The following is a 57671-nucleotide window of genomic DNA, read 5'->3' on the forward strand; positions in this document are numbered from 1 at the left end:
GGTGAGCTTCGCCCGCAGCTTCTGGACCGGTTCGGCCTGTGCGTCGAGGTGACGGGCGAGAAGGACCTTGGGTTGCGCCGCCAGATCGTCGAACGCGTCCTGTCGTTCGAGGCGGACGATCCGGAATTCAACGAGAGGTGGGCGAAGGAGGACGCGACGCTCCGCGACCGGCTCATCGCGGCGCGGGAGAGGCTGCCTTCCGTCGTGATATCCGGGACCGTGCTGGACGCGGTCGTGGAAGTCGTCGCCGATCTTGGAGTCGCCGGCCACCGGGGCGACATCACAATACTCAAATGCGCCAAGGCACTCGCGGCCGTAAAGGGAGTGACTACGCCCGACGAGGAATGCCTTGCCGACGCATTCCGGCTGTCGTTGCCGCACAGGCTGAAGGAAGACCCTTTCGAGGAGACCGCCTCCGGCAGGCGAAGGCTTGACGCGGTGCTGGCCCGCTTTTCCCGCTGATATTCTGCCGCTGCTTATACGTGTGTATCATCCGCGTTGCGCCCGATCGGGCATGAACGGCACGTAAATAATATTCCCGCAATCCGAATCGACCTGCCTTCAGGAAATACCTAATTTATTGGAGAGCTTTTTATGTGCCTGCCGTCGGCGGGAACAGGAGGTATATCAAGGAATTACGATATTTATTTCCCCGTGATTATTCTCCCCGGGACAATCCCGACGTATGGGGAGGTATCCGCATGAAAGAACGGATATTTTTCCTGAGGATCCTGCTCATAGTGGCCGGCGCGGAGATACTGGCGATGACGGTACTCTCCGGGGCCGGAGTTCCCGAAGGAAAGCTATTTATCATTTTCGACGTATTCCTGCTCACCGTTTTCAGCGCTCCGTTTCTCTACGTTTATGTTGTCAAGGAAATGGCACTCCGGTATGAAAGGGCCCTGTCTGCGGAAAGGGAACTCGCCGACCGGATGTATTCCCTCGCGAACAACGTACCCGGAGTCATTTACAGGGGCCTCCGGGACTGGTCGATTTCATTTATCGGCAGCGAGGTCGAGCGGCTGACCGGTTACACGGCCGGAGAATTCTTGCGCCGTGAAGTCGAGTGGCAGCAACTGATCCATCCCGAGGATCGAAAGACGATAAGGGAAGCGTTCAGGAAAGCCGTGCGCGAGCAACGGAAGGTAATGCGGACGGAGTATCGCATATTGCACAGGGACGGAAGCTACAAGTGGATCGCCGACCGTCGGCAGCTCATATACGACAGGGAGGGAGATTTCGCTTACGTGGACGGCCTTGCGCTGGACATCACCGACCGCAAGCAGGCCGAGGAGGAACGGCTTTCGAGCGAGCAACGTTTCCGGGCGATCGCCGACACCGCGACGGACGCGATCATATCGGCGGACTCCGCCGGCCGGATCATTTTCTTCAACCGCAGCGCGGAGACCCTGTTCGGGTACTCGGGCGAAGAGCTGGCCGGAAAAAGCCTGTCGGTGCTTATCCCCGCCAGATACCGTTCCGCGCATGAGCGGGGGATCGCGAGGTTCCTGGAAACGGGCGAGGCCCGGCTCATAGGGAAGACGGTCGAGCTGCACGCCCTTCGGAAAGACGGCGCCGAATTCCCGATCGAATTGTCCCTTGCGACATGGAATTCGTCCGAAGGGGTCTTTTTCACCGGAATCATCAGGGACATAACGCCGAGGAAGCGCGCGCAGGAAGAGGTTTCCCGCCTTGCGACCGCCGTCGGGCAACTGGCGGAAGCGGTCATCATCACGGACACCGCGGGAATCATACAATATGTGAACCCCGCCTTCGAACGGATCACCGGCTACTCCGCCGGGGAGACCATCGGCAAAAACACTTCCATTCTCAAGAGCGGCCGGCACGACGAAGTTTTTTACCGTGACATGTGGGAGAAACTTCGCGGCGGAGAGGTCTGGGCGGGCCGGTTTTTCAACCGGAGGAAAGACGGAAAGGTATACGAAGAGGATGCGCTGATCTCGCCGGTACACGACGAATCCGGGAGGATCGTGAACTACGTGGCCGTGAAGCGGGACGTCACCCGGCTTGTCTCGCTGGAGAAGCAGGTGCAGACCGCCCAGAGGATGGAAGCGGTGGGAACGCTTGCGGGAGGCATAGCGCACGATTTCAACAATGCTCTGACGGGGGTGCTCGGATTCGCCGAGCTCCTCCAGTCGAAAATCGGGAGGGATCCGCACGCGCTTGCGGATCTCGGCCAGATCAAGCATTGCGCGGAGCGGGCGTCCGGACTGACGAAACAGCTCCTCACCTTCGCGCGCCGCCAGACCGTTGTGCCGGTAAATCTGAACCTGAACGACGTCGTTTCGGGAATGATGAAGTTCTTCTCCCGGATCCTGGGCGAGAGGATCGAGCTGGATCAATCGCTCGCCGGGGAACTTCCCGCCGTCAGGGCCGATTTCGGTCAGATGGAGCAGATCCTCATGAACCTGTGCCTGAACGCCCGGGATGCGATGCCGGAAGGCGGCAGGATCCGGATCGAAACAAGGGAAGAGAAACTCGGCGGGGATTACGCCATGCGTCATCCCTACGTGAAGCCCGGCAGGTACGTCCTGCTCACCGTGTCGGACACGGGATGCGGGATGGACGAAAAGACCCGGGAGCGCGCGTTCGAACCGTTCTTCACGACAAAAGGGCCGGAGCGGGGGACGGGCCTCGGCCTCTCCGTGGTTTACGGGATCGTCAAGATGAACAACGGCATCCTGAACCTTTACAGCGAACCGGGGATGGGGGCGACATTCAAGATATATTTCCCGGCGGTGGACGCTGTTCCCGACGTGATTCCCGCCCGGAATGAGGACGCGGCAATGCGGGGAGGGACGGAAACCATACTCCTCGCGGAGGACGACGAAGTGGTTCGTACACTTGCGGAGCGCGCGCTGAAGGATGTCGGGTACACCGTGATTGCGGCCAGGAACGGGGAGGAAGCCGTGGAGATCTTCAGGAAATGCCGTGACGTCGAATTGGCCTTGCTGGACATGATCATGCCCGAATTGGACGGCAGGGAAGCATACGAAAAGATGCGAGGGATAAAGCCCGACCTGAAGGTGATCTTCACGAGCGGCTACGCCGCCGACCCGGAGGGGAAACCGTTCGTCCTGGAAGAAGGGGTCCCCTTTCTGGCGAAGCCGTACGGGCTGGTATCGCTGGCACGGATGGTGCGGGAAGTCCTGGATAAAAAGGCCACCTGACCGGTTAGTTATTCAGCCGTCCAGTTCGGGTGAATGCGGCTTGATGTCGACGACCGGCGTGCCGTCGACCGCGTCCATGCCGCGGACGCGAAGTACCGTCCCGCGGACTTCCAGCAGTTCCACCGTGTGAATGGAAATCGGGTTGGGACGATGCGGCGACCGCGTCGAAAAGACGCCGCGCTCCGGGGAATTCTCACGCCCCCGCGGATGTACCTTCCGCCGGGCGCGGTCGGCCCTGTCCATCCAGCACATCACGATGATCTTCCCGCTCTTGCGATGCGTGTCGCCGGGGAAGGGCGCTTCGCCCGGCGGGCCGGTGCGCATCGCCAGTCCTTCGAGCGCATCGGCGTATATTTCGTACACGACTATCTCGGCTTCGGTGCCGGCAAGCGCCCCCTGCTTCGGCGCGCCGTCGAGCGACTTGACCGCGGAGCGGACAAACCCGATCGGATGGATGACGTATTCCCGTTCCATGACGCTTTTCATTGTAGCGGATCGCTCTGACGGAAAGTCGGTCTCAGTAATTCGAAAGCCGGAACGGGATCTCGTTGTCCTTGAGGTAATTCACGAGGAGCTCGGGGTGGATCGCCACGCCGAGGTTGAGCGAGAGGATCTCCTTGTGGGGACGCTCCCTTCCCGGAATGCGGGTCTGGACAGGGAAAGAATGCATGTCCGTCCGGCTCTGGACTCCCCAAAGAGTTCCACGCGAATCGAACAGCGGCCCCCCGCTCTGGCCGATCAGCCCCGGGGAGGAGGTTTCCAGGAATTTGATATCGTACCGCCCGTCGGAGGACTTTCCGGCAGAGAGCGTCCTCGTGTAGATTCCTTCCATCGGGAATCTCGCGAGCGGCTGGGAGCCTTGCGTCAGATGGAACCTGCCGCCGTTTTCGTCGTATGAGGCCTTGACCTGCTGGAACGGGTATCCCAGCTTGCATAGCGGCGTGCCCACGTCGAGAGACGAGGGATCCTTGACGACCGGGTAAGGCCGGAACATCTCCGGATCGAACGGCTCAAGCCTTCCGACCGCGAGATCAGCCTCGGGAAGCAGGCGGACCTCCCCCAGGCGCATGGATTCCTGCCCCCACCGGAAGGAAACGTTCGTGAGCCATTTAGGATTGGTCTTCAGCCGGGAGATCTTCCGCCGCTTTTCCTCGAGGGAAATGTCCTGCTCGCTCTGGATGCCGAGGATTTTTCCGTAATAAGCGGAAATCTCCTTCGAGCTTTTTTGAAGTGCGTCTTCGGCGGCGAGCAGGTGGGCCGCGGTCAGGATCCATCCATTCTCATTGAGAACTACGAAGGCCGCGCAGCTGCACTCGGTCGAGCGGTCGAAATAGCGGCGCGCCGTGATGACGGGATAGGTGTAGCGGGAAGCGAGCTTGCATGCGTCGGCGAACATCTCTGCACCGCCTTGTGCTTACTGCGCCTCGTCGTGTCTCAAAGGTGGTTGGGCAGATAGTTGCCGTTATTTTGTAATTACAGATTAGCGAATAAAGGCGGTCGTTACAAGCCCCAATGAGGGGGGCAGTCCCAATGTGCGGGAGCGCCCCCGACGGGGGGAATCCCCGATGGCAAGGCTATATTCCCGGATGTCCTTTATCCACCGGGGTTTCCCCGCCGGATCCAGGTATCGGCTCATGCCGCTTTATCCTCCTTTATGAGCCTGTTTATTCTGGTTAACAGGTCAGAGGGGATTTCCTTCATTCCATGAGCTTTCTTTACGTGTTCCTGTACGTTCCGCAGCAGCTCCTCCTCCGTCTTCCCCTCCGACACGAAATTACAATCCACCCCTGCTTCCTTGCAGCTGATCGTATACGGCATGAAACACCTCCGGATGCGTATTCGATGGTTAACATGGCGCCTTCACCATGCTCTTATACGATGAGTTCCGGTTATTGAGGGTTGCCCATCGATTCAATAGAGATCGTACCTGAGGAGACGGCAATCGATAGGGCCGTTCATGAGCGGAAACTTTCGCGAGGACTTCAGCCCGATGTGCCTTGTGGCCGACGGATTTCCCGAGAGAACATATGCGGTCCATCCGCTGCACCTTTTCTTGAGCGCCTCTCCCATTGCCCTGTAGAATTCCTCGATTCCAGTTTCATCCGCAGCCATACGGACCCCGTAAGGCGGATTGCAGAGGATCGTCCCCGGCGGTTCCCCCGGCGTGAATTCCCGTATGTCGCACCGGTGGAACGACACGATATTCGCCACTCCCGCCCTCTTCGCGTTGCGCCCGGCTCCCGCGATCGCCTCGGAGGAAACGTCGAATCCGGCGATGCGGGGGATTCCATACGTGCGTACCGCATTCGCGGCTTCGTCGAGCATCGATGCCCATGACTTCGGACGGTAATCGGAATGCTTCTGGAATCCGAAGTAAGCGCGGAGGGATCCGGGGGCGGTGCGCGTCGCAAGCAGGGCAGCCTCGATGAGTATCGTTCCCGCGCCGCACGCCGGGTCCGCAAGCGGGGTTTTTCCGTCATACCCCGACAGCAGGACGATCCCCGCCGCGACCGTTTCCCGAAGCGAGGCCTCGGCAGGGTCGGCGCGGTACCCGCGCCGGTTCAGGCTTTCCCCCGAAGTGTCAAGCGAAAGGGTGCATACGTCCCGCACGATCCGGATGTGGATCCTGATGTCGGGCGCTGCGAGGTCGACGTCGGGCCTGGTCCGCACCTTTTCGCGGAACCGGTCGACGACGGCGTCCTTGGTTTTCTGCGCGGCGAAATGGGAATGCGCGATGGCGGAATCGCGCACCGCGGCCTCGACCGCTATTTTGTTCCGCACGGCGAAAACATCCGGCCAGGGGATCGCCTTCACCCCTTCGTAAAGCGCTTCAGGCGCGGGCGCGGGGAATTCCGAAAGCCGCAACAGCACACGGTTCGCTGTCCGCAGCCAGAGGTTCGCACGGTAGCGCAGATCGAAGTTCCCCGAAAAGGAAACGCCGCCCGGGCCGGCGGCAATCTCCTTCCCTCCCAGAGCGGATAATTCGTCGGCTAATACCCCTTCAAGTCCTTTCGATGTCGTCGCGAAATAGGTATACGCCGCCATGCCGCCATCATACACCTCAATGCTGCGAGCTCCTGGGAGAAGTGGGGAGTTTGAACTCCTCGTACAGTTTGGCGATTGCGGGCGCGATGCAAAATCCCCATGAGAACACCGCGAACCCCTTGAAACGCGCAGGGATGACGTACCTGTGTTTCGCCTCCTCGACGGGGATTCCGGCCTTGTACATCTTCCTTGCCTGATCCGTCAGATCGCCGAACACGTCCCGGAGCCTTTCCACCCCTTCCGGCCCGCAGACGGGACCGTGGCCGGGTACGAAAAGCGTCTCCTTGTCGTATCCTGAAAAAGCGAGGAGAGTTTTTTCCCAGGCGCGAAGGTCCGCATCGAACGTGGCGGGATACATCAGATTGAACAGCAGGTCGCCCGTGAAGACGATGTTCCGGTCGGGAATGCGCACGATCAGATCGGTAGGCGTGTGCCCGGGGCGCGCCTCGATGACGGCCTTGACGCCGCCGAGATCGACCGTCAGCGGCAGCTTCGACACTTCGAGCGGCCGGGTCGGCAATCCGATCATCGTGGAATCCATCGTGGCGAACACAAGCTTGTACGCGTTCAGGTCTCCCTTGGCGTGTTCCCTTTCGGCCTCGGTGGGCGCTTCCCGAGCTTGTTTCTCGAGCGCGGAAAGTTTATCCGTCTTGTCCGTCCCCTGAAGGCTTCCGTAGTTCAGCGCCATCATGGCCGCCGTTTTCTCGTGCGCCCATACCGGAATGCCCTGAGCGCCGTAGTGCGAGTTCCCCATCGAATGGTCGAAGTGGTAGTGGGTGTCGACCGCCGCCTGGACCGGAACCCTGCTCACGCTCCGCAGCGCTTCCATCTGGAATTCCGCGCCCGCCGGTTGGCGGAACCCTTCGATCATCAGTGCCGATTCCTTGCCGACGATGAACCCCCCGTTGGAAGTCGTCGTCAGTCCTTTCGACAGGTCGGAGATGGTCGCGTATACGCCGTCCCCGATCTTGCGTACGGATGCGAATCCCTTGTCGGCCAGCGGTTGCGCGGCCACGCGTGCGTCCGTAGCGACCTCGGCCGCCATCGCGGGCGCGGGCAGATAACGCGCCATCGCGATCGCCGCCCCGAGGCACGAGGTTGATACCAGAAATCCCCTGCGGGTGAACTGCGCATTGCCGTTCATGGGAATATCTCCTTTTCAATGGATCGAACGGTTTGCCGCGATATTTTCTTTTATCAGAGCGGCTCCTTGCCGGGAACCACGTTTTTTTGATGGTCGGAAAGTTGTTCAGGTTCAGGGCGGGGGCAAACGTTGTTATCACCGCCCTTCCTTCAATGGCGAGTTCCTGCCGACGCAAGATTAGTTAAGCAGATTATAATTTTAAGGTGTCGGCAAGAAGACGATGGCCTTTGCGGATGCTTCTTGCCGCCCTCGATGGAGTAAGGTCTTTTTCCCCCGAAAGCTGGGCGAGAAGCAAGGCATAGGTCAGAGTTTGGGCGTATGCGTGGAACGGAATATGGACCGAAAACTTGTCTGTGAGCGCTGTCGCGAGGGCTTTCAATGGCGCAAGCAGATTATCGGATTTCCCTCGAGCATATGGGCGTCGGCGATACATACTGTCACGCAGCTTCTACTCGTTCATTGGCAAGAAAGGAATCTACACGCGCAAACGCGGACTCGACAGGGGGACAAACAAGGAGCTTCTCTATAAACATATCCAGGAGAACCGTAAAGAAGGCAGCAGGCTTCGTGATCTAATGGATGTGCTTCCATCACTTACACGCGCTCAAGTTCAGGCTTTGCTCCGTACGCTGAAAAGGGAGGGACGTGCCCATTCTGTCGGGCTGACGAGAAGCGCTCTTTGGTATCCAGGAAATGGGCCTAAATGACAGGTTTTTAAATTGCGTCGTCATGTTGGGATAAATGCAATGGTGATGCAATAGCTTCGTGAACATGCATGATTTTAATCGTCATTTTTGCTTCGCTAAATAAAACAAAACCATTTTTTATAAGCAATTGAAAGCAATCGGGTGGTAATGGGTTGAGGAAAAAAGGCCATTGCGAGCCCGATGACATTTTTGCGAGCAATACATGCCGGAAGGTGCTGGGCGCAGCCTTGCGACGCATGACGGAAAGCCCTGTTGTTAGAGATCCGAAAATCTAAAGCGCTTATGTGATAAATTGAAGCAACGCGGGGCGGTGGAAACCGCCCCGTTCTTTCCGGGGCTGGCGCGAAACCGCATGTCGGAGGAATTATTTAATGGCGATCACGCGGGAAGAGGTGTTGCACGTAGCGCGGTTGGCCCGGCTTTCCCTCCCGGAAGAGGAGGCGGAGAGGCTCCGCGAGCAGCTCGGCAACATCCTTTCCTACATCCGCCAGCTCGACGCGCTCGACACGAAGGACGTCGTCCCCACCTCGCACGCCGTGGAAATGGGCACGCCGTTCCGGGACGATGCAGTCCATCCGTTCGGCGACAAGGAGGCGATCCTTTCGAACGCTCCCGACCGTCAGGAGGATTTCTTCCGCGTGCCGCGCATCATCGAGGATTGAACGGAGACCTTCCCCGCAATGACCGGCGTCCCTATCCATGAATGGACCCTTCTCGATGCGGCCGAAAAAGTCCGCAGGAAGGAGATCTCCTCCCGCGAACTGACACGCGCGCTTCTCGACCGGATCGGACGTCTCAACCGGAAGTTCAACGCCTACATCACCGTGCTGGAAGAGGGTGCGATGCGGGAGGCCGCGGCCCGCGACGAGGCGCAAGCACGCGGAGAAGCGGCAGGCCCGCTGCACGGCGTTCCCGTGGGCTTGAAGGATATCTTCTGCACCCGGGGGATTCTTACCACTTGCGGCAGCGGGATCCTGCGCAATTTCCTTCCGCCGTACGACGCTGCCGTGACCGAACGGATCCGCGCCTCGGGCGCGGTGCTATTGGGCAAGCAGAACATGGACGAGTTCGCAATGGGCTCCTCCACGGAAACCTCCCGGTTCGGCCCGGCTCGGAACCCATGGGCGGCGGACAGGATTCCCGGCGGTTCTTCCGGCGGGACGGCTGCCGCGGTCGCGGCGGGCCTCTGCTTCGCGGGGGTGGGGACCGATACCGGCGGCTCCATCCGGCAGCCGGCGGCGGTGTGCGGCGCCGTGGGGATGAAACCCACATACGGCCGCGTGTCCCGGTACGGCATGGTAGCGTTCGCCTCCTCACTCGACCAGGCGGGGCCGATTACACGCTCCGTCCCCGACGCGGCGGCGTTGCTCTCGGTCATCGCGGGGCACGACCGGCGGGATTCCACATCGGTCGACCGGCCCGTCCCGGACTACCCGGCGGCGGCGAAAAGGGACGTCAAGGGTCTCAAGGTAGGACTTCCGAAAGAGTACTTCGAAGGTGAGGGGCTCGACTCCGAAGTCAGGAAAGCCGTGGAGAAGGCGCTCGCTGCGCTCATATCGCAAGGGGCGGAGGTCCTGGATGTATCGCTGCCTCATACCGCCTATGCCCTGGCTGCCTACTACATCATCGCCCCTGCGGAGGCGTCATCGAACCTGGCCCGGTACGACGGCGTGCGGTACGGCTACCGAGCGAAGACCGACGGCGGCCTGATCGAGATGATGTCGCGGACGCGGGCGGAAGGTTTCGGCGCGGAGGTAAAGCGGCGCATCATGATCGGGACGTACGCGCTTTCGGCGGGGTATTACGAGGCTTACTACGGAAAGGCGCAGAAGGTCCGCACTCTGATCCGCCGCGATTTCGAATCCGCCTTCGCAAAGGCGGACGTGCTGCTCACCCCCACATCTCCCACGCCGGCCTTCCGCCTGGGAGAGAAGACGGACGATCCCCTGACCATGTACCTGTCCGACATATTCACCATCCCGTGCAACCTGGCGGGGATCCCCGGGATTTCGGTGCCGTGCGGGATGTCCGGAGGCGGCCTTCCGATCGGCGCCCAGTTGCTGGCGAAGCACTTCGACGAGGAAAGCTTGATCGCCGCCGCAGCGGCGGTGGAGCGGGCGATCCCGCTGCCGCGCGTCGCGCCGGACCCGGGAGCGTGACGAAGGTGGGATTCGAAGCGGTCATCGGGCTGGAAGTCCACGCGCAGCTCTCGACGCGCAGCAAGATCTTCTGCTCCTGCTCCGCATCCTTCGGCGCATCCCCGAACGAGAACACCTGCCCCGTTTGCACAGGGATGCCGGGGGTTCTCCCCGTCCTGAACCGACGGGTCGTCGAATTTGCGATCCGCACCGCGCTGGCCACTTCCTGCACGGTGCAGCCGAAGAGCGTCTTCGCGCGGAAGAACTACTTCTACCCGGACCTTCCCAAGGCGTACCAGATTTCCCAGTACGAACTGCCGCTGGCGCTTGCGGGGCATATAGACGTCGAGGTGAACGGGACGGCGAAGCGGATCGGCATCACGCGCATCCATATGGAGGAGGACGCCGGCAAGCTTGTGCACGAAGGGGAATTCGCCGGTGCGCAGGCGTCGCTGGCCGATCTTAACCGCTGCTCGGTGCCGCTGATGGAGATCGTCTCGGAGCCCGATCTCCGCACGCCCGAGGAGGCGGGGGCGTATCTGAGGATGCTGCACGACATCCTCGTGTACCTTGAAGTATGCGACGGGAACATGGAGGAAGGCTCCTTCCGCTGCGACGCGAACGTCTCCGTCCGGCCGAAGGGACAAAAAGAGTTCGGTACGAAGGCGGAACTCAAGAACATGAACTCCTTCAGGAACGTGGAGCGCGCGCTGGACTTCGAGATCCGCCGGCAGATCGAGCTGATCGAGGACGGCGGGAAGGTCGTGCAGGAGACCCGGCTGTGGGACGCGGCGGCTGGCGTGACGCTGTCCATGCGGGGGAAGGAGGAAGCCCACGATTACCGGTACTTCCCCGACCCCGATCTCCTTCCGCTTGTGGTGGACGACGCCTGGATAGATGAGCTGGGAAAGACGATCCCGGAACTCCCTGCGGAGAAGACGGCGCGGCTCGAAGCGGCTTACGGGATTCCGAAATACGACGCCGGGCTTCTCGCCGGAAGCCGAAAGCTGGCCGATTTCTTCGAAGCTTGCGTGGCCCTCTACGGAGGCAACCCGAAAGTCACAGCCAACGAGTGCATCCACTGGAAGGACACCGTCGCCGCCGGGAAGCTTTCCCCCGAAACGATTGCGCACGCCGTGGAAGACAGGGAATCCGGCGTAATCTCGGCTACGGTTTCCAAGAAACTCGTAGAGACGTCGATCGAAACCGGAAAACCTATCCGCCTCCTCCGCGACGAGATGGGACTCACCCAGGTTTCCGATACGGGGGCGCTCGAAGAGATCGTTTCCGTGATCCTCGCCGCGAATCCGAAAGAGGTGGAAAGCTACCGCGCCGGGAAGGCCGGGCTCATCTCCTTCTTCGTCGGGCAGGTGATGAAGGAAACCCGGGGAAAGGCAAACCCGAAGGTCGTGCAAGAGGTGCTCCGGAAGAAACTCGGTTAGCCCGCGCAATCTTGAGGGGGAAAGCGGGTTCGGCGCCGCCCGGACCGGGGAGGGAGCCATGCGGAAAGCGGCAATCGCAGCCGCGATAGTTTTTATCGCAGCGGCCGTCCTGGTCCTTGTCCTTCCTCGTGTGATCTCCCTCGAGCCGTTCAAGCCCCGCATCGCGGCGCTTCTGGAAGAAAAGACGGGCCGAAAGGCCTCCTTCTCGAAAGTTACCCTGTCGCTTTTCCCCGGCATAGGTCTGAAGATCGAGGGGCTTACGATTTCCGGAGATCCCGGGCACACTGCGGAGAACCTGCTTTCCGTGCCCGAGGCGGAGGCCCGCGTGGCCTTGGCAAAGCTTCTCGCGGGACGAGTGGAGTTCGGAAGGCTCATCTTCCGCCGTCCCGAAGTCGTATTCCGTAAATACAAGGACGGCACCCATTCGCTGACGCGGATCGCGGAGCGCATGTCGGGAAAGGATGGGGCCGCGCCGCAAACCGCAAAGGAACCCGTATCGGTCACGATCCGTACCGTTTCCATCGAAGAAGCGAAGCTGCACCTGTTCCTGGAGGATACGGACGGTAAGGAGACCCGATGGGACATCGAGCCGTTCACATTCCGGTTAGACGGGATCGGCGGAAAGCGGAACGAGTTCATGATCGAGACCCGGATCGCCGGGGTGTTGCGAGGGGAAATACGGGCGGCAGGAAGCATGACCCGCGAGGAGGCGGCGTCCGCCGGACTGCCGCGGTACCGTCTCGCAGCGGATGGGAAGATATTCGGGCAGCAGATGAGCGCGGAGGGAACGATCCCCGATCCGCCGGGGTCCGGCGCTGCGGACGTGACCGTCGTCTTTCCGAAGATCGAGATGGCGAAGATCCCCGGAATGTTCGCCGCCGTTCCGGAAGCGCTGGCGAAGGCCTCTCCCGAAGGGCTTGCATCGCTCAAGGTCGATATCTCGGGCGACGTTCAGGCTGCGGAATTCAAGGCGGAGGCCGATCTCACAAGGACGGGATGGACGGTGCTCCCGGGCCTGCGCAAGTTTATGGATATGCCATGCACGGTAACGGCTCAGGGGCGCCGCTTTCCGGACCGTTTCGTCGTGTCGAATGCGGAATTGAAATTTCCTCCGCTGAGCGCAACCGGGGAAGCCTCGTATTCCCCCTCCACGGGAAGGCGGGAATGGGCCGCCTCGGCCCGCATCGCGTCCCTTTCGGAGTTCGCAAGGAGCCGCGGCAACATGTTGGGAAAATGGTCGCCGTCGGGGCAGTTGACCGCCTCCGGAAAGGGGTATCGTCCCGCGGCGTCGGCCAGGGAAACATGGAACGTTTCGCTCGACCTTGGGAACGTAGCCGCCCGTTTCCCGGAGGACAGGATCGACCTTGGCGACGTGGACGGCCACGTGGAGATTTCTTCCGGAAAAATCGAATTCCAGCCGCTCGCGGGGCTGTTCAACGGCCAGCGCTTTTCCCTCAAGGGATCGGTTTCCCTCGGACCCGCTCCGGCGGGACAGGCAAGCCTTTACATGCCTTACCTCGATCCGGATAAATTGTTCCCGCCCGATGAAAGCGGAGACCGGGCGAAACCGGCGAAGCGGGATACGGACGCAGGAAAAGCGCCGGTGGGAACGGAGATCTCCGCGCGCGGGAGCGTGCGCATAGACGCGGGGAAGATCAAGGGGCTGGAGTTCAGGAACCTTTCGGGGACGGGGCGATACGAGCGGGGAACGCTGACGGTCGATGAAATGACCGCGCGGATGTACGGAGGCGATGCCGATATATCCGGCCGGATAAGGCTCAAGCCGCAGGATCGTGATTTCCGGGTCAGGGTGGCGGCGAAAAATCTTCAGATCAACGAAGTGCTGTCGAGGACGACCAGCCTTAAGGATTTCATCGCGGGCGCGGGGTCGCTTTCGGCGGATCTCGGCGGCAGTTCCCGGGATTTCGCCGAATTCAGCCGGACGGCAGGCGGTTCGGGGTCCTTCCGGGTCACCGGTGGTAAAATCAGGGGGGTGGATCTCCTGGCGTCCGCGACGGGACTGGCCGGGCTTGGCGGGGTCTATTCGCCGAAGGGGGGCCCGGGCGAGGGGAAATCGAAGGAGACATCATTCTCGGATCTCGCCGCCGATTTCAGGATCGAGGGGGGGAAGATCCGAACGGAGTCCTTGAAAATCTCATCGGGGAAGTTCAGCCTCGAAGGGAAGGCCGCGGTCGGATTCGACCGTTCATTCGATTTCCGGGGAATGCTTTTTTTGCCGAAGGAGCTTTTGCAGTCCGCCCGCGCAGCGAAGGGGAAATTTCTGGTCGGTCCGTCCGGGCGCGTAGAGATACCGCTGTCGATGTCGGGATCCGTCACCGCTCCCGGAATGGCGATCGACGCCGAGACGCTCGCGAAGGGGATCGCGAAAAGGGCGATCAGGAAACTGCTGGACGGGAACGGGGACGCGGAACCACCGGCTCCACCGGGGACGGAAAGCGGGAAACCGCCGGAACGGCCTGCGCCGGAAAAGAAACTCAAGGACCTGCTCGAAAGGTTCCTGCCCGGGAAGAAATAGGGGGAGAGCCATGGTACCCGACGGCCGCGCGCTTCTCGTCATAGACATGCTGGAGGATTTCGTGAGGCCCGGAGCGCCGCTTGAAGTGCCCCGGACGCGGGACATCCTTCCCGCGTTGCGCCGCCGCATCGCGCGGGCGAGGAAAGAGGGGGAGCTGGTCGTGTACGTGTGCGATTCCCACGGCAGGCGCGATCCCGAGTTCGCGCGGATGGGGTGGCCCCCTCATGCGATCTCTGGGACTCCCGGAGCGGCCGTGGCCGCGCAGATCTCTCCGGAACCGGGGGATGTGGTCGTAGAGAAGAAGACGTACTCGGGCTTTCATCGCACGTCGCTTGCGTCCGTCCTGCGCCGCCGCCGCATCCGGCACATTTCGCTTTCCGGCTGCGTAACCAACATCTGCGTCCTGTACACGGCCGCGGACGCCGCCATGCGCGGCTTCGACGTTTCCGTCGACGAGTCGCTCGTGGCAGGGCTCGACCGGAAGACGCACGCCTTCGCGCTCGAACAGATGGAAAAAATCCTTGGAGTCCGGGTGACCCGAAAAAAGGGATGATCCGGGCGGGAGGAACTTCGATGAACCCGATCCCCGGCTGGGAGGAGATTCGGCGGGGGGATACGACCGACGTCTATTTCCGCAGGACGATGGAGGTCCTGAGAAAGCTCGGCAAGGACCGGACCGTGGTGAAAGCGGAGGCCATCGTCAAGAAGATGCCCGCGGGATACGATTACGGAATCCTCTCCGGCATAGACGAGATGCTGTCCCTCCTCGCCGGGCGCGACACGGGCCTGCGGGCGATGGAGGAGGGAACGCTGTTCCTGCCGTGGGAACCGGTTTTCTCGATCGAGGGGCCTTACGGGGAGTTCTGCGAAATGGAAACCGCGATGCTGGGCGTCCTCTGCCAGTCCTCCGGGATCGCAACCAAGGCTTCCCGCATCAAGCATCTGTGCGGCGACAGGATGGTGTTGAGCTTCGGCGCGCGCAGGATGCACCCCGCACTCTCGACGGTCATCGATCGGAACGCATTCATCGGCGGAGCGGACACCGTGTCGGTGGTCCGCAGCGCGGAGTTTCTCGGGGAAAACGCAGTCGGCACGATGCCACACGCCTTGATTATGGTTCTGGGCGACACCGTCGAAGCGATGCGCGCATTCGACGAAACCGTGAACCCGGCGGTCCCGCGGATCTGCCTCATCGACACGCTGCAGGACGAGAAGTTCGAGGCCCTGCGGGTCGCCGAAGCGCTGGGGGAGCGGCTTTTCGGAATACGGCTCGACACGCCCTCCTCCCGGCGCGGCGATTTCCGCAGGATCGTCGAGGAGGTCCGCTGGGAGCTCGACCTGCGGGGCTTCTCCCGCGTTAAGATCTTCGCATCGGGCGGCATCGGGGAAGAGGAGGTGCGCGAGCTGGCCGGCGTCGTCGACGGGTTCGGCGTCGGGACCGCGCTCTCCAACGCGGCGACACTCGATTTCGCGCTGGACATCGTGGAGGTGGAGGGCGTACCGTTCGCCAAGCGGGGAAAGCATTCCGGGGGCAAACAGGTGGCGATCTGCCCCTCCTGTTTTTCGCGGAAGGTGCTTCCGGAAGGCATCGGGCAGCAGCGGTGCCCCTGCGGGGATGCGATGGAGCCCCTCCTCCGGCCTGTCATGCGGGAGGGGAAGACGCTTGCTTCCCCCCGGCCGCCCCGCGAAATCCGGGATCGGGTCCTTGCCCAGGTGTCGCGGTTCCGTTCCATGAAAGAGAGGAATTGAAATTGTCCTTCCTGACGATCGAGTGGACGGGGGATGCCCTGCTCCTGCTGGACCAGCGCGTGCTTCCCATGAAAGAAACGATGCGCCGCTACACCGACGCCGAGGGCGTCGCCGAGGCGATACGCACGATGGTGGTCCGGGGAGCGCCGGCGATCGGCGTGACCGCCGCCTTCGGTCTCGTCCTTGCGGTCCGGAAGGCGGCCCGAAGAGGGCGGCCGTGGCGGGAGACGTTCCACGCAGCCGCCGAGATGCTTGGAGCCACGAGGCCCACCGCGGTGAACCTTTTCTGGGCGATAGAACGGATGCACAGGGCGGCGGCATCCCTCCCGGAAGATTCCGGGGCGGCGTCGACCTTCCTCGAGCGGGAGGCAATCGCCGTCTACGAGGAAGACGTGGCGGCCAACCGGGCCATGGGGGCGCACGGGGCCAGGCTTCTGCCGGGAAAATGCTCCGTGCTGACGCATTGCAACGCAGGGGCGCTTGCGACCGCCGGCTACGGAACTGCGCTGGGCGTTATCCGCGCGGCGACGACTGCGGGGAAGAAGATACACGTCTACGTCGACGAAACGCGGCCCTTCCTGCAGGGGGCGAGGCTTACGGCGTGGGAGCTGATGAAGGACGATATTCCCTGCACGCTCGTGACCGACAACATGGCGGCGAAGCTGTTCGGCGACGGAAAGATCCAGGCGGCGATCGTGGGAGCCGACCGGATAGCGCGGAACGGCGACGTGGCCAACAAGATCGGCACTTACGGGGTTGCGGTCCTTTGCCGCGTCCACAGGGTCCCCTTCTACGTGGCGGCTCCCTGCTCCACCATCGACGTGGGCATTCGCTCGGGTAAGGATATCCCCATCGAGGAGCGCAACGGCCGGGAGGTGACCCACGTGATGGAACATCCCGTCGCGCCTCCGGGCGTGCCCGTCTACAACCCGGCCTTCGACGTCACCCCTGCGCGCTACGTTTCCGCCATCGTCACGGAAAAGGGGGTGCTGAAAGCTCCCCTTTCCCGCGATATCCGGGCGCTCTTCCGGTGAACCGCACCCCCGCGTCCGCCCCCTCCCTGATCGACCGGCTGCTTTCGCTCGGCGTGGAGAACACCGCCCGGGCCCTGCCGCTTGTGGAGGAAATCCGGAAGCGGCTTTCTTGGGGGGAACCCGACCTTGCGCCGCTTTGGAAGGGGGCTGAGGCCGCCCCCGATCCATTGGGATTTTTTCTCGGCCTTTCAAAGCTTGCCGACACCGCCCCCACGGATGATCTCGCGGGCGTTATCTCGCGGCCGGAAAAGCTACGTGCGCTGGGGGCCCTCCTCGGCGGATCCGAATTTCTCTCCGACCAGATCGCAAGACGAAGGGAGATCTTTTCCTTCCTTTTCCTCGAGGACGGATTCATGCGCCGGGCGGATGCGGCGGAGCTCATGGAGGAAGCGGTTTCCGCCGCACGGAGTTGCTCGACGGAAAAGGAAATCAAGGCCGCCTTGCGGCGCATGAAGCTGCGCGAGGTCGCGCGGATCGCCACGCGCGACCTTTCGGGGTTGTCTCCTCTCGCCGAGGTGACGGAGGATCTCTCCTCCCTGGCCGCTGCGGCGCTTTCGGGAGCGATCGGTTTCGCCAGGCGCACTCTCACCGACAGGTACGGCGCTCCGCTTGTGGAGGGTGCGGACGGGCGCGAGTGCGGGTTCGTCGTCATGGGGATGGGAAAGCTGGGAGGGGTCGAGCTGAATTTCAGCTCCGACATCGACCTGCTCTACCTCTACGAAACCGACCACGGGATGACCGGCGGCGGCGCGGAAGGGAAAACGGTCACCTTGCATCAATACTTCGTCCGCCTTTCGGAAATGGTCACCCGGATCGTTTCAGAGGTCACGGAAGACGGGTTCGTTTTCCGCGTCGACCTGCGGTTGCGGCCCGAAGGGACCAAGGGTGACCTCGCCAACTCGCTCCGCTCCGCCGAGATCTATTACGAGTCCTGGGGGCAGGCGTGGGAGCGCGCGGCCCTGATCAAGGCGCGGCCGGTCGCGGGAGACCTCGCCGTGGGAGAGGAATTTCTGCGGATCGTCACCCCGTTCGTGTACCGGAAATACCTGGACTTCACCTCCATCGAGGAGATCAAGGAGATGAAGGACCGGATCGACCTCGCCGCCGCCCGCTCCCGCAAAGGCGGCAGGGACTTGAAGCTCGGCGTCGGGGGAATCCGGGAGATCGAATTCTTCGCGCAGGCCCACCAGCTCATCTACGGCGGGAAGGCCCAGGCCCTCAGGATGCGCGGAACGATGCAGGCCCTGGAGGCGCTGGCCAGGCTGGGGATCGTCCCGAAAGAGGAGCTGTCCGTCCTTTCGGAGGCATACGGGTTTTTGAGGACGCTCGAACACCGGATACAGGTGTTCCAGGAGCGGCAGACGCACACGCTTCCCCAGCGGGAGGAAGATCTCTCGAGGCTTGCCCGGTCCATGGGTATGGAAGGCGGCGAGTCGCTCCTGCAGGCCCTGGAAAGTCATACGGAGAACGTGCGGGCGAGCTACGGCCGGCTCTTCCGGGGAGCGCCGGAGGAAGCTTCCGACGAGATTCCCGCCGACGTCCAGTCTCTCTTTCTCTCCGAGTCCGGTGAAGAGGAAACCGCGGCCCGGATGAAAGCCCTCGGGTTTGCCGATCCCGTGGCCGCAGCGAGGAACCTGGCGACGCTTCGGGACGGGCCGCCGTTCGTCCGACTCCCCTCCCGCGCCCGCAGATACCTCGGAAAGATCACCCCGGCGATCCTCGCCCGCGCGATACGCACGCACGACCGCGACATGGCGCTCGCGCACGCGGAGCGGTTCCTCGCGGCGATCGGCGCCAGGACGATGTTCTACGCCCTTCTTTTCGAAAATCCGAAGGTGGTCGACGCCCTCGTCCGCCTTTTCGGAAGCAGCCCTTACCTTTCCGGTTACCTGCTGCGCCACCCGGAGCTGCTTGACACTTTCCTGAAGCAGGACCTGAACGTGCTCGGAAAATCGAAGTCCGACCTGCGAAGGGAGGCGGGCGAGGCGCTTGCCGCCTGCAACGATTTCGAGCAGGAGATGGACGAGCTGCGCAGGTTCCGGAATCTGGAGACGCTTCGGATAGGCACGCACGACCTGTCGGGGAGCCTTTCCCTGGAGGAAGGGATGTACCAGCTCTCCGCGCTGGCGGAGGTGCTTCTCGCGAACACGTTTTTCATCGCGCGGCGCGAGGTGTCGCGGCGGTTCGGCATTCCCGTGACCGACAGGGGCGGGGAGGAGGCGAAATTCTGCGTGCTGGGGCTGGGGAAACTGGGATCCGAGGAGCTTTCGTACCACAGCGACCTGGACATCATTTTCGTCTATTCCGGGGAAGGCGAGACAGTGCCTCCGCCCGGCGCGGACCCCTCGGGATACCGCAAGTTGACCAACCACGAATACTTCGCGAAGATCGCCCAGCGGATGATCTCCATTCTTACCACGGTGACCCGCGAGGGATACGTCTACAAGCTGGATACCCGGCTGCGTCCCTCGGGCAACGCCGGCCCGCTCGTATCCTCCATGACCGCCTTCGAGAAGTACCACGAACGGTCCGCACAGCTATGGGAGCGCCAGGCGCTGCTCAAATGCCGGTTCGTCGCCGGGGACCGGGATTTCGGGAAGAAAGTCGAGGCAAAGGTGGCCGGGTTCATCTACTGCAAGCCGCTGCCCGCCGACGCGGCGATGGAAATCCACAGGCTGCGGACGCGGATGGAGGTGGAGCTGGGCAAGGAGCGCACCGACCGGTTGAACCTCAAGGTCGGGAAGGGGGGCGTGGTGGACGTGGAGTTTGCCGTGCAGTACCTGCAGCTCCAGTATGGAGCCGGAAGCACCGCCCTTCGCGCCCGGTCCACGTTGAAGGCGCTCTACGAGCTTATGCGGGCAGGAAGGATAGAGGTCCCGGACTACCAGGAGCTCGACGGGGGGTATCGCTTCCTGCGCGCGCTGGAGGTTCGGCTGCGGCTTTCCCAGGACGCGTCGATAGAGCAGTTCGATCCGGCGGCCCTTGGCCCGGAATTGCTGGAGCGCTACAGGGAAGAAACCGGACGGATAAGAAAGGTTTACCTGAAGATTCTCGGGCTGCGCGATTAGCCGATTTCGTCGTCCGGGAAATCGAACATGGGAAGCCGCTTGATCCACTCGGAGGCTATGCCTGGCACGGCAGGCGGAGGAACGGACCCGGACTCCACGTCCAGCATCGCGTTCCGGATTTCCATCAGCAGCTGCATGTTGAAGCCGCCGACGTCCTCCCAGCTCCCGGCCACGCCCCGCTTGTTTTCGTAAAAATTAGCCATGATTCGCTCTCCTGCCTATTAGAACGGCTGGAACGGGAAAAAGATTCAATAAAATATCGTCCAGCCGGTTTTGCGAAAGAATCCTATAGGCCGCGCCCCGAATTGTCAAAGGGAAAATCGGGAGGCTCCGTAACGTTAGCTGCAACGGCCGGCTGAATTCAGCAAGGCGGCCGGGCCTCGTAAAGGATCGGATCGGGCACGCCCGCCTCCGCGAAGGCGCGAAGGCGAAGGGCGCAGGAATCGCACCTGCCGCAGGCCTTCTCTCCTCCACGGTAGCACGACCAGGAGTGCTCGAACGGCACTCCCATGGATTTTCCCATCAATACGAGGTCCTTTTTCCTGAGGTGAACGAAGGGGGCACGGACCACGATTCCACTTCCATCTTTCGTTCCCCGGCGGACGGTCTCGTTCATCGATTCGTAGAACTCGGGCCTGCAGTCCGGGTAGCCGGAGGAGTCGGCCATCACCGCGCCGACGTAGACGCTTTTCGCCCCGATCACCTCTGCCCATGACACGGCGATGCAGATGAAATGAGCGTTGCGAAACGGCACGTAGGTGACGGGCACTCCCGGACGCTCCAGGTCCGCCGCCGGGATCGCGATGGAAGGATCGGTCAGTGCGCTTCCACCGATATCCTTAAGATAGCCGATGTCGGCGACCAGCCGGTCCTTCACCTGCAAGTGGTCCGCGATCGCCCGGAAGCAGGCAAGCTCTTTCCGCTCGGTGGGCTGGCCGTAATTGACGTGAAGCAGGGCGACGTCGCTTTCCCGGGTGGCGAAGGCCGCCAGCACAAGGCTGTCCATCCCGCCGCTTGCGAGCACAACACCTTTCGGCTTCGGAGTTATGGTCATACTCCCTTCGCTCCCGGGCCCCACACCAGCTTGTGGAGCTGGAGCTGGAACCGCGCCGAGAGCCCGTCGCCCACCATCCAGCCGGCGAGCTTTTCGGGGGCGAGAAATCCGAAAGCGGGGGACAGCAGCACGGAGAAGGGGCCCTTCGCACAGTATCGCCCCATGATTTCCTTGGCGTACCGGTAGTCCTCTTCGGAGGCGATGACGAATTTGACTTCATCCCGGGGGGTAAGCGCCGAGAAATTTTCCCACAGCATCTTACGGTCCTCGCCGGATCCGGGGCACTTGACGTCCATGACCTTGACCGCCCGTGGATCGAGCGTGGCAAGGGGGACGGTGCCGTTGGTCTCCACAAGGACCGTGAACCCCCGGTCGAGGAATGCCTTGACGAGTTGGAACGCTTCCGGCTGCAGGAGCGGTTCCCCCCCGGTTACCGTGACCCTCTGAATGCCGAAAAGCTCCACCCGTGATACAACTTCTCCGAGGGAGAACTCTTCCCCGCCATCGTACGCATAGGTGGTGTCGCAGAAGCGGCACCGGAGGTTGCAGCCCGTCAGCCGGACGAAAGAGAAGGGGAGGCCCACGTAGGAGGTTTCCCCCTGAATGCTGGCGAATATCTCGGTCACGAGCAGCATGCTTTCGATTCTACCAGATGCAGGGCGCGGAGGAATCCATGTGTTATCCTGCAATTTGCATCGAACAGGATGGCGACGGATGACGGAATCGTACGCAAATAGGGAACGAGACCGGAAACGGATCGGTGCGGCGCTGTTTTCCCTGTGCAGCGCTATTGTGCTTGCGGCCGCCAAATTCGTCTTCGGGATAATTTCCGGATCCCTCGGGGTCCTTTCCTCGGCTTTCGACAGCCTTGCCGACGTTTTCATGTCCGCAGTCAACTTCCTCTCGATACGTAAATCCGCGGAGCCGCCCGACAAGTCGCACCCATACGGGCACGGCAAGGTGGAAACGCTGGCTACGCTGTTCCAGGGGCTGGTCATCGCAGGCACCGGAATCTGGGTAGTATACGAAGGGATCCAGCGCCTTATCCGCAAGAGGGTGCCCGAGTCGGCGGAAGCGGGGATCCTGGTCATGGCGGCGGCGCTTGCGGCATCGTGGATAATCTCGCGGCGGATACGTAAAGCGGGAGAAGAGACCGGCTCCACGGCGCTGGTCGCCGATTCCCTGCATTTCGCCACGGACGTCTACACCAACGGCGGTATCCTGGCATCGCTCGTGGTGTTCCGGTTCACGGGGTGGACCTGGCTGGACCCGGGGGTCGCGCTGATCGTCGGGGCCTATATCCTCTACGCCGCCGGGGGACTGCTCGTTTCGGCAGTACACGACCTCATGGACAAGGGCCTGCCCGAGGAGACGGTCGAGTTGGTGCGCAGGATCATAAACGAGCACCGCCCCTTGCTCGTCGATTTCCACGACTTGCGGACCAGGCGCGCGGGTTCGGAAAAGCACGTCGATTTCCACGTCGTCGTCTGCCGGGAGTACAAGCTGGACGACGCCCACAAGGTGGCGGACCACCTGGAAAAGGAAGTCCGGCTTGCGTTGGGAAACGTGCACGTCGTGACCCACGTCGATCCCTGCGACATCGAATGCCCGGGCATGGAACGCTGCGAGCGCGTCCTGACACGAATCCGCGACCTCAAGGACCCGGCGGACGAGAAGCGGGCGGGCGTTTCCGGCACCGTGCTATAATCCCCCCGCAATGAGAGCGGTCCTCCTTCTGATAATCGTCCTCCTGGCGGTGGTGGCGGCGTTCGCCGTCCAGAACCCGGGCATCATCGACGTGCGTTTTCTCCACCTTTCCGGGAGCACGTCGCTTCTCGTCGTCATCGTCCTTGCTTTCGGGATCGGAGTTCTCGTCGGGTTCCTGGGCTGCGTTCCCTCCTCCATCCGCCGGGCTCGGAGGATACGGGAGCTTTCCGCCGAGCTCGATTCGCTTCGCAAGCCTTCCGGCGCTCCCCCGCCGCCGGTGAACCCGTGACCGTCGACGCAGACGGGGGCGGGTGTGATATGCGGTCCGACCTTTCCCGCGTCGAGAAAAAGTTGCTTCATTGCCTTCTTCTTTTCTATAGGGAGATCGGCCCCGGTGCGACGCCCGCCCTCGCGGGGCTCGACGAGGAGGCGGGGATGGAGCGGCACGAACTGGAGGAAGCGGTCAAAGGATTGCGCGAGAAAGGACTGATCGAGTACTGGCCTCTCCAGCCCGCGGTCCGCCTGAACGCGGAGGGCCTGCACCTTGCGATCTCCCTCAAAGGGTGCGGCGGGAAGTGACCGCGAAGAAACCGGGAACGGACCTGCCGGCGCGCCTCCGCGACGTATCCGGCCGGCTCGCGGGGCGGTTCGGACGTCCCCGCCGCTCGCCGCACCGGACCGAGCCGGTGCGGAACCTGATCCTCACCATCCTTTCCCAGAACACGAACGATGCGAACCGCGACCGCGCCTTCGCGCAGCTGACCGAACGGTTCCCCACCTTTCCCCTCCTTGCGGCGGCGCCGCAGGAAGAGGTGGAAGAGGCGATCCGTACGGCAGGGCTGGCGCGCGCAAAGGCGAAGGCGATCCTGTCCGCGCTCGCCCGTATCCGGCGGGAGCGGGGTAAATACACGCTCGACTTTCTCTCGGAGATGCCGCTGGCCGAAGCGCGGGAATACCTTATTTCCTTCTCCGGCGTAGGGATCAAGACGGCGAACGTGGTGCTGCTTTTCTCATTCGGCAAGGAAGCGTTTCCCGTGGATACGCACATCCTGAGGGTGGCGAAACGCCTGGGTCTGGTGCCTCCTTCCGCCGACCTGTCCCGCGCGGCTCGTTTGCTCGAGCCGCATGTCCCACCGGGAGAGCCGATGCCCCTCCATATGAACATGATCCGGCTGGGCCGGGAAATATGCCGCCCGCGGAACCCCCTTTGCCACGAATGCCCGCTGCTGCCGGTATGCCCGGAGGGGAAAAGGCGCACGGAAAAGCGTGGAACGCCGCCGCGATGAATTTTTTGAGCGCGCTGAAGTGGATTTTCATAGGATTCCTGACGACGGTTTTCGCCGTGCCGGGGTCGCTCCTCGCCCTGCTGTTGCCGGGGAGGTCGCTGAAAGGGAAGGTCTTCCTGTGGGTCTCCAAGTACTATTCGCGGATCGCCCTGTTCGTCCTGGGGATAAAGGTGTCGTGCCGGGGGCTGGAGAACATCGACCTCCTGGAATCGTACGTGTTCATGTCGAACCACGTGAGCCACGCCGACGCGCCTGCTCTTGCTTCGGTCATCCCCCACCCGCTCCACTGGGTGTTCAAGAAGGAGCTGTCGCGGATTCCGGTCCTCGGGTGGATTCTCCTTGCCGGCGGCCAGATCATGATCGACCGGTCCGACCCGGAGAAGTCCAGGACCGCCCTTGAAGAAGCGCTCGGCGGGCTTTCCGGTAACAACTCCGTGATGATCTACCCCGAAGGGACTCGCAGCCGCGACGGGAAGCTCCAAACGCTGAAAAAGGGCGGCTTCTGGATGGCGCTGCATTCGGGGAAACCGGTTGTCCCCGTACGCGTGTCGGGCACGCGCGAGGTTGTGGCCGCAGGCACGCTCCGGATCCGTCCGGGAAACGTGCTGGTCGAGATCTTCCCACCGATTCCCACCGCGGGGAAAGGGCTTCACGACATGCAGGAGCTCATGGACCGGGTGCGGTCGGCGATGCTTTCCGGAACGCAGGGTCCTGCGTAAAGAAGAAGATGCCTCCGGCGGCTGTCGCCGCGGCGGCGGAGAAGAACATCGCGTTGTACCCGTGGCGCTCCGCGACGAAGCCGAACAGCGCGGCGCCGATCACCAGCCCCATGTCGAACGCGCCGGTGAACATCGCCATCGCCATCCCGCCTTTTTCCTTCCCGGCGCGGTCGAGGATGAGCGCCGAAAGCGACGGGAAAAGAAACCCGTGCCCCGTCCCGGAAACCATTGCAACGAAAGCGAGCCCCGCGGAGCCGGAGAGAAAGGGGATGGCGCAGATCCCCGCTCCCATGAGCAGCAGCGAGACGAGGCTCAATCTCTCGCGGGGCATCCGGTCGGCGAGCTTGCGCGCCAGTGTCCGCGTTCCGATGACCGAGAGCGCATATACGAAGAGGAAAACGCCGAGCGAGGAGATCTGCCGGATCAGCAGGTAGACGGGCAAAAAGGTGAAGAGGGAGCCGAACGCCATTCCGAACAGGAACCCCGCCGAGTTGGGGATGAAGTAGGGGCGCGTGAGGAAGTCGAGCAGGGAAGAAGGCGAAAGCCGGGAAGCTGCTTTCGGTTCCCGCATCGCCAGCGGGAACAGGGCGGAGAGGAACGCGATTATCGCAGCCCCCAGAAAGAGGCCGTGGAATCCCGACCTGGCGATCACCCATTCCCCGAGCCAACCTCCGATAGCCGTCGGGAGAAAAAAGGAGAGGCCGAACACCCCCAACGCCTCCCCCCGCCTGTGTGCAGGTGCCGCAACCGCGATGTAGGCGTAGGAAGCGGTGGCGAAGAAGGAGTAGGCCGCACCCTGGAAGATCCGGATCGCGAAGAGGTGAGCTCCCCGTTCCGTTACGAACAGCCACGGAATCGTGGAAGCGGATGCGAGCAACGCCCCGGAGACCAGGAACGCCGTGCGCCCCCCGCGGTCCACGAAGAGCCCGTTGACGGGTTTGAGCGCCACCGACACCAGCGTTCCCGTCGCCATGATGAGCCCGATCTCGCCTTCGCGAACGTTCAGACGGTAAAGAAACGGCGGGAGGAAGATGAAGACGGTCGCATACAACGAATAGAGGAAATTCGAGATATTCAGAAGAAGATAATTCTTGTTGTAGAGGGTTTTCGGCATCGGAGTTGGAAGGATACTACAATAGATGCCGTTTCGTGAAACGGCGCTTGAATCCAATTGATGTGTAACCGTTTTTCCGTGAGAATGACATCTATATGAAGCCGCTCCGCATCGCCCTGGCGCAGATCAACACGACCGTCGGCGACATCTCCGGCAACGCGAGGAAGATACTGGAATACGCGGACCGGGCGAGAAGCGAGCGAGCTGCAATAGTCGTCTTTCCGGAACTTGCACTCACAGGCTATCCGCCGGAAGACCTGCTCCTTCGCACCTCCTTCGTCGACGCGAACCTTTCGGCGTGGCGGGAGATCGCCGGGAAAATATACGGCGTCACCGCGGTGGTCGGATTCGCGGACCGCGGGAAGGACGGGCGCGTCTACAACGCGGCGGGTATCGCCTCCGGCGGACGCGTCCGAGGCGTTTATCGCAAAATGCATCTCCCGAATTACGGCGTGTTCGACGAGATGCGGTACTTCGGCCGGGGGAAGGAGCCGTTCCTCTTCCGGGCGGGGCGTGCGCCGGTCGGCGTGACGATTTGTGAAGACATATGGGTGCGCGGAGGTCCGCTCCCCCGCGAGGCGAAGGCGGGCGCGCGCCTTATCCTCAACCTTTCATCCTCTCCGTACCACGCGGGGAAGTGGGAGATCCGCAAGGAGCTGGTGGCCGGCCATGCGCGGCGCACCGGAAGGCCCGTCGCCTACTGCAACCTGGTGGGAGGGCAGGACGAGCTCGTCTTCGACGGCGGCAGCATGGTCGTTTCCGGGAAAGGCGAGCTCCTCGCGAGGGCGCGGATGTTCGAAGAGGAGCTTCTCGTCTGCGATGTGGACGGGAACGGCGAAGGCGGGCCGGTGGCTCCCGTCCTCGGGGAAGAGGAGGAGATCTTCAGTGCGCTGGTGCTGGGCACGCGCGACTACGTCGAAAAAAACCGGTTCCCGGGGGCGATCATCGGGTTGTCCGGCGGAATAGATTCCTCCATTGTTGCGGCGATCGCGGTGGAGGCGCTCGGGCCTTCCCGTGTGACCGGCGTCACGATGTCATCGCCCTATACGATCCCGCAGAGCGTAGAGGACGCGCACGCGCTTGCCGGGAACCTCGGCATCCGGTGCATCGACCTCACCATCGACGAGGCCTTCTCCGCATTCGGCGAAACCCTGGCGGGCGAGTTCCGCGGGCTTTCACCCGACGCAGCTGAAGAAAACATCCAGGCGCGAATCCGCGGGACGCTGCTCATGGCCCTATCCAACAAGTTCGGGTCGCTGGTGCTGACTACGGGGAACAAGAGCGAGATGAGTGTCGGGTACGCCACGCTTTACGGGGACATGGCCGGCGGGTTCGCAGTCATAAAAGACCTCTACAAGACGATGGTCTACCGGGTTTCCCGCTACATCAACGCGAGGAAAGGGAGCGAGGTAATACCGGAACGGGTCCTGACGCGCCCGCCTTCGGCGGAGTTGCGGCCCGACCAGAAGGATTCAGATTCTCTGCCCGAGTACGACGTCCTCGACCCGATCCTTCGCATGTACGTTGAGAAGGACCGCAGCATTCCGGAGATGATCGCGAGGGGATACGCCGAGAACGTCGTGCGAAAGGTCGTCTCCCTGGTCGACAAAAGCGAGTACAAGCGCCGCCAGGCCCCTCCCGGCGTGAAAATAACACCCCGCGCCCTCGGCAAGGACCGCCGCATGCCGATCACCAACCGGACGAACGGGTAATGAACTGCGGTACGGGCAATGGCGGTCATTTTTTCGATCTTGACACGATGGTCCTCCAAATATCGGTCAGCCCCTTGCGTGCAGCCCACATTTCCACATAAGAAAGGTCCATGTCGTCGCCGGACACCTTGATTATCCCGGCGATATCCCGAAGATGTTTTTCCGAACCGCCTTCGCGAAAATATTCCAGCTTCTTGATGATGACATCCTCGGGCGATGCGAAGTCGGCCGGGCGATCAGGAAAGACAGGCAGGTTCCGCTTGCGCGCAAAACGGCTTCGGTCGAACTCGTCCGTTTTTCGTATTATGACGTCGACCTTCAGGCCGGAGTCCGGATGAATCACATTGAATTGTCTTCGTCGCTCGATCGCCTCCGATGCCGCATCGCGGGATACGTAGAATTCCGGGGAAGGAAAAAAGGAAAGGAACCGCGGAAGATTATCGCGGGTCAGGTCTGCAACGACGTCGATATCCAGCGTCAGGCGTGGTTCCCCGTATGCGGCCGAAGCTACCGAACCTACCAGGATGTACGGCGCTCCCGATGCATCGAATGCGTCAAGAACCGTCCGGAGGAGATTACTCTGATCCATGCAGCCATATCCGGGCCACTTCTTTCCTTACCTGTTCGTCGCCCCATCCCGGGTTCCGGCCCTTTACGCCTGCCTCCACAAGGGTTCTTGTAAATCTATTCGCCTGGAAAACCAGCTCCAACCGGCGGGCGGGCCCCATCTCCCGAAGTGCCGCCGCGACCAGGTCGTCGACGACTTCGATCCGTTTCGGATCCATACCGAGCTCCTTTAAACCGCCGGTTACTGTCATACTATCAATGCAGAGGAAAAAGAAGAAGGGGGCTGGACTGCCGGGCAGACTTATCGATCGCGTTGAGAACACTTATTTATGCCAGGTGAGTTGGATAGGCACCGGCAATAGCTATGTGTAATTCGGACCTTCAACTTCCGATTTTTAAAACCTGTTTACGCCGCAGTGGTTTTCTTTCTGGACGGTTGTCGGATAATGTTCGACCGGATATCGGACTCTCTTCCTTCGACATATTTTCCATAACTCTCTCCGGGCCGGCTCCAGCCGCCAAACACCGCCGCATACATCCGCAGTTTCCTTTCATAACCGCAAACTGAAATCTTCGGGCACGGATAGTGCTGGCGAACCTCACTAACTGCGCCCGTGAGAATCGGCGCGAATGAACACCGGCGGCGGGGATCGGCCGGAAAGGGAGGAGCGGATGGGCAGGAATCATTGGATAGCGCCCGCATTAGTCGCTTTCATCGCATCTACGGCGCATGCGGGATGGCTTGGGGATACGTTGATGGGCGCTGCGGAGCGGGTGGGTTATCGGGCTGCCGGCGATGCCGCGGATGGAGCGTACGAAAAGGCGAAGGGAACGGTGGCGTCAAGTGACGACGCAAGCGCGACAGCCCGGCAACCTGCTCCGCAAGGAGAGGATACCGATAAACGACCGTTAAAGGAGTCGGCTTCTCCGCAGCAGGTACGGACGGGCGGAAGAGATATCTCGAGTGGAGGTGGGGGGGCGGTGAATTTTAAAAATCTCTCCTCCCTGAATGACTTCGTCCCGGGGGATCGGACTCTCTTCTTCGACGATTTCAGCGAAACGGACGAAGGGGAATTCCCGAGGAAATGGACGCTCCGAAGCCCATTCGAATTCAGCGAGAAAAAAGTTCCCGTCGAGGTCGTACGGCATAACGGGAAAAAATATTTACGATTCAGACCTTCCGATGTCCGTGTAGATGTCGGTACGATCCTCTTCGTGAGATTCAATCCGGGGAAAGACATGCCGGAGCGATTCACCGTGGAATTCGATGCGGTTTTTCCTGTTGTGCCGCGGATCGATCAATCTCCAGTTTACCAGGTACTCCTTTTCAACGGAGGAACCCGCTACCGTGAAAGGACTACAAATTTCGGGCAACGAAATGCCGCAGGCGTCGGTTCCGATCAGGCCACATCAGCCAACCTCTTCGCCAGTTATGAAATGGGTGACGGACAGATCCATCATGTGGCTATAAGCGTAAACGGTTCCTTTATCAAGACATACGTGGATGGAGAGAGAGTCATCAATGACCCCGACGGTCTTGTCCGTCCCGTGAATTTCATCGGGATGGAAATGGTATTCCAGACCGGTCACGGCATACAGCCGCTCATGTTCACGAACTTCCGCGTAGCCGCGGGAGGGAAAGAGATCAAGTCGGCACTCAACACGGACGGCAAAATCGTTACTCACGGAATCAGGTTCGACACGGGATCGGCAGAGATCCGGCGCGAATCCTTCCCGACCCTTGAGAGAATCCGTGGGCTGATCGCGGAAGATCGTTCTCTGCGTTTCTCGATCGAGGGGCATACCGACAACCAGGGAACGTCCCGACTCAACGGGCCACTCTCCGAGCGGCGCGCGGAATCCGTGAAGGCATGGCTTATCGAAAAGGGGATCGAGCCGGAAAGGCTTGCGACGCGGGGATGGGGGCAGGCCAAGCCCCTCGAAGCCAACGATTCCGCCGAGGGGAGGGCGAACAACCGCCGCGTGGAATTCGTGCGGCTGCCGTAGCCGGTGCTGTTCTTCGCAAACCGGCGGGATATGCCGGTTAGAGCTTTTCGAGGAACCCGGCGACTGTCCGGATGACGATTCCTGCAGTAAGATCCGGCCGGTTCATGAGAAATCCGAAATGTTTCCGATCTCCAGTGAGCAGATGTGTCGCCCCGCACTTCATGGCCGCCTCGAATATGGGCCGGTCTTTTTCCGGCAGATCGACAGGGCAGGATCGGCCTGTCCCCGAGGGGACGACACTCAAATTCGAAAGCAATCTATCGAGCCGATCCAGCGACTTCGGGAACTTGGCCGCGATATTGCGCCGTGCCTCTTCCGCCGCATAGGCGCTCGTGCGAAGCTCCCAATGCCCCTCGTCGGCCAGATCGAAAAGGAACGCCGCCTTTCCATTCGGATTATGCGCGGCTGTGAAAAGGACATTTGAATCGAGGAACAGCCTCCTCAATGCCGGCGTCCCGCGCGCTTCCGGATGACGGTCCGCTCAGCATCGGCCAGCCGGTCTTCCTTGTCCCACGCGGCTATATCAATATCCGAAAAGGTCGTGATCTCCATCACGGCCGCCGGACGGAGAACTATCCCGTCTTTCCGTTCCACGAGGATCAGGACTCCTCCGGCGGCGAGCCCCAGCCGCTTCCTGACTTTTGCAGGCAGGGTTATCTGCCCCTTGGCGGAAACCGTCACGCTTTCCTTCATGCCGTCCCTCCCGCGGATATTTCCGATATTCATAATATCCGATATTCGGATTATCTGCCATAACCGCAAGAGGCGCCCACAAGATGCTGCCGGCATGGCGGGGTCCGCTAATTATTGTCCCGGGTATTTCCCTGCTCTTCCAGCGTCGAGCCCCTCCACCGGATCACCCGCGTGTTGTGGCACAGGCACTGGAAAATGATAACGGGCGGTTTCCCGACCGCCCCTCCCAGGACGCACATGAGTTTCACGACATCGATGTCGACAATCCTGCCGCAGCATTTGCACGGAGGGAGCGCATCCGCCGAATTTCGCATGCCCAGCCGGTTCATCCGTTGTTTTTCCCCGGTCGAATCGTTTGAGGGCCACGCCGTTGATCGCGCACGATGCCGATCGCTATTAATAACAATTATTTTGTGGTGTAAATATATTTACGGATATTTATGTGCCCTTAAAAAACCCGCCATCCGGCGTTTTGCCACAATTATTTCCAATCATATATAGGACGTATTATCCGGTCTGTCAACAATATTACTGTCCGTATTGTCCAATTGCGGGAGGGGAGGGAAACCGCCTAACATTCACGGCATGTTCAAGCGGTTCAGAGAAATGATTTTTGAAGCGATGAAGGCAAGGAAGATAAAACGGGCGGACCTTGCCAGGATGACGAAGATCGACTTTTCTTACCTCGACAGGCTGTTGAAGGGCAAGGCAAGGTTCAACGAACAAAATATCGAAACGATTTCGAAGGTTTTGGGCATTCTTCCGTGGGGGGAGCCGGCACCAATCCCGGTCCGAATCACCCATTCCGGGAAATTCGAGGACCCCCAACTCCCGAAGGACAGGAAACTCGATTACCTCGCAATACCGATCGTCGAGCCGAGAGTGGCAGCGGGTAATCCCGAAACCGTCACGAGCGAGCAGGTCATCGATATCGTTTTCATCCACCGCAGGGCCCTCAAGCGAAGGAGCGTCAGGGATTACATCTGCACCTACGTCAAGGGCGACAGCATGTCCCCAGTGCTACGGGACGGGGCGATCGTCTGCATCGACACGAAGGCGAGACCGGAGGGGAAGAAGGTCCCGAAGGATTCCATCTGGGCCGTGAGGAAGGATGACGGCACCGTGGTAAAACACATCCAGGTCCAGGAAAAATCGATACTGCTGGTTTCCGAAAATCCCGCTTACGATATCGAGTCCGTCACCGATAGTGACGTTATCGTTGGGCGCGTCGTGGGGGCGTGGCAGAACCTGGCTTAGCAAATGCTCGCCGACAACGGGAACATAATACCGCCTGAATCGGCCGCTCCCTACCACCTGTAAGAACCCTGTATTCCCGCCGCGCCGACCTTGTTCAGGCGGCGGCGGCCTGTGCGGCGAGTCGCGCCCCCTCCGTCATCGCGGCGAGTTTTCCGAACGCGATGTCCCGCGGAAGGTGGTTCAGGCCGCAGTCGGGGTTTGCCCACACGCGCTTCGGCCCGAGGATCCCGATGACGCGCCGCAAGATATCAGCTACGGTGTCCGCCGTCTCCACCTCGTGCCGCTGGACGTCCACTGCGCCGACACCGAGTGTCTTGTTGGCAGGGAATTCTCGCAGCACCGACAGGTCTTCAACGCCAAGCGAAGAGAAGGCCATGAGGAAAACGTCGACCTTCGCTTCCTGAAGTACCGGCACTATCGAGGAGAACTCGGCCGGGAAGATCCTCAAACCCACGTGCGCGGCAGGATCGGGGTTGTAGTTTCCCTGGCATAAGTGGAGCGCCCTCTTTGCGCGCTTGACCCCGCGGAAACAGGCGTTGAGCGCCCGGATCCCCCACGGCTGGTCGGCGGCGAGGAACCACAGGATCGGCTCGTCGATCTGGATCACGTCGCAGCCAGTCTCGTCCAGCCTGCGCAGCTCCGCGTTGATCACGGCGGACATGTCCATCGCCAGCTTTTCGGGATCGCCGTAATGTTCGTCCCAGGCAACACGCGCGAACATGTGGGGGCCCGTCATCGCGATTTTCACCCGACGGTTCGTCGTTTTCCGGAGGAACCGCAATTCCTCAAGGAGCCCAAGGGGAGCGGGCTGGAGCTTGGAGACGACTACCGGAGCGGGAATTGAAGCTTCCGGCGCGACCGGAGATATGCCGGATTTAGGGCGAAATTCTCCCGAGAACCCCGGAATTTTCCCTGCGAAATAGCCGATCATCGCGTTCGGAGGGCCGAACCGGTTGTCGTCGCGGCGGAACAGTTCGCCGTCGCTTACGATATCAACCCCTGCTTCTTCCTGGTCCTTGACCGCCGCCCGCGCGGCGATGGATTTCGCCTCACGGAACGCTTCGGGAGTTATTTCCCCTTTCGCTACGGCTGTTTGGAGCGCCGGATACCAATCGGGAACCGTGTACGAGCCGATGACCGTCGTAGGAATTTTCACCGCCATGGGGAGTCTCCGATCGCATCGATTGATAAGGTGACGATTTAATTTAGATGCAATACGGAATCTTAACGGACGTTGATGGTGCTGTATTTCGCGATGCGGACAAGGCCGGGTTTCGCCCCCTTGAACTTGGAGACGTGCCTTGCCTCCGCGAGGAAAACGGGAACGTTCGATTGGCCTTTTGCCTTGCTGTGAAAGACGGCAAGCCGGGCGGCTTCCTCGATCACCTCATTCGGAGTTTCCTCCTTCGGGCTGACCTTGATAAGCACATGGCTTCCCGGTATCCCCTGCGCGTGCAGCCACAGGTCGTCGGGCGATGCGAGCTCCTTCACGATCCGGTCGTTTCCCACGTTGTTCTTTCCGACGAGGATCGCGTATCCTTTGAATTCCCTTCCATCGACCTGCGGGGCGGGCGGTTTCGGCGCGCCGGGACGAGTCGTCTTTTTCTTTACCCCCTTTTGCGGCTTTTTTGACGCGAATGCCAGGGAAAGCTCCTGGCGCACGGCGATCAGGTCGTCGCGTGATTGCGCCTCAGCCAACTGGCCTTCGAGCGACTCGAGATAGTACACCGATTCGGCCACTTCCCGTTTTCTCTTCCGGACGATTTCGACCGCCCCTTTCGCCTTCTTGTGCAGGCGGAAGTACCGGGTCATGTTTTCCACGGGCGTTTTCGCGGGATCGAGGGGGATTCCCTTGAATTCCGACAACCCCTTGCGCAGATCCCCCAGGTGAATCTTGAGCAATTCTCCGCGCTCTCCCCCTTTAAGCCCTTCCGCGAGCCTGTCCTCGTCCCCGCCGACGTTTTCGAGCTTATGCCTCTCCTTCTTCAACAGGGAGGAAATGCGAGAGCGTAGCTGCTGGCGAAGTATCGCCTCATCTCGCGCCGCCGTTACCTCCGAATAGAAAGCGTCGGCTGCAGCATTGGCGGTGGGGAACGGCGTGAAATCCGAAAAACCGGCCGCAGGACATGGAAAGGGTAGCAGCCGTTTCTTACCCGACGGCAGCGTGCCGATACCGGGCGAAAGGTCGCCCGCTTCGTACCGCCGGACGAATTCGCGGATAACGGCGTAAAGTTCAGCGGGGCCGCTCTTGCCGCGTTCCGCAGCCTCGCGCGCGAGCTCCTGCCCGAGGCCCGAGATTTCCCGCTGGAGGAGGCGCGGCAGGCTCTCGAAGGTGAGTGCGGCGATCCGTTCGGCATCGCCCATCGTGAAGTCGGGCAGGAAGATCCGCTCGGGCCTTGGAAGCGGCCGGTACGGGATCCCTGCCGCGATTTCCCGGATGCGGCTTTCCTCCTGCCCCACGTTACGAAGCGGTTCGAGGATCGTTCCGTCGCTGTCCGTATAAATGAGGTTTGCGTGCCTCCCGTACAGCTCGGCGTACATGGTTGTCTTCTCATGGACGGCATCCGGTCTTGTCGCGAGAAAGTCGATCCGTACGAGGCGGTCGAACGGAGCGACGGAAAGTCCTTCGATACGCATCCCCTCAAGGTGGCGCCGCAGAAACTGGCAGAACCTCGGAGGCGAGGGCGGGTTGGGAATTTTACGAGATGAAAGATGGATCCGGCAGATCTCGGGATCGGCGGAGAGAAGGAGCCGCTTTTCGTCCCTGCCTGTCCACAGCGTCAGGACGATTTCCTTTTCCGCAGGTTGGTGGATTTTGGATACCAGCGCGCCGCGTAGTTCCCCAAGGAGCTCCGCAGCCGCCTGTTTCAGGAGGAAGGCGTCCATCGCCCTTCCATTCTACGAAAAATCAGCCGGGATTCAGAAAAAGGGAGGTTAAAAACGGGGACGTTCCTGAACTTTTGGTTAAAAACAGGGACGTTCCTGAACTTTTTCAAAGTAGACAAACGTGAAAGCAGGGACGTTTCCGACCTATTCCCAGGGAAACTGGTAGCCGGTGACTACTTGAAGCACACTCATGTCGATACTTACTCTCAAACGACTCCCGCGGCCTTCAGGTCCTTTTCGAACCGTGCGGCGTCGAATGCGTCTCCCGATACGATCGTCCCTTCGATATCGAGTGTGGGGACTTTTCTCATGCCGTCGTTGAGCTTCATCACTATTTCGGCGGCATCGGGGTTAGTTTCGATATCGACCTCCTCGTACGCAATTCCACGTTCATCGAGGAACTTCTTTGCCCGTTTGCAATCGCGGCACCATGAGGTCGTATATACGATAATCCGATTCCCCACGACTTCCCCCTTTACGGGACCTGTCTCCTTCTTGATAGTTTACGCCCCCGAAAACCGGAAAGAAGATCCTGATTCAATGGACGTCCCCGTTTATAAGTTCGTTAAAGCGTCGGGGGCTCCTCGGGCGGGAGCATCGATTTCCTGCGTTCGCCGACGGGGAGGACGCGCTCCTTGTGGAACTTTATGATGTGATCGGAAGCTTCGCGCGGCTCGTCGGTGACGAAGAAATAATCGAGGTCCGACCGGGAAATCGTTCCCTCCGCCACCATGGTCTTTTCCATCCACCGGATGAGGCCGTCCCAGTATTTCTTCCCCATCATCACCACCGGAAAGCGGCGTATCTTCCCGGTCTGGAGGAGGGTCAACGCTTCGAAGAACTCGTCGAGCGTGCCGAATCCTCCCGGCATGATGACGTAACCGGAGGCGTATTTGACGAACATGACCTTGCGTGAAAAGAAGTGGCGGAACTGGAGCGATTTGTCCTGGAACCGGTTCATCTGTTGTTCCATCGGAAGCTGGATGTTGAGCCCGATGGAAAGCCCCTTCCCCCTCTTGGCGCCGCGGTTGGCGGCCTCCATGATTCCGGGTCCTCCGCCGGAAATGATCGAGTAGCCGGCGCGGGAGAGAAGCTCGGTGGTCTTGACCGTCAGTTGGTATGCCCAATCGTTTCTTTTCGTTCGCGCGCTTCCGAAAACGGAGACCGCCGGCCCCACGTTCCGAAGAGATTCGAACCCGTCCACGAACTCGCTCATGATGCGGAACACACGCCACGTTTCGACTCCCGAAAATTCCTCCACGAGCCCTCCGCCTTTTTTTAGCGCCTCGTTTCAGGAATACGACCGCGTTCTGGCGGAGCATCGACGCTCCCGGTACGGACCGCATGCATGAATCGGGACGCTAAGATTTTTTGGACGTCTTCGCGTAGAACCCTTCCAGCACCTGCACGACGTTGGCGCTGCCGCATTTGGGACACTTCCGCTTTCCTTCCTCGTATTCCCGGAAAGAAAGGATTTCGAGAAACTGTTTGCCGCACTTTTTGCAGACATACGAATAGGTTGGCATGCCGGTTCCTCCTTCCTGCGAAAGTTTGACGCGGGGGAACCGCGAGATCCCCCAATCGTTTAGATTACATGAAGATATGATGTAGGCAAGGGGGATGAAACGCCCGGCGGAATGAAGATCGCCGGCCGCTTCCCGCATCATAGATACATGACGTATAGTGCGTTCATGGATTTCCGGGAAATCCTGGTCACCGGCGGAACGGGGTTCGTCGGCACGCACGTGTGCCGCGCCCTGATCGCGCGCGGATTCCTGCCCAGGCTGCTGGTCCGGCCGGGGTCGGAGGACCGCATCCCCGCGGATATCCGGGAAAGAGGGCGGTTCACCCTGGGCGACGTGACGGACCGGGAGGCCGTGGAGTACGCGATGCAAGGGACCACCGCGGTGGTCCACCTGGTCGGGATCATAAGGGAATTTCCCGAAAAGGGTATTACGTTCGAGCGCCTTCACGTCGCCGCGACCCGGAACGTCGTCGACGCCGCGAGGCGATGGAACCTGTCGCGCATAGTGCACATGAGCGCTTTGGGCGCGAAGGCGGGTGGAACGACCGGATACTTCGATTCGAAGGGGCGCGCGGAGGAGTACGTGCGCCGTTCCGGCCTGTCGTGGACGATCCTGCGACCCTCCGTCATCTTCGGTCCGGGGGACCAATTCATCAACGAGCTCGCGAGGCTCTTGCGGATCGCCCCCTTTCTCCCGGTCCCCGGGAATGGAGAGTACCTCATGCAGCCGGTGTTCGTGGGGGATGTGGCGAAAGGGTTCGCGGACTCGTTCCTGCGCCCGGAAACTGAGGGACGGTCGTTCGATGTCGGCGGGCCCGAGCGGCTTTCCTACAACGAACTGCTCGACCGCGTGGCGGCAGGGAAGGGGCGCCGCGCAAGGAAGGTACACGTTCCATTGTCCATTCTGAGACCCGTCGTTCGGCGGATGCAACGTTACGGCAAATTCCCCCTGACGACGGACCAGCTCGAGATGCTTCTTGCAGGAAACGTATGCGACAGCGGACCTTTCTATTCCGCATACGATTTTGCGCCGTTTCCCCTGTCGGGTTACCTCTCCGGTACGCCGATTTCCGCCACCGGAAGTGAGGGCAATAAATTACCCACAGCAGCGAATGTGTGAAATACATTTCTCATAATTCCCGCAAGCTTTTTCCGTCTGAGAATATATCTCAGTAAAAACAGAAAGATAAAAGCATTTCACGGTTGGCCCGACACTTGCGGTATCCACGGCTGGATGAAGTAGAAACCAGCCGCCGGAAGGAAACCGATGAAAGCGACAACCTGTGGTTTGTTCGCGATCATGCTTCTCTGGTTCTTCCCCGCCCCCGCATGCTCATCCTATTCCTACCAGGACATAAATCCTTCCGGCTGGATCGAATCGCGCGCGGTTTGCGTGAATGACCAAGGGGATGTCGCCGGTTACGGCAACAACGGTTCGGGGGAACGCGGGTTCCTTTGGTCCTCCGGCGACGTCACCGAGATCCTTCCTCCAGGCGCCGCATCGGCGAGGGCCAACTGGATAAACGGCCGGGGCGACGTTGCGGGGACGGCGGTCATCGACGGCCAGCCGCACGCGTTCCTATACACCGGCGGGATGTATGTCGATCCCACGCCGGGATGGACGTATTCCGAAGCAACCCACGTCGGCGAGGACGGCTCCGTGACAGGCACCGGGGAATTCGGCGCGTTCATTTCCAGGAACGGCGTACCCGAACTTCTCCCGGGTTTCAACACCGTCGTCGGCGCGAATGCTTCGGGGCAAATCCTCGGGATATCGGGCGGCACGGCCAGGTTGTTCCTTCCCGGAACCGGATACATCATTCTCTCCCCGCCGGGATGCAGCTCCGTGATCCCTCGCGGGCTCAACGAATCCGGATTGGTGGCGGTTTCTTCCCGCCATTCGAACACCGAAAAGGGGTACGTCTATTCCGGCGGGTTCTACGTCTTCATGACTCCCCAGGGATGGACGTCCTCCAATGCGATGGGGATCAACAACGCTTCACAGGTTGCGGGGTACGGGGACTCCCCCGCGGGACGCCGCGGATTCGTCCGCACAGGATCAACATACGAAGAGCTGTGGTTTCCGGGCTGGAATTCTACGGAAGCGATTTCGATCAACGAGTCGGCGCAGGTGGCGGGCTCGGGTGAGACGGGCTCGGGCGAGACGCACGCGTTCCTTTCCTCTCCCGTGAGCGCTTCGGCCGGCGAGAGTGCAGGAGCATCGTCGGGCGGCATGGGCGGAGGAGGAGGAGGATGCACCGTTGCCGGCCGGGATGCGCGCGGAACTTTTTCTTGTTCCTCCGCGGCCAATCTTCTCGTGCTTCTGTTTCCTTTGTTCATCCTGCGGCACTCCTGCAGGAAGGTAAGAATCCTCGATAGGCATGCGGGCAGGGATTCGCGTTCTCGCTGAAGCGTTTACGCGGAATTTCCGCCGAACCGGGCGGGCTGTCCCGTTGCCGCAAGGACGGCGGTCCACAGTTCGCTCTCCGGGCTTACCTGTTTTTTCCCCGAAACCACCGTAGGTATCGGAACATGAATGTGTGTGTTGTGCCAGAACCCGACCATGACGTCGGTCTTTCCCGCCAGCGCCGCATGCGCCGCGTTCCTGGCGAGCTGATCGCATAGCAGGCTGTCTTCGAGGTTCGCAGGCGCGCTGCGGATCAGGTAGCTCGGGTCGAAGTAGCGCAGGTTGATCGGAATGCCGGACCGGTCGAAGAACACGGTGATGGCGTTCCTGAGGAAAATCCCGATATCGGCGTACTTCGGATTTCCCGAGGCGTCTTTTCCGACGGGGCCGCCCAATAGATCGCGTCCCGCTCCCTCCGCAACGACGACCACCGCATGGTGCCTTCCGACGACGCGGTCCTTCAGGACTTCGAGGAAACCCCCCGCCCCGTCGAGATCGAAGGTAATTTCGGGGATGAGCGTTATGTTCACTTCCTGGCTTGCGAGCGTCGCTCCGGCCGCGATGAAGCCCGCGTCCCTGCCCATGACCTTGACGATGCTGACGCCGTTCGGCGCCCCCCGGGCTTCTTCGTGAGCGCTGCCGATATAATCCCGCGCCTTCTCGAGGGCCGTCGAAAAACCGAACGTCTGCCAGACGAACTGGATGTCGTTGTCGATGGTCTTCGGGATGCCGACTACGGAAAGGGGATAGCCGCGGCGGACGGCCTCTTCATGGATTGCATGCGCTCCCTTCTGCGTCCCGTCTCCGCCGATGCAGAACAGGAGCTGTATTTTTTCCCGTTCCAGCAGGCCGACGATTATGCGAGGGTCCTCCGGTCCACGGGAAGTCCCGAGGGCGGTCCCTCCGTGACGGTGAATGTTTTCCACGAAGCTCCGAGTGATCCGGACGGGAGGAATCCCGTTTGAAAGATTGAATCCGCGGTAACCGTAGCGGACGCCGAATATATCATTGAGGCCGTAATTGTGGGACAGCGCATAGTACAGGGACCGGATCACGTTGTTCATTCCCGGGCAGAGCCCGCCGCAGGTTACGATCGCTGCACGGGTATCCGGGGGATTGAAGGCAAGGAGCTCGCGGGGACCGGCCTTCTCGAATTGAAGGTCGTCCCGCACCTCTTCGCCGGGCATTAGCACCACCTGGAACCGGACCCGCGCCTCGTCCGGGACGAAATCGCCGAGCAGGTCACCGCGGGTGGAGGACAGGTTGATTGGAGAGCGGAACCGCCGTTCCGCAACCTGTGCGACCTTCAGATGGTCAGCCGTCAGCATCGACGGTAATTATACTTGTTTCGCCGAACGGCGTGTAGGGGAAGAGAGGGAAGCGGAAGCGGCGGAAGGGAATCCGGCGGCCGGAACGATTCCCCGCACGGAGTTGGTCAGGAATATCCTTTCCGCTTTCTGCAAGTCCTCCGGGAAGAGAACCCGCTCGGCGGCCCGAAGCGTCCGGTCTGAAAGAATCCGGCGGCGGAAAACCCCTTCCAGCAGGCCGCAAGAGGCAGGCGGTGTGCAGATCTTTCCGGAGATTTCCGCGAAGAGATTGGTGATCGCTCCTTCCGTCAGCTCCCCCCGTTCGTTCAGGAACAGCACTTCGTCAAACCCTTCTTCCTTCGCTTTCCGCAGTTCGTCGTCTCTCCATCGGCGATTGGTCGTCTTGTGCCGTACGAACGGATCACGGGAGGAGACGGTAACTTCCGATAGTTTGATCCGATAGGGAACTGCCGAGGTCCTTCGTGCCGGAACGGGAGACAGGCTTACGCTCGCTCCTCCGTCACGCCGGAGCAGGAGGCGGACTCTCGCCGCCCGGTCGCGGCCTTTTATGGACGCTTCCATCCGCGCGAGGACGGCCTGTCCGCTGAAACGGAATCCGAAATACCTTGCCGAAGAGGTCAGCCGCTGCAAGTGTTCGGTGAGGAACCGGAATCCCCACTCCGGGGACCAGAGGAGAGTTTCGATCAGCTCGAAATCGATTGGCGGCTCCGCGAGGTAGCGGCATTTCTGGTGCGCCTCACGCAGCTCTTCGTGCGGTTCCGAGTCCCAGACTATCCCTCCTCCAGCCCCCGCCTCCGCCCGTCCGTCTTCCACCGTCACCGTGCGGATCGCCACGGAAAACGCCATATCGCCGTTCGGCATAAGCATTCCGATCGCGCCGGTGTAGATCCCGCGTGGCGTCGGCTCAAGACGCCGCAGCAACCGCATCGAGGAGATCTTCGGCGCTCCGGTGACCGAGCCGCAGGGAAACAGGGCGCGCAGCAAGTTCGGGAACGTTGCATGTCCTGGCAGCTTCCCCGTGACCGTGGAGACCATCTGGAGAACGGTACGATACCGCTGCACCTCGAACAGGCGGGAAACGCGGACGGTTCCGGTCTTGCACACCTTTCCGAGGTCGTTCCGCAACAGGTCGACGATCATCACGTTCTCGGCCCGGTTCTTCGGGTCCTCCCGGAGTGCACGCGCCGCCTTGCGGTCCTCGGTTTCCGTCAGCCCGCGCGGGGCGGTCCCCTTCATGGGACGGGTTTCGATTTTTCCTCCCCGGACACGGAAAAAAAGCTCCGGCGACTGGGAGACGACGCAGGAATTTTCCGTGCGGAGGAATGCGCCGTACGGCACAGGCTGCGCGGCGCGCAGTCTCAGGTAAAGTGAAAACGGATCGCCGGAGAACCGGAAAGCGAACTTTCCCGTCAGGTTCGCCTGGTACACTTCTCCCCTTGCGATGGAACTCCGAATCTCTTCCACTTTACGGATATATTCCTTCTCCGGGAGGGAGAAACGGGGATCGAGAGATCCATGGAAAGGCTCCGGCAGCGCCGTGTCGCTGCATGTTGCGGGCAAATCCGGGGGTGACGGACCCCCCGCTTCCCATCTTCCGCTCAGGTGATCGAATCTCAGGAAACCCGGATATACGCCGAACCACAGCAGCGGAAATGGATAGGAAGCTTGTCCTTCGGAAGCCAGGGCCTCCTCCAGCGCATACCCCGCTTCGTAGGACAGGTAGCCGGCGACGGGGAAGCCCCCGGCCTGCCATGCCGCGGCTTCTTCGACGGCGGGCACGACGTCTTCCATGCGGGATGAGGTCAATATTTTTTGCGGTGCGCTCAGAATGTAGGAATACCGCTCGCGCACATCCGGGCGCTGCGTTTCCAGCAGGATCGAACCGGTAGATCCCGATATAGGGACGAACGCCGCGATCGGCTTCACGAACTTAGTCCAGAAGCGCCTGGAGGTATTGCGAGTCGACCTGCTTCGCGAGGAGCGCTTTCTTGACGGGCGGCAGGGAGATGAGGATACGGGTTACGGCCCGCAGGGCGGCGTGATCGAGGCGATCGAGTTCGCCGAAAATGAAATTCTGATACTTCCCGCGTTCGATCGCCATGAGGACCGTCCGGTGCCAGGCGTCCTCGGGCACGAGGATTTTTTCCTTCCGGGGGGCCATCCGTAGCGCATCCTTCGCGCACGCCGGCTTGCACACGCCGCACCCCAGGCAGGCCCGCTTGTCCACGGAAACCTTCGCCTGGTGTCCCGTACCCTCTATAGAGATCGCCCCGATCGGGCACCGCTTCGCGCATAGCCCGCAACCGGCGCATTTCTCCCCGTCGATGGCCGCGAGAAAGGGGGAAGTCACCACCGCCCCGAAGACCTTGAACCGGTTGATCGCGGAAAGCATCCCGCAGCAGCAGCCGCAGCAGTGGCAGACGAAGGCGGGCTTCTTCTTCACGTTGTCGACGATGTGGACCAGCCCGGCTTCCCGCGTCGCCGCGAAGATATCGGTCGCCTCTTCCCTGGAAATCTTCCGGGCGAGCCCGCGCCGGACCAGGAAATCGGCGCCGCCGTTGAAGGTCGTGCAGACCTCCATCGGCTTCCCGCACGATTTACCCTCATGCTCCATCACGTGCCGGCAGTAGCAAAGAGAGACGGCGCAGAGCCTCGCTTCGCTGATGAGATGAGCCGCGCGATCGTGATCCAGTACGCGAGGCAGGTCTTCCGTCCCGACCGTTGTTTCATGGACAAGCGCCCGGCCGGGCTGCACCTTCCCCGCGAAGATCGACCGGACGAAATCCGGCGCTTCGTGGACGTACTCCACCATGAAATGCGCCAGTTCCTTCTGGGGGATGTCTTCGCGGACCCGCATGAAGGCGAACTCGAAGAAACCGAGAAGCGTCGGGGACAGGATGTATCGCGTCTTTCCGTCGCGGGTGAAGTCCATTACGAGCCCTTTTCCCGCCATCGTTTCCAGCAGGGGAAGAAGCTCCGCCTCCTTCATCCTTGTTCGCCTTGCGATTCCTTTCAGGTCCACGAACCCTACCGGCATCCTGGAGGCGACGAACGCCTCCTTACCGGAAAAGAGCCGCTTGAGGATTTCGTAAAGCGCCGGGGCGGGCGGTGCGCCGATCGGATAAGCGTCGAGCCGTTTTTGAAGCCTGCCGTACACTCCTTGCCCGTTTCCGAGATGCGCCATGCCGGTTTCTCCCCTCGTTACGCCTTGGCGGAGTAAAGATCCCTTGCGATCCGCTCGGCGGTGAGCCGGGATTGCAGGACGCAATCGTTCAGCGCGATCCCCCGGTAGGCGTTGCTGTTAAGGTAAAGTCCGGGAAAGGCGGCCAGACGTGCGTCGATGCGGTCCAGGAGCTTACCGTGCCCGACGAGATATTGCGGAATCCCCTTTTCGTGGAAGAAGGCGCGGGAGAGAATCGGGTCTGCGGAGATCTCCATAGTCACGGCGAGCTCCGACCGGGTGAGCGCGATCAGCTCCTCGCCGGGAAGCTCGGCGAGCTCGGGGTTCCGCACCCCGCCGACCATCGCACGTATCAGCGCTTTCCCCTGAGGTGCGCGGTTCGGAAAGACGCTGGAGTCCCAAAGGGCGCCCAGTATCTTCCGTTTCTCCCCCCTCGGGATAAGGAAACCGAAGCCGTCCAGCGGATTTTCGAGCCTGTCCTGTTCATAACCCAGGGCCACCACCGAAATCGGCGAATATGGGATGGCGGTCAAAGCTTCCGCAAGGGAGGGATCGAGCGGCCCAAGCGCCGCCGCGGCGGAGTATGCGGGCGTCGCCATCACCAGTGCATCGGTGTCGAGTTCCCCGCGCTGCCCCCTTTCGACGATGGAAAGCAGGAACTTCCCGTCGCGTACCTTCACGCTTTGTGCGGAGACGCCCGTGTGCAGCCCGTCGGCGAGGCGGTCGGCAAGGACGTCGACGATCGCCTGGGCCCCGGTGTCGAACGACATGAGGACGCCGCCCGGCCCCGCCGACATCTCCCGCTTCTCCCCTGCCTTTTTCCGTTCCCGTTGAAGGGAGATCATTCCCTTTACGAGCCCGCCGTATTTCCGTTCCAGGTCGTGAATCACGGGGAAGCAGCTTCGAAGCGACATCCTGTCCGGGTCCCCCGCGAAGATTCCGGTCACCATCGGATCGAGCAGTTTTTCGAGCGCCTCCGTCCCCAGCCGCCGCCGTGCGAAATCCCCCAGCGACTCGTCAACGTCAACGGGAGGAGGCGGGGCGAACGGTTCTCCCAGGATCCGCAACCGTCCCGGCAGGGAGAGAAGTCCGGAGGCGAAGAACGCTTGTGGAGTCTCGGGGAGGCGGTGAAGCCTGCCGCCCGAAAAGATGAAGCGCTTCCTCGCCAGGTCCGACGAACGGGCGAGCCGGTTTTCCATCCCCAGCTCCTTCACGAGTTCCAGGGAGTACGGCTTGTTGGTGAGGAAGCCGTTGGGCCCCCATTCCATCGCGAACCCGTTTTCGCGAATGGTGCGCATCTTCCCGCCCGGAACATCTTCGGCCTCGAAGATAAGAATCTCCGCCTCCCGTTTTTCGGCGGAAAGGATCTTTACGAGAAAATGGGCGGTGCATAGGCCCGATATGCCCGCCCCGATGATTGCTATGCGCGCCATGAAACGATCCTTCCTACCCTTCCGCCGCGGCGGAAAGGACGATATCCTTCAAGGCCCCGATGAACGCGGGTGAGTCGTTCAACGACGGAACCCGTAAAAAAGTGCCGATGCCGGAAGAGAGCGCCGTGCTTTTCAGCCGAATGTCGAGCTCATGGAGCGTCTCGATATGATCCGAGACGAAACTTACGGGGACGACGACCAGCGTGCGGACTCCTTCCCGTCCCAGCCGCACTACTTCGGAAACGGTGTCCGGCTCCAGCCACTGCGCCCGCCCGGCCCGGCTCTGGTAAGAGATGGAATGGGGGATGCCCGGAAAGTTGCGCATCGCCGCCGCGACCGTCCGCTCCACTTCCGATGGGTATGGATCCCCCTCGTCCGCGAACGATTTCGGTATTCCGTGCGCGCTGAACAGGAGGTGCCTTCCCACCGGACCGGTGCCCGAAAGCGTCTCCTCGATCTTTTCCGACAATGCGGCGATATATCCCGGATGGTCCGGGTAGGACCGGATTTCCCGGACGGGGAAGGAAGCACCGGCCCAACGCGTCCACGCCGCCAGGTCTTTCAAGCTCGACCCCGTGGTCGCAGAGAAATATTGCGGGTACAAAGGGAGAGCGATCGCACGCGCGACACCGTCCTCCTTCATTTCCAGCACCGCGTGTTTGGAAAGGGGATACCAGTAGCGCATTCCCACGTAGACGCGGAAATTTCCCGCCGTCGTCCGCAAAGCCTCTTCGAGCGCCGCCCGCTGTAGTTCCGTGAAGGTCCCTATGGGAGAGCTTCCGCCGATCTCCTCGTAATATCGCTTCACCTTTCTCGCGCGAATCCCGGAGACGATCCACGCGAACAGCGGTTGGGAAACCGGAGCGAGCGGGAGACGGATAAGGTCCCGGTCGGAGAATAGTCTCGCAAGGAACGGCCGGACGGCGGAGAGACTGTCCGGCCCCCCCATGTTAAGCAGCACGACGCCTGTGAGCGGCGGCGATGACGCAAGGGGCATGGGCGGACTTCCTCCCGGGAATCGCTAACCTTACGATTTCCTGCCGAACCGGTGGACCGCCTCGACCATGGCGACGGCGTGCTCCGGATTGGTGGGCGGCAGTATCCCGTGACCGAGGTTGAAGATGTGGGATGCAGCCGCTTCCCCCCGAGAAAGGACGTCTCTCACGCAATCGTCGATTTTCTCCGGCGGATGGAAAAGCATCGTCGGGTCCATGTTTCCCTGCAGCGCGGCTTCCTTTCCTACGATGACGGCCGCGACGTCCAGAGGGATGCGCCAGTCGACGGCGACCACGTCCACGTCAAGCGTCTTGATCGAAGGCAGCAGCGTTGCGCAATCGTTCGCGAAATGGATGATGGGAACGTTTCCGCCCCGGATCCCCTCGACCACCTGCCGGGTATACGGGAGGGCGTACTCTTCGTAATCGCCGGGATTCAGGATGCCGGCCCATGTGTCGAAGATCTGGACAGCCTGCGCGCCGGCTTCGATCTGGGCTTTCAGATATGCGATCACCGTGCGCGTGATCTTCCCCATAAGCGACCGGTACACTTCCGGAGCCTGATACATGAGTGTCTTGAGTTTGATGAAGTTGCGCGATGTCCCGCCTTCCACGATGTAGGAGCAAAGGGTGAACGGGGCGCCGGAGAATCCTATAAGTGGGACCTTGTTTTCGAACGCCTTCCGCAGGATCCGGATCGCCTCCATCACGAAGGGGACTTTCTCGACCGGATCCGGCACGGCGAGCGAATCAACATCCGCCTGCGACCGGATCTCTTTCCCGAGAAGCGGCCCCTTCCCTTCGTGGAATTCCAGCGGCACTCCCATCGCCTCCACGGGAATAAGGATGTCGGAAAAGAGAATGGCGGCATCCACCCCGAGCCGTTCGACCGGCTGAATCGTCACCCTGGCCGCGAGCTCGGGAGTCTTGCACATCGTGAGGAACGAGTTCTTTCCGCGCACTTCCTGGTATTCCGGAAGGTATCTCCCGGCCTGTCGCATGATCCACACGGGGGTGACGTCCACCGGCTCCCGCCGGCATGCCTTCAGAAACCTGTAATCGCCCATTCTCACCTCTCCTTGAATCCTAAAAACGGGGACGTTCTTAAATCAAAAACAGGGACGTTCTTAAAAACTCGCAACCCTTACTGTAACGTAATGACATTCCTGGAATTCGACGATGCTATTCGTTGTATTTTATTGATAAAGACTTTTTAAGAACGTCCCTGTTTTTGATTTAAGAACGTCCCCGTTTTTAAGTGCAAGTTATTTCTCCGCGGGCTGCTTGACGGCGGCGACGGTTTCGGAGAGGCGCTTCCGCGTTTTGAGCGGGACGTAGCCGCAGAACGGCTCCTCCTCGAGATAGTCCTCCAGCACCGCGTCGGCGCGCGCGCGGCAGCCGCCGCAGACGTTCAGGTACTCGCACTCGCCGCACCGCCCCTTGTACTTTTCGAAGGCGCGCAGCGACTCGAACAACTCGGAATGGTCCCAGATCTCCTTGAACGACTGCTTCTTGACGTTCCCCGCGACGACCGGGAAATAGGAGCAGGGCTGGACGTTCCCCTTCGAGTCGATGAAGGCGATCGTTTGCGCGCAGATGCATCCCTTTCCGCCGCCGGTCGAAAATGTGAGCGACCTCGGGGAGAAGCGATGCCCCTCCTCTTTCATTTTCTGCAGGCGCACCCGGTAATAGTGCGGAGCGCACGTGGGCCGCACGAGCAGGTCCGTCTCGTCCTTCTCCATCTGATAGTGCCATTCCAAAATCTTCTCGTAATCTTCCTTGCTGATCAGCTCGTCCATGATCTCCTTCCCCCGCCCGGTGGGGACGATCATGAACATGTACCACGCCTTGGCGCCGATTTCCTTGGCCAGCTTGTACGTGGCGGCGATGTCGTGCTGATTGCGCTTCGCGAAGGAGGAGTTGACAAGGAACGGGACATCGTTCCGCCGGAAAGTTTCCGCGGCTTTCAGTGTCGCTTCGAACGCGCCCTGCTGCTTCCTGAAGTCGTCGTGGACGGCGGCCGTCGACCCGTCCAGGGACAGGGAAACCATCTTTATCCCGGCCTCCTTCATCTTTTCGCATACCTCGTCGGTAACCAGGACCCCGTTCGTGGCGATGCACATGCGCAAGCCTTTTTCGGTCCCGTATTTGGCGATCTCGAAGAGGTCCTTGCGAAGGAGCGGTTCCCCTCCCGAAAGCACGAGAACGGGGCTGCAGAAGGAGGTTATGTCGTCGATGAGCTTCTTCGCTTCATCCGTCGTGAAATCGGTGTCATGCGAGAACATGGAAGAAGCGGCGCGGCAATGTATGCAGTTGAGGTTGCAACGCCCGGTGACTTCCCAGGCGATCCATTTCGGGATGAATTCTTCCTTGGCCAAGATGTATCCTTTCCATAGATAAAGGGCGGTAACGCAGAAAACGCCCAATGGCACCTGATAGATAACCTTACTATTATAATCGAAGCATAAAAGACCCGGATATCGAATTCCCGTCCGCGGGAGGAACTCAAATGTGCATGAAACGAGCGATTCCCATGCTTCTCGCGACTGCGGTGCTTTGCGCGGCCCTTTCCTTCGCATTCGCGGCGGGACCGGCGGTCGATGTGAAAAACGACACTTCGTACGCGGTATCCATACCGCTTGGTTCCGACAACGGTGTTACCCGCGACAGCGATTTCCAGGTTTCCGCGGATAACGGAATCGTCCTGATCTATCCGTACGAAATCTTCGAGAAGCGTTTCTGGAGCCAGCCCCTTTCCGGGGACGCCTACGCCAAAATCCGCGTTGGAATGGAAGTCCGGCCGGCGATCCTTGATAAAGCGTCCCACGACCGGCTGCGTGCGGAAGGCCGGGCGCGCCGTGCGGAACTGCGGGAAATGCAGGAAGATGTCCGCATGCAGGCAGATCGGAAGGCGATCGAGGAATTGAAGGAGAAGCGGGACCGTTTGCTGGACCGGCGGGACGCCCTCGACGATCGGATCGCAGCGACGGAAAAGGGAATGGCGGATGAAGAGGGGCGGATGAACTGGCTCCTCGATTCGGAGGATTCCGCCATCGAAAGGTCTCTCCAGTCTATCCAGGACCTCGGCGACAAGCGGGACGAGCTCCAATCTCAGCGCGATGCGATGCCGAGAGGATCCTCGCGTGGAGATGCCGGCCGGATTTCCGCGGAGATCAAGCGGCTGAACGACAGGATCAGTTCAGAGCGCGACTCGATCCGCCATGCAAAGGACCGCAAGCGGCAGGCGCGTTCCTTCTACCTGGAGCGAAAGCAGGAGTGGCAGAAACTTATAACGGAACGGAATTCCATTCAGAACGAGATTCGCTCGATCGACCGGAAGATGCAATCGCTGTCCGGTAAAAGGTAGGGCGAGACGGGGCGCGGACTATTTCGCCATGTCGGCGTACTTTTTCGCGTTTTGCTTGTCGCCGATCGCTTCGTATGACTTGGACAGGTACCCCGCCGCCTGCTTCGTGGGCAACAGGTCCATGCTTCTCGAAAGCTCCGGGATAGCTCCCCGATAGTCCCTCTGCTGGTACCGAAGCACGCCGAAAAGGAAGTGCGGCTCGAAGAACTCGCCGTCGAGCTGGATCGACCGGCGCAGGGAATTCTCCGCGGCAGGGTAGTTCTTCTGGATCAGGTACACTCGCCCCGCGGACGAGTGGAGCGGGGCCTGCTCCGGTTGCCGCGAGACAGCTTCCCGGTACCTGTCGAGCGCTTCGCCGTATTTTTTCTCTTTCAGGCGCTTGTCCCCTTCGTCGGCGATGTCGTATGACTTCTGCACTTCCCGGATGTCCGCGGTGCTTCGCATGAATGCCGTTTCGTTGAAAGTGTAGTTCGGATTGCGCACGGTGTCCGGGTACCGCTCCGCGATCCTCGCGCGTGCGTTGTCCAGCCGTTCCCTGGAAAACGGGTGGGTGCGGAAGAGCCCCTCAACGAACATGGGGTTCTTCCCCTTTTCGAGCTCGCGGTAGAAGTATTCCTGAAGCCGGATCGCCCCTTCCGGGTTGTATCCCGCACGCACCATGTAGTCGATCCCCAGCCAGTCGGCTTCCCGCTCCTGGTCGCGGGAGAACCCGTTTTCGAGGAGCGATGTGGTGATGCTCGAGACCTCCATCACACCGGCCCTTTTTCCCGCCGCGGCCGATATCCCCGTGAGCAGCAGGTTGGCGGCCATCGCCCGCTGATAACCCGCAAGCGAATGTTTCGCCGTGACGTGCCCGGTTTCGTGTCCAAGGACCGCCGCCAGCTCCGCCTCGCTCTTCAGGTGGACGAGCAGTCCCCGGTTGATCACGATGAAGCCGCCGGGAAGCGCGAACGCATTGGGAACGGAGGAATTGAGCACCCGGTAGCGATAGTTCAGGTTCGGCCTGTGGGAGACGCGGGCGAGCCGCATCCCGACGGACTGGACGTACTCTTCAAGCGCCCGGTCCCGGTAGAAGCCTCCCTGCTGCTGGACGGCGGGCGTATACGCCTTCGCGCCGAGAGCGATCTCCTCCTGCTCCGAGAACGATACGATGGAGAGCTCGGACCTTCCCGTGACGGGGTTTACTGCGCAGCTGTAGGCGATAAGCGCGAGGAAGACGAACAGGAGCAGGATGACGGCGATGCCTTTGTGGGAACGCTGACCCATCACGGATCCCTCTCCCGACACGCGAGTATTCAGGCTCACGCCATGTACAAAAAACCGGCACTTAAAAACAGGGACGTTCTTAAAAACTTTCACCTGCGGATTTCCCCTGATTATTCCACGCGGCCGGGAATGGCCGCAACCCCGGGTCTGCACCCCGCGTCTGCCCATGTTCCTGTTCCATCCGGAGGCGTCGTCGGACACATCCCATGAACCTTGCGGGTCAAGCAGTGGATCTTGGTGCAAAATGCCGATTGGGATATAAGAGAAAAAACGAAAACGGGGAGGTGCGACTGTGGCCGGCAAACGGAGGAAGCGGTGGCATCCCCCCGGCACGATGCCGGGAACCCTTGCGGCCCACGCTGAAGCCGGTACCGGCCCGGTGCGGATCGCACTCATCAAGTACGACCGGGCGGCTTTCGAGGAGAGGATTCTTCCCGCCGGGGAAATCCCGTCAGTCTCCGCTCCCGCAGCAGGCGTTCTTTGGATCGATGTCCGCGGCCTTTCCGATCCGTCGGCGGTGAGGGCGATAGGGGAGCGGTTCGGATTCCACCCGCTGGCGCTCGAAGACGTCCTGAACGTTCCCCAAAGGCCCAAGGTGGAGCTGTATGAGGGGAACCTTCTCATCGTCCTTCGCGAAGTCCGCTACCCGGAAAGCCCGGAGCAGGTGAGCATATTCCTGGGAGAGCGCGTGGTGGTGACGTTCCAGGAACGGCCCGGGGACTGCTTCGAGCCGATCCGCGAACGGATCCGCAAGGGGACGGGGTTCATAAGGAACGAGGGGGCGGATTTCCTCGCCTACGCCCTCTGCGACGCCGTGATCGACGCCTACTTCCCGTCCCTCGAAAAACTGGGGGACGAAGTAGAGGAACTGGAGGAAAGGGTGATCCGCCATCCCGTACCCGAGACATTGCGGGAGATACACCGTGTGAAAAAACGGATACTCGAGATACGACGGGCGGTGTGGCCCGCAAGGGACGCGATGAACGAGCTGCTGCGCGAGGAATCCCCACTGGTGCGGCAGGAGACGAAGGTATTCCTGAGGGACTGCTACGACCATACCGTGCAGGTGATGGACATGGTGGAGACGCACCGCGAGACGGCGTCGGGCATCGTAGACGAGTACATGTCGTCCGTATCGAACCGGATGAACGAAATCATGAAGGTGCTCACCGTGATCGCGACGATCTTCATCCCCTTGACGTTCGTCGTCGGCATCTACGGGATGAACTTCGACCCGCAGGCGTCCCCGTACAATATGCCGGAGCTCCACTGGAAATACGGCTATCCGGTTGTCCTGTTCGTCATGGGCGCCATCGCAGCGGGGATGCTGTACTACTTCCGCAGGAAGAAGTGGCTCTGAGTGTTGACAGCCAAGGGGGAGTCGATATGCGAAGCGCATTAGTCGTAGCGGCGGTAATTGCCGTCGCGATCGCGGCGGCAGCCTGCGGCGGGAAAAAGGACGAAACGCTGATCGCGGCCTCCGGCCATGTCGAAGCGACGGACGTGCGTATTTCGAGCAAGGTCGGGGGAAAACTGAAGGAACTGCCCCTGAAGGAAGGCGACGTGGTGGCGCCGGGGCAGGTCGTCGCACGGATAGACACTGTGGATCTTCGCCTTTCCCTCGGCGCAACGCTCGCGGAGCGCGACCAGGCGAAAGCCGACCTGGCCCTGCGGCTTGCCGGAGAGCGGAAGGAAGACATAGCCCAGGCGGAGGCAAGGGTGGCCGCGGCGGAAGCCGACCTGGATGGGAAGCAGAAGGAGCTTGGCCGGAGGCAGGGGCTCCTGGACACTGGCTCCGGGACGGTGAAATCCCGGGACGACGCCCTTGCGCAGCGCGATGTCGCCGCGAAAACCCTGGAAGGAGAGAAGGAGAGGCTGCGGCGTCTCAAGGCGGGGTTCAGGAAGGAGGAGATCGACGCGGCGCGGGCGCGGCTTGCCGCCGCCGAGGCGCGCATCGCGCAGATCCGGCAGCAAATGGAAGACGCGACGGTGACAAGCCCCCTTGCCGGGTTCGTGACCGGGAAGGTGGCGGAGCAGGGGGAGCTGATATCCGCCGGGACGCCGTTGCTCGTCGTGACCGACCTTGCGGACGCCTGGCTGACGATATACATTGCGGAGCCCGACCTTGGCCGCATCCGCGTCGGCCAGGAGGTCGAAGTTGTCACGGACGCGGGCCAGAAGAGGAAAGGCAAGGTCACTTATGTCTCCCCGAAGGCCGAATTCACCCCGAAGAACGTCCAGACAAGGGACGAACGGGTGAAACTCGTCTACAAGGTCAAGGTGGGCCTTGAAAACGGGGACGGGCTGTTCAAGCCGGGCATGCCCGCCGAGGCCCGGATTCCGGCGAAGGGGTAGGGTCGTGGGCGGCGCGGATGCCGTGGTCCAGATCGATAACATGTCCAGGCGCTACGGGACGGTGACGGCAGTCGACGGAATCACCATGGACGTGCGCCGGGGAGAGATGTTCGGCCTCATCGGCCCGGACGGAGCGGGCAAGACGACCACGCTGAGGGTCGCAATCGGTCTGCTCCCGCCAAACGCGGGAACCGTCCGCACCTGCGGGCTCGACCCGGTCCGCGAAAAAAGGAAATTGACTGCCAGGATCGGCTACCTCTCCCAGCGATTCTCCCTCTACGGCGACCTCTCTGTGGACGAGAACATCGCGTTCTTCGCGGATATCCACGGTGTACGCGGATGGCAGGCGCGGCGGGACGAACTTCTCGACATGGTGCGGATGACCCCGTTTCGCGGGCGCCTTGCCGACCGGCTATCCGGTGGGATGAAGCAAAAGCTCGCGCTGGCATGCACCCTGATTCACACGCCCGAACTGCTCGTGCTGGACGAGCCGACGGCGGGCGTGGACCCCGTGTCGCGCCGGGACTTCTGGAGACTGCTCGCGAGGCTCCGGCAGGAGGGGTTGACGATCCTTATGACGACCCCCTATCTCGACGAAGCGGAACGGTGCCATCGCGTCGCTCTCATGGACCGCGGCCGTCTGCTGGCGCTGGATGCCCCGGACGAGCTGAGAAAAGGATTGCAGGGAATCATCATTGAGATTCTGGCCCGTCCGAAGCGCCGGGCGCTGGAGCTCCTGCGCGGGCTGGACGGGGTCGCGGAGGCGGAATCCTTCGGCGAGCGCCTTCATGCCTTCCTTCCCGGCGTCCCTTCGGCGGAGGCTCCGCCTGCCGCAACGCGACTGTCCGCGGCGCTTCAGTCCGCGGGGGGCATAGAGGTGGACTCGGCGCGTCCCGTGGAGCCTTCGCTCGAGGACATCTTCATCTCCCGGCTCCGCTCCCCGGGAGCGGTCCGCGAAGCGGGTTGAGGGGAAATTTCGCAAACGATGACGACCGCCGTCGATGTGAAAAACCTTTGCAAGCGATTCGGCGATTTCCGGGCGGTCGACGACCTGACGTTCTCCGTCGATGAAGGGCTGATCTTCGGTTTCCTCGGAAGCAACGGCGCGGGGAAGTCCACCGCCATACGGATGCTTTGCGGTCTCCTTGCGCCCTCTTCCGGCTCCGCCCACGTTCTCGGCATCGACGTCGCGAAAGATCCCGAAAGCGTGAAGCGCGTCATCGGCTACATGAGCCAGCGGTTTTCCCTGTACGAGGACCTCACGGTGCGCCAGAACCTGCGTTTCTTCGGCAGCGTTTACGGGCTGCAGGGAGAAGCGCAGGCCGGGCGGGAACGATGGGCGATGGAAATGGCGGGGCTCGAAGGCAAAGAGGACCTCCTTACACGCAGTCTGCCGGGCGGCTGGAAACAGCGGCTGGCGCTCGCCTGCGCCGTCCTGCACCGGCCCCGCGTCCTCTTCCTCGACGAACCCACCGGGGGAGTCGATCCTGTTTCACGCAGGATGTTCTTTCAATTGATCGACAGGATGGCCGCCGAAGGGGTTACGGTTTTCGTGACCACGCATTACCTCGACGAGGCCGAGTACTGCGACCGACTTGCGCTGATGCACGCCGGCAGGCTCGTGGCGCTTGGTTCGCTCTCGCAGCTCAAGGGCATTTTCGCCGGGAAGGCGGTGCTCGAAGTTTCCTGTCCGAGGCCGGTGGAAGCCCTGGAGCGTTTGGGCGGGTGCGAGTGGGTTATCAAGACTTCGATTTTCGGAACGAAGATCCACATAGTCGTCCGCGACCCTGAAGCGGGGCGCCGGCTTGTCGTCGAGACGCTTGAACGGGATGGGAACTCCCCAGCAACCGCCGAGCCGATTTCGCCCTCCCTGGAGGATATTTTCATTCACCACGTCGATGAAGAGGAAACCCGATGGGCGGCGGGGGGAAACGGCAAATGAGGAAAACCCGGGCGATCGCCGTCAAGGAGATGCGGCAGGCGGGCCGCGACCCTTTAAGCCTCGTCATGCTGCTTGGGGTCCCCTTGTTGATGCTCCTCCTCTACGGGTATGCCGTGAATTTCGATGTCAGGCACGTGGCGCTGGCCGTGCAGGACCTGGACAAGAGCGCCAGGAGCAGGGAGCTGATCGCATCGTTCACCAACTCCACGTATTTCGATCTTGCAGCGTACCTGCCCGCGGGGGCCGACCTGGACGCGATCACGGAACGAAGGCTCGCCAAGGCCGTTCTCGTCATCCCGGAGGATTTCTCCCGGTCCCTCGACGCAGGAAGGACGGCCCGCGTGCAGCTTCTTCTCGACGGAAGCGACGCCAACACCGCATCCACGATCCTCGGTTATGCCTCTTCGCTTGTCGCGGAAACCAACGTAGCGATCATGCACGACCGGTTCACGGAGGCGGGAAGGGCGGCCGTCCCGTCCATCGCTTATGAGCCAAGGGTATGGTACAACCCCGAGCTTCGTTCCACATATTTCCTGGTGCCGGGTCTGATCGGATTCATCCTGATGCTCACGGCCGTCCTCTCCACGGCCCTTTCCATCGTCCGTGAGAAGGAGCGGGGAACGATGGAGCAGCTCCGGACGGCTCCGCTCGGGACCGTCCAGCTTATCCTCGGAAAATGCGCTCCTTTCCTCGGAATCTCGCTGGTTGCGGCTCTTTCCATCCTGGCGGCGGCGAGGTTCCTTTTCGGCGTGGAGATCCGGGGCCCATATCTCGACCTGTTCCTTGCGACCCTCCTCTACCTCGTCGGAGCGCTCGGATGGGGACTCCTCGTATCCAGCGTTTCCGATTCGCAGGCCATGGCGTTCCAGATGGGGCTTATCACCTCGATGCTTCCGGCAATTCTTTTGTCCGGCTTCATATTCCCGATCCGCTCGATGCCCCAGGCGCTCCAGTGGGTGACCTACGCGGTGCCGGCGAGATATTTCCTGATCGTCCTGCGGGGGATCATTCTCAAGGGCGCGGGCCTCGGACCGTACGGGAAGCAGATGCTCTTCCTCGGGATCTACGCCGCCGCGGTCATGCTGATCGCATCCCTGCGGTTGAGGCGTGAAGAGGCATAGTCATGCGAATCCTTCTACAGGTCATCGTCAAGGAATTCCTCCAGTTGCGGCGGGACAGGAAAATCCTTCCGATGATTTTCATCGCGCCCGCAATCCAGCTTGTCCTTTTCGGATATGCCGCGAACCTGGATGTCTCCGGTATCCCGCTTCTCCTCGTCGACCAGGATCGGACGGCTGCAAGCCGCGAACTGGCGGAACGGTTCACCGGATCGGGGTATTTCGTGTTGGCCGGATACGAGGACGGCACGGCGGCTGTCGAGCGATGGCTGGTCGACGGGCGCGCGCAGGTGGCGCTCGTCATCGCACCGGGTTTCGGAAAGGAGACGGCGGCGGGGAGGTCCCCGCGCGTCCAGTTGATCGCCGACGGCAGCGATTCCAACTCGGCGGTCGTGGGATTGGGCTACGCTTCACGGATAATTTCCGAAAAAAGCGGCGTGTTGATACGAAACAGGATCGGAAACCTCGCCGGCCCCGGGGCGATGTCGCGGCTTGCTGCCGTCGAGCTTGTGCCCCGCACCTGGTACAACCCCGATCTGAAGAGCCGTTGGTTCTATGTCCCGGCGATCCTCGCGATGGTCATCATGGTGATGACGATGGTCATGGCATCCATGGGAGTGGTCCGCGAGAAGGAGATCGGCACCATGGAGCAGGTGATCGTGACCCCGATCCGATCGTGGCAGCTGATCGTCGGGAAACTGTTTCCTTTCGCTGTCATCGGAATCGTCGATCTCCTTCTGGTGACTTCCATCGCCGTATGGCATTTCCGCGTGCCTCTTCGCGGGTCCTTTATCCTCCTTGTTCTTCTTACATGTTTGTTCCTCCTTACGACGTTGGGCCTGGGCCTCCTCGTGTCGACCCTCGTCCGCACGCAGCAACAGGCGATGATGGCCTCCGGGTTCCTTCTGATGACGCCGATGGTCTACTTGTCCGGGCTGCTTTTTCCGATAGAGAACATGCCCGCCGCGATCCAGTACGTCACCTACGCCGTCCCGCTTCGTTACTATGCGACCGTCATCCGCGGGATCTTCCTCAAGGGAAGCGGGATCGGGGTCCTTTGGCCGGAGGCGCTTGCCATGGCGGGTTTCGGGGTCTCCCTGCTGACCATCGCATCGCTCCGGTTCAGGAAACGGCTCGACTGAAGCGGCATCATATATTGTGCGATCACTCCTTGAAAAACGATCATGCCGAGGGGGATTCCGATGAGATATCTCATTCTGGGATGCGGTCCCGCCGGTGTCGCCGCCGCGAAGGCCATCCGCGGGAAAGATCCGAATGCCGGAATCGTAATCGCGACGGAGGAGCGGGACCCGCCGTATTCAAGACCGTTGCTGACCGAGTTGATCGCGGGCCGGGTGGGACGCGCCGCGATTTCAGAGCCTCAGGCCGCCGACCTTTCGGAACTGGGGATCGACGTCCGCCTCGGGATGCGCGCTTCGAAGCTCGATACCGCGGGAAATCGTGTTGTATTTTCCGACGGAACCGGGTCGGCGTACGACGTCCTTCTAGTGGCGACCGGCGGGAAGCCCGGCATTCCGCCCGCGCTGCGGATCGGCCACCCGTCGGTGTTGCCGTTCGATTCACTGGAAGACACGTTGAAGATCCTCGAGCGTGTCCCGCCGCGGGGGACCGTTGCGGTGTGCGGGCCGGGGTTTCTCGCGATCGTTACGAGCAGCGCCCTGCGGAAACGGGGAAACG

At 61.3% G+C, this 57671-nt stretch carries 55 protein-coding genes (1 of these 55 running past the window's edge); 28 read left to right on the top strand and 27 right to left on the bottom strand.

The window, feature by feature from the left end:
- A partial coding sequence (locus HY896_03915; GenBank protein MBI5575489.1) for a hypothetical protein occupies positions 1–462 on the top strand: 462 nt, incomplete at its 5' end.
- 239 nt (positions 463–701) lie between these two features.
- On the top strand, positions 702–3191 hold the full coding sequence (locus HY896_03920) for a PAS domain S-box protein (GenBank protein ID MBI5575490.1): 2490 nt from the start codon (positions 702–704) through the stop codon (positions 3189–3191).
- Positions 3192–3203: 12 nt separating this feature from the next.
- Here the strand turns inward: HY896_03920 and tsaA are convergent, their stop codons facing one another.
- From tsaA to HY896_03945, 5 genes are all read right to left on the bottom strand, one after another.
- Positions 3204–3665, bottom strand: a complete 462-nt coding sequence (tsaA, locus tag HY896_03925; GenBank protein ID MBI5575491.1) for a tRNA (N6-threonylcarbamoyladenosine(37)-N6)-methyltransferase TrmO — start codon at positions 3663–3665, stop codon at positions 3204–3206.
- A gap of 43 nt (positions 3666–3708) precedes the next feature.
- On the bottom strand, positions 3709–4587 hold the full coding sequence (locus HY896_03930; GenBank protein MBI5575492.1) for a trypsin-like peptidase domain-containing protein: 879 nt from the start codon (positions 4585–4587) through the stop codon (positions 3709–3711).
- 236 nt (positions 4588–4823) lie between these two features.
- Positions 4824–5009 (bottom strand): DUF1059 domain-containing protein, encoded by a 186-nt coding sequence (locus HY896_03935; protein MBI5575493.1) that lies wholly within the window; start codon positions 5007–5009, stop codon positions 4824–4826.
- Between the two features lie 93 nt (positions 5010–5102).
- Positions 5103–6236 carry a methyltransferase gene (locus HY896_03940; GenBank protein MBI5575494.1) on the bottom strand — a complete coding sequence of 378 codons (1134 nt, stop codon included), beginning with the start codon at positions 6234–6236 and terminating at the stop codon, positions 5103–5105.
- Positions 6237–6252: 16 nt separating this feature from the next.
- Positions 6253–7380 carry an MBL fold metallo-hydrolase gene (locus HY896_03945; GenBank protein ID MBI5575495.1) on the bottom strand — a complete coding sequence of 376 codons (1128 nt, stop codon included), beginning with the start codon at positions 7378–7380 and terminating at the stop codon, positions 6253–6255.
- A 1078-nt stretch (positions 7381–8458) separates the two neighbouring features.
- Between HY896_03945 and gatC the strand changes: the two genes are divergently transcribed.
- The 8 genes from gatC to glnE are packed head-to-tail and all read left to right on the top strand — an operon-like array spanning position 8459 to position 20054.
- On the top strand, positions 8459–8749 hold the full coding sequence (gene gatC / locus HY896_03950; GenBank protein ID MBI5575496.1) for an Asp-tRNA(Asn)/Glu-tRNA(Gln) amidotransferase subunit GatC: 291 nt from the start codon (positions 8459–8461) through the stop codon (positions 8747–8749).
- Positions 8750–8767: 18 nt separating this feature from the next.
- On the top strand, positions 8768–10246 hold the full coding sequence (gene gatA, locus HY896_03955; protein MBI5575497.1) for an Asp-tRNA(Asn)/Glu-tRNA(Gln) amidotransferase subunit GatA: 1479 nt from the start codon (positions 8768–8770) through the stop codon (positions 10244–10246).
- A gap of 5 nt (positions 10247–10251) precedes the next feature.
- The gene (gene gatB / locus HY896_03960; GenBank protein MBI5575498.1) at positions 10252–11667 is read left to right on the top strand and encodes an Asp-tRNA(Asn)/Glu-tRNA(Gln) amidotransferase subunit GatB; all 1416 of its coding nucleotides are present in this window, start codon (positions 10252–10254) and stop codon (positions 11665–11667) included.
- A 58-nt stretch (positions 11668–11725) separates the two neighbouring features.
- A complete protein-coding gene (locus HY896_03965; protein MBI5575499.1) occupies positions 11726–14203 on the top strand; it encodes an AsmA family protein in 2478 nt (825 codons plus the stop codon).
- Between the two features lie 10 nt (positions 14204–14213).
- Complete coding sequence (locus HY896_03970) at positions 14214–14756, top strand: cysteine hydrolase (GenBank protein MBI5575500.1); 543 nt, start codon at positions 14214–14216, stop codon at positions 14754–14756.
- 20 nt (positions 14757–14776) lie between these two features.
- Positions 14777–15952 (top strand): nicotinate phosphoribosyltransferase, encoded by a 1176-nt coding sequence (locus tag HY896_03975; GenBank protein ID MBI5575501.1) that lies wholly within the window; start codon positions 14777–14779, stop codon positions 15950–15952.
- A gap of 2 nt (positions 15953–15954) precedes the next feature.
- On the top strand, positions 15955–16986 hold the full coding sequence (mtnA, locus tag HY896_03980; protein ID MBI5575502.1) for an S-methyl-5-thioribose-1-phosphate isomerase: 1032 nt from the start codon (positions 15955–15957) through the stop codon (positions 16984–16986).
- Positions 16983–20054, top strand: coding sequence for a bifunctional [glutamate--ammonia ligase]-adenylyl-L-tyrosine phosphorylase/[glutamate--ammonia-ligase] adenylyltransferase (gene glnE, locus HY896_03985; protein ID MBI5575503.1), 3072 nt, complete (start codon positions 16983–16985; stop codon positions 20052–20054). Before mtnA ends, glnE begins: the two co-directional genes overlap by 4 nt.
- Here glnE and HY896_03990 read toward each other — a convergent pair.
- From HY896_03990 to HY896_04000, 3 genes are all read right to left on the bottom strand, one after another.
- Positions 20051–20257 (bottom strand): hypothetical protein, encoded by a 207-nt coding sequence (locus HY896_03990; GenBank protein MBI5575504.1) that lies wholly within the window; start codon positions 20255–20257, stop codon positions 20051–20053. The two genes, glnE and HY896_03990, sit on opposite strands and share 4 nt — an antisense overlap.
- Before the next feature lie 158 nt (positions 20258–20415).
- On the bottom strand, positions 20416–21108 hold the full coding sequence (gene queC / locus HY896_03995) for a 7-cyano-7-deazaguanine synthase QueC (GenBank protein ID MBI5575505.1): 693 nt from the start codon (positions 21106–21108) through the stop codon (positions 20416–20418).
- Complete coding sequence (locus HY896_04000) at positions 21105–21743, bottom strand: radical SAM protein (GenBank protein ID MBI5575506.1); 639 nt, start codon at positions 21741–21743, stop codon at positions 21105–21107. Before HY896_04000 ends, queC begins: the two co-directional genes overlap by 4 nt.
- A gap of 79 nt (positions 21744–21822) precedes the next feature.
- On the opposite strand from HY896_04000, the gene HY896_04005 reads away from it, so the two are divergent.
- Genes HY896_04005 through HY896_04025 form a run of 5 tightly spaced genes read left to right on the top strand, consistent with a single transcriptional unit; the run spans position 21823 to position 24820 of the window.
- On the top strand, positions 21823–22815 hold the full coding sequence (locus HY896_04005; protein ID MBI5575507.1) for a cation transporter: 993 nt from the start codon (positions 21823–21825) through the stop codon (positions 22813–22815).
- A gap of 10 nt (positions 22816–22825) precedes the next feature.
- The gene (locus HY896_04010) at positions 22826–23104 is read left to right on the top strand and encodes a LapA family protein (protein MBI5575508.1); all 279 of its coding nucleotides are present in this window, start codon (positions 22826–22828) and stop codon (positions 23102–23104) included.
- A complete protein-coding gene (locus HY896_04015) occupies positions 23101–23394 on the top strand; it encodes a hypothetical protein (GenBank protein MBI5575509.1) in 294 nt (97 codons plus the stop codon). The genes HY896_04010 and HY896_04015 overlap by 4 nt, the downstream gene beginning before the upstream one ends.
- Positions 23391–24101, top strand: a complete 711-nt coding sequence (locus HY896_04020; protein MBI5575510.1) for an endonuclease III — start codon at positions 23391–23393, stop codon at positions 24099–24101. Before HY896_04015 ends, HY896_04020 begins: the two co-directional genes overlap by 4 nt.
- Positions 24098–24820 carry a 1-acyl-sn-glycerol-3-phosphate acyltransferase gene (locus HY896_04025; GenBank protein MBI5575511.1) on the top strand — a complete coding sequence of 241 codons (723 nt, stop codon included), beginning with the start codon at positions 24098–24100 and terminating at the stop codon, positions 24818–24820. The genes HY896_04020 and HY896_04025 overlap by 4 nt, the downstream gene beginning before the upstream one ends.
- On the opposite strand, the gene HY896_04030 is transcribed toward HY896_04025, so the two are convergent.
- Entirely contained in the window at positions 24768–25934 is a 1167-nt protein-coding gene (locus HY896_04030; protein MBI5575512.1) for an MFS transporter, read from the bottom strand. The genes HY896_04025 and HY896_04030 overlap by 53 nt on opposite strands.
- Before the next feature lie 95 nt (positions 25935–26029).
- Here HY896_04030 and HY896_04035 point away from each other — a divergent pair, with 95 nt between their 5' ends.
- A complete protein-coding gene (locus HY896_04035; protein MBI5575513.1) occupies positions 26030–27646 on the top strand; it encodes an NAD+ synthase in 1617 nt (538 codons plus the stop codon).
- Positions 27647–27671: 25 nt separating this feature from the next.
- Here HY896_04035 and HY896_04040 read toward each other — a convergent pair whose 3' ends face one another.
- Together HY896_04040 and HY896_04045 are read right to left on the bottom strand one after the other, a co-directional pair.
- Positions 27672–28235 carry a hypothetical protein gene (locus HY896_04040; protein MBI5575514.1) on the bottom strand — a complete coding sequence of 188 codons (564 nt, stop codon included), beginning with the start codon at positions 28233–28235 and terminating at the stop codon, positions 27672–27674.
- Positions 28222–28431, bottom strand: coding sequence for a hypothetical protein (locus HY896_04045; GenBank protein MBI5575515.1), 210 nt, complete (start codon positions 28429–28431; stop codon positions 28222–28224). The genes HY896_04040 and HY896_04045 overlap by 14 nt, the downstream gene beginning before the upstream one ends.
- 763 nt (positions 28432–29194) lie before the next feature.
- Here HY896_04045 and HY896_04050 point away from each other — a divergent pair.
- Positions 29195–30220, top strand: a complete 1026-nt coding sequence (locus HY896_04050) for an OmpA family protein (GenBank protein MBI5575516.1) — start codon at positions 29195–29197, stop codon at positions 30218–30220.
- Positions 30221–30257: 37 nt separating this feature from the next.
- Here the strand turns inward: HY896_04050 and HY896_04055 are convergent, their stop codons facing one another.
- From HY896_04055 to HY896_04065, 3 genes are all read right to left on the bottom strand, one after another.
- Entirely contained in the window at positions 30258–30665 is a 408-nt protein-coding gene (locus HY896_04055) for a PIN domain-containing protein (protein ID MBI5575517.1), read from the bottom strand.
- Complete coding sequence (locus tag HY896_04060) at positions 30662–30913, bottom strand: AbrB/MazE/SpoVT family DNA-binding domain-containing protein (protein ID MBI5575518.1); 252 nt, start codon at positions 30911–30913, stop codon at positions 30662–30664. The genes HY896_04055 and HY896_04060 overlap by 4 nt, the downstream gene beginning before the upstream one ends.
- Before the next feature lie 107 nt (positions 30914–31020).
- Entirely contained in the window at positions 31021–31242 is a 222-nt protein-coding gene (locus HY896_04065) for a hypothetical protein (protein ID MBI5575519.1), read from the bottom strand.
- 277 nt (positions 31243–31519) lie between these two features.
- On the opposite strand from HY896_04065, the gene HY896_04070 reads away from it, so the two are divergent.
- Complete coding sequence (locus tag HY896_04070; GenBank protein MBI5575520.1) at positions 31520–32170, top strand: helix-turn-helix domain-containing protein; 651 nt, start codon at positions 31520–31522, stop codon at positions 32168–32170.
- A 94-nt stretch (positions 32171–32264) separates the two neighbouring features.
- On the opposite strand, the gene HY896_04075 is transcribed toward HY896_04070, so the two are convergent.
- The 5 genes from HY896_04075 to HY896_04095 form a co-directional block, all read right to left on the bottom strand.
- Positions 32265–33332 carry a hypothetical protein gene (locus HY896_04075; GenBank protein MBI5575521.1) on the bottom strand — a complete coding sequence of 356 codons (1068 nt, stop codon included), beginning with the start codon at positions 33330–33332 and terminating at the stop codon, positions 32265–32267.
- Between the two features lie 62 nt (positions 33333–33394).
- Positions 33395–35056, bottom strand: a complete 1662-nt coding sequence (locus HY896_04080; protein MBI5575522.1) for an NFACT family protein — start codon at positions 35054–35056, stop codon at positions 33395–33397.
- Positions 35057–35262: 206 nt separating this feature from the next.
- Entirely contained in the window at positions 35263–35520 is a 258-nt protein-coding gene (locus HY896_04085) for a glutaredoxin family protein (GenBank protein ID MBI5575523.1), read from the bottom strand.
- A 101-nt stretch (positions 35521–35621) separates the two neighbouring features.
- Entirely contained in the window at positions 35622–36272 is a 651-nt protein-coding gene (locus HY896_04090; protein MBI5575524.1) for a TIGR00730 family Rossman fold protein, read from the bottom strand.
- A gap of 145 nt (positions 36273–36417) precedes the next feature.
- The gene (locus HY896_04095; protein MBI5575525.1) at positions 36418–36582 is read right to left on the bottom strand and encodes a zinc ribbon domain-containing protein; all 165 of its coding nucleotides are present in this window, start codon (positions 36580–36582) and stop codon (positions 36418–36420) included.
- Between the two features lie 111 nt (positions 36583–36693).
- Here HY896_04095 and HY896_04100 point away from each other — a divergent pair, with 111 nt between their 5' ends.
- Together HY896_04100 and HY896_04105 are read left to right on the top strand one after the other, a co-directional pair.
- The gene (locus HY896_04100; protein ID MBI5575526.1) at positions 36694–37701 is read left to right on the top strand and encodes a complex I NDUFA9 subunit family protein; all 1008 of its coding nucleotides are present in this window, start codon (positions 36694–36696) and stop codon (positions 37699–37701) included.
- 147 nt (positions 37702–37848) lie between these two features.
- Entirely contained in the window at positions 37849–38991 is a 1143-nt protein-coding gene (locus tag HY896_04105; protein MBI5575527.1) for a hypothetical protein, read from the top strand.
- Positions 38992–38996: 5 nt separating this feature from the next.
- On the opposite strand, the gene HY896_04110 is transcribed toward HY896_04105, so the two are convergent.
- From HY896_04110 to HY896_04140, 7 genes are all read right to left on the bottom strand, one after another.
- A complete protein-coding gene (locus HY896_04110; GenBank protein ID MBI5575528.1) occupies positions 38997–40316 on the bottom strand; it encodes an ATP-dependent 6-phosphofructokinase in 1320 nt (439 codons plus the stop codon).
- A gap of 9 nt (positions 40317–40325) precedes the next feature.
- Positions 40326–42242, bottom strand: coding sequence for an aminodeoxychorismate synthase component I (pabB, locus tag HY896_04115; GenBank protein MBI5575529.1), 1917 nt, complete (start codon positions 42240–42242; stop codon positions 40326–40328).
- 4 nt (positions 42243–42246) lie between these two features.
- Positions 42247–43500: a 4Fe-4S binding protein gene (locus HY896_04120; protein ID MBI5575530.1), complete on the bottom strand. Its 1254-nt coding sequence runs from the start codon at positions 43498–43500 to the stop codon at positions 42247–42249.
- A gap of 17 nt (positions 43501–43517) precedes the next feature.
- Positions 43518–44930, bottom strand: coding sequence for a protoporphyrinogen oxidase (gene hemG, locus HY896_04125; GenBank protein ID MBI5575531.1), 1413 nt, complete (start codon positions 44928–44930; stop codon positions 43518–43520).
- Positions 44931–44943: 13 nt separating this feature from the next.
- A complete protein-coding gene (gene hemH, locus HY896_04130; protein ID MBI5575532.1) occupies positions 44944–45927 on the bottom strand; it encodes a ferrochelatase in 984 nt (327 codons plus the stop codon).
- Between the two features lie 30 nt (positions 45928–45957).
- Positions 45958–46992 (bottom strand): uroporphyrinogen decarboxylase, encoded by a 1035-nt coding sequence (hemE, locus tag HY896_04135; protein ID MBI5575533.1) that lies wholly within the window; start codon positions 46990–46992, stop codon positions 45958–45960.
- 198 nt (positions 46993–47190) lie between these two features.
- The gene (locus tag HY896_04140) at positions 47191–48504 is read right to left on the bottom strand and encodes a radical SAM protein (protein MBI5575534.1); all 1314 of its coding nucleotides are present in this window, start codon (positions 48502–48504) and stop codon (positions 47191–47193) included.
- Here HY896_04140 and HY896_04145 point away from each other — a divergent pair.
- Positions 48441–49292 (top strand): hypothetical protein, encoded by an 852-nt coding sequence (locus HY896_04145; GenBank protein ID MBI5575535.1) that lies wholly within the window; start codon positions 48441–48443, stop codon positions 49290–49292. The genes HY896_04140 and HY896_04145 overlap by 64 nt on opposite strands.
- A gap of 18 nt (positions 49293–49310) precedes the next feature.
- Here the strand turns inward: HY896_04145 and HY896_04150 are convergent, their stop codons facing one another.
- Positions 49311–50558 carry a M48 family metalloprotease gene (locus HY896_04150; GenBank protein ID MBI5575536.1) on the bottom strand — a complete coding sequence of 416 codons (1248 nt, stop codon included), beginning with the start codon at positions 50556–50558 and terminating at the stop codon, positions 49311–49313.
- Between the two features lie 334 nt (positions 50559–50892).
- Here HY896_04150 and corA point away from each other — a divergent pair, with 334 nt between their 5' ends.
- The 7 genes in view from corA to HY896_04185 are tightly spaced (at most 60 nt apart) and all read left to right on the top strand, a layout consistent with a single transcriptional unit that may run on beyond the window.
- Positions 50893–51918, top strand: a complete 1026-nt coding sequence (gene corA, locus HY896_04155) for a magnesium/cobalt transporter CorA (GenBank protein ID MBI5575537.1) — start codon at positions 50893–50895, stop codon at positions 51916–51918.
- A gap of 26 nt (positions 51919–51944) precedes the next feature.
- Positions 51945–52913 carry an efflux RND transporter periplasmic adaptor subunit gene (locus HY896_04160; protein MBI5575538.1) on the top strand — a complete coding sequence of 323 codons (969 nt, stop codon included), beginning with the start codon at positions 51945–51947 and terminating at the stop codon, positions 52911–52913.
- Positions 52914–52953: 40 nt separating this feature from the next.
- Positions 52954–53880, top strand: a complete 927-nt coding sequence (locus HY896_04165) for an ABC transporter ATP-binding protein (protein ID MBI5575539.1) — start codon at positions 52954–52956, stop codon at positions 53878–53880.
- 18 nt (positions 53881–53898) lie between these two features.
- The gene (locus tag HY896_04170) at positions 53899–54855 is read left to right on the top strand and encodes an ABC transporter ATP-binding protein (GenBank protein ID MBI5575540.1); all 957 of its coding nucleotides are present in this window, start codon (positions 53899–53901) and stop codon (positions 54853–54855) included.
- The gene (locus tag HY896_04175; GenBank protein ID MBI5575541.1) at positions 54852–55976 is read left to right on the top strand and encodes an ABC transporter permease; all 1125 of its coding nucleotides are present in this window, start codon (positions 54852–54854) and stop codon (positions 55974–55976) included. The genes HY896_04170 and HY896_04175 overlap by 4 nt, the downstream gene beginning before the upstream one ends.
- Before the next feature lie 2 nt (positions 55977–55978).
- On the top strand, positions 55979–57115 hold the full coding sequence (locus tag HY896_04180; protein ID MBI5575542.1) for an ABC transporter permease: 1137 nt from the start codon (positions 55979–55981) through the stop codon (positions 57113–57115).
- A gap of 60 nt (positions 57116–57175) precedes the next feature.
- Positions 57176–57671: the beginning of an FAD-dependent oxidoreductase gene (locus tag HY896_04185; protein ID MBI5575543.1), read on the top strand. 509 nt of this gene lie beyond the right edge of the window; 496 of the gene's 1005 nt are visible here — the first part of the coding sequence; the start codon lies at positions 57176–57178; the stop codon falls past the right edge of the window.

It is taken from the genome of Deltaproteobacteria bacterium, from assembly GCA_016218975.1.
Classification (GTDB): Bacteria; Desulfobacterota; Deferrimicrobia; order Deferrimicrobiales; family Deferrimicrobiaceae; genus JAENIX01.

Excerpts from the sequence above, each read along its gene's own strand:
- HY896_03935 (MBI5575493.1), bottom strand. The coding sequence starts at position 5,009 with ATGCCGTATACGATCAGCTGCAAGGAAGCAGGGGTGGATTGTAATTTC.
- HY896_03945 (MBI5575495.1), bottom strand. The coding sequence starts at position 7,380 with ATGAACGGCAATGCGCAGTTCACCCGCAGGGGATTTCTGGTATCAACC.
- HY896_04165 (MBI5575539.1), top strand. The coding sequence starts at position 52,954 with ATGTCCAGGCGCTACGGGACGGTGACGGCAGTCGACGGAATCACCATG.
- HY896_04075 (MBI5575521.1), bottom strand. The coding sequence starts at position 33,332 with ATGGCGGTGAAAATTCCTACGACGGTCATCGGCTCGTACACGGTTCCC.
- hemG (MBI5575531.1), bottom strand. The coding sequence starts at position 44,930 with ATGGCGCGCATAGCAATCATCGGGGCGGGCATATCGGGCCTATGCACC.
- HY896_04045 (MBI5575515.1), bottom strand. The coding sequence starts at position 28,431 with ATGGATCCGAAACGGATCGAAGTCGTCGACGACCTGGTCGCGGCGGCA.
- HY896_04150 (MBI5575536.1), bottom strand. The coding sequence starts at position 50,558 with ATGGGTCAGCGTTCCCACAAAGGCATCGCCGTCATCCTGCTCCTGTTC.
- HY896_04010 (MBI5575508.1), top strand. The coding sequence starts at position 22,826 with ATGAGAGCGGTCCTCCTTCTGATAATCGTCCTCCTGGCGGTGGTGGCG.
- HY896_04105 (MBI5575527.1), top strand. The coding sequence starts at position 37,849 with ATGAAAGCGACAACCTGTGGTTTGTTCGCGATCATGCTTCTCTGGTTC.
- HY896_03990 (MBI5575504.1), bottom strand. The coding sequence starts at position 20,257 with ATGGCTAATTTTTACGAAAACAAGCGGGGCGTGGCCGGGAGCTGGGAG.
- HY896_04140 (MBI5575534.1), bottom strand. The coding sequence starts at position 48,504 with ATGCGAAGGAAAGGGCCGCGCAAAGCACCGCAGTCGCGAGAAGCATGG.
- HY896_03940 (MBI5575494.1), bottom strand. The coding sequence starts at position 6,236 with ATGGCGGCGTATACCTATTTCGCGACGACATCGAAAGGACTTGAAGGG.
- HY896_04170 (MBI5575540.1), top strand. The coding sequence starts at position 53,899 with ATGACGACCGCCGTCGATGTGAAAAACCTTTGCAAGCGATTCGGCGAT.
- corA (MBI5575537.1), top strand. The coding sequence starts at position 50,893 with ATGCCGGGAACCCTTGCGGCCCACGCTGAAGCCGGTACCGGCCCGGTG.
- HY896_04000 (MBI5575506.1), bottom strand. The coding sequence starts at position 21,743 with ATGCTGCTCGTGACCGAGATATTCGCCAGCATTCAGGGGGAAACCTCC.
- tsaA (MBI5575491.1), bottom strand. The coding sequence starts at position 3,665 with ATGGAACGGGAATACGTCATCCATCCGATCGGGTTTGTCCGCTCCGCG.
- HY896_04030 (MBI5575512.1), bottom strand. The coding sequence starts at position 25,934 with ATGCCGAAAACCCTCTACAACAAGAATTATCTTCTTCTGAATATCTCG.
- hemE (MBI5575533.1), bottom strand. The coding sequence starts at position 46,992 with ATGGGCGATTACAGGTTTCTGAAGGCATGCCGGCGGGAGCCGGTGGAC.
- HY896_04180 (MBI5575542.1), top strand. The coding sequence starts at position 55,979 with ATGCGAATCCTTCTACAGGTCATCGTCAAGGAATTCCTCCAGTTGCGG.
- HY896_04160 (MBI5575538.1), top strand. The coding sequence starts at position 51,945 with ATGCGAAGCGCATTAGTCGTAGCGGCGGTAATTGCCGTCGCGATCGCG.
- HY896_04070 (MBI5575520.1), top strand. The coding sequence starts at position 31,520 with ATGATTTTTGAAGCGATGAAGGCAAGGAAGATAAAACGGGCGGACCTT.
- HY896_04060 (MBI5575518.1), bottom strand. The coding sequence starts at position 30,913 with ATGAAGGAAAGCGTGACGGTTTCCGCCAAGGGGCAGATAACCCTGCCT.
- HY896_03965 (MBI5575499.1), top strand. The coding sequence starts at position 11,726 with ATGCGGAAAGCGGCAATCGCAGCCGCGATAGTTTTTATCGCAGCGGCC.
- queC (MBI5575505.1), bottom strand. The coding sequence starts at position 21,108 with ATGACCATAACTCCGAAGCCGAAAGGTGTTGTGCTCGCAAGCGGCGGG.
- HY896_03930 (MBI5575492.1), bottom strand. The coding sequence starts at position 4,587 with ATGTTCGCCGACGCATGCAAGCTCGCTTCCCGCTACACCTATCCCGTC.
- gatC (MBI5575496.1), top strand. The coding sequence starts at position 8,459 with ATGGCGATCACGCGGGAAGAGGTGTTGCACGTAGCGCGGTTGGCCCGG.
- HY896_04005 (MBI5575507.1), top strand. The coding sequence starts at position 21,823 with ATGACGGAATCGTACGCAAATAGGGAACGAGACCGGAAACGGATCGGT.
- HY896_03975 (MBI5575501.1), top strand. The coding sequence starts at position 14,777 with ATGAACCCGATCCCCGGCTGGGAGGAGATTCGGCGGGGGGATACGACC.
- HY896_04120 (MBI5575530.1), bottom strand. The coding sequence starts at position 43,500 with ATGGCGCATCTCGGAAACGGGCAAGGAGTGTACGGCAGGCTTCAAAAA.
- HY896_04080 (MBI5575522.1), bottom strand. The coding sequence starts at position 35,056 with ATGGACGCCTTCCTCCTGAAACAGGCGGCTGCGGAGCTCCTTGGGGAA.
- hemH (MBI5575532.1), bottom strand. The coding sequence starts at position 45,927 with ATGCCCCTTGCGTCATCGCCGCCGCTCACAGGCGTCGTGCTGCTTAAC.
- HY896_04145 (MBI5575535.1), top strand. The coding sequence starts at position 48,441 with ATGAAACGAGCGATTCCCATGCTTCTCGCGACTGCGGTGCTTTGCGCG.
- HY896_04095 (MBI5575525.1), bottom strand. The coding sequence starts at position 36,582 with ATGCCAACCTATTCGTATGTCTGCAAAAAGTGCGGCAAACAGTTTCTC.
- HY896_04100 (MBI5575526.1), top strand. The coding sequence starts at position 36,694 with ATGAAGATCGCCGGCCGCTTCCCGCATCATAGATACATGACGTATAGT.
- HY896_04175 (MBI5575541.1), top strand. The coding sequence starts at position 54,852 with ATGAGGAAAACCCGGGCGATCGCCGTCAAGGAGATGCGGCAGGCGGGC.
- HY896_04065 (MBI5575519.1), bottom strand. The coding sequence starts at position 31,242 with ATGAACCGGCTGGGCATGCGAAATTCGGCGGATGCGCTCCCTCCGTGC.
- HY896_04040 (MBI5575514.1), bottom strand. The coding sequence starts at position 28,235 with ATGGATCAGAGTAATCTCCTCCGGACGGTTCTTGACGCATTCGATGCA.
- HY896_04110 (MBI5575528.1), bottom strand. The coding sequence starts at position 40,316 with ATGCTGACGGCTGACCATCTGAAGGTCGCACAGGTTGCGGAACGGCGG.
- HY896_04025 (MBI5575511.1), top strand. The coding sequence starts at position 24,098 with ATGAATTTTTTGAGCGCGCTGAAGTGGATTTTCATAGGATTCCTGACG.
- HY896_04035 (MBI5575513.1), top strand. The coding sequence starts at position 26,030 with ATGAAGCCGCTCCGCATCGCCCTGGCGCAGATCAACACGACCGTCGGC.
- gatA (MBI5575497.1), top strand. The coding sequence starts at position 8,768 with ATGACCGGCGTCCCTATCCATGAATGGACCCTTCTCGATGCGGCCGAA.
- HY896_03920 (MBI5575490.1), top strand. The coding sequence starts at position 702 with ATGAAAGAACGGATATTTTTCCTGAGGATCCTGCTCATAGTGGCCGGC.
- HY896_04090 (MBI5575524.1), bottom strand. The coding sequence starts at position 36,272 with ATGAGCGAGTTCGTGGACGGGTTCGAATCTCTTCGGAACGTGGGGCCG.
- HY896_03970 (MBI5575500.1), top strand. The coding sequence starts at position 14,214 with ATGGTACCCGACGGCCGCGCGCTTCTCGTCATAGACATGCTGGAGGAT.